Consider the following 53,835-nt stretch of genomic DNA (forward strand, 5'->3'; position numbering starts at 1 on the left):
TCGCTGGCGGCGCCGGCGTTGGCCTGCGTGACCTGGTCGAGCTGGACGATGGCCTGGTTGATCTGCTCGATGCCCACCGACTGCTCGCGGCACGCCGCCGTGATCTCCGACACCAGCTCCGCCGTGCGCCGGATATCGGGCACAAGCTGCTCGAGGCGCTCGCCCGCCAGCTCGGACGCGCGCAGCGTCTCGGCCGACAGGAGCCCGATCTCGGCCGCCGCCCCCTGGCTGCGCTCGGCCAGCTTTCGCACCTCGCTCGCCACCACCGCAAAGCCCTTGCCGTGCGAGCCCGCGCGCGCCGCCTCGATCGCCGCGTTCAAGGCCAGAAGGTCGGTCTGGCGGGCGATCTCCTGGATCACCGAGATCTTCTGGGCGATCGTGCGCATGGCCTCCACCGAGGACTGCACCGCCGTGCCGGTCGCCTCCGCGCTCACCCGCGCCTTGGCCGCCACCGCCTCGGTCTGCTGCGCGTTGTCCGCGTTCTGGCGAACGTTCGCCGTCATCTCTTCCATCGCGGCCGAAGCCTCCTCGGAGGCGGCCGCCTGCTGCGTGGCGCCGGCCGAAAGCCGCACGGCGGTTTCGGCCGAGCGCGACGATCCGGTGGCGACGCGGGCGGAGGAATGGCGGACGCCGTCCACGATCCGACGGAATTCGCTGGTCATCGCGTTCACGGCGCGCTGAAGATCGGCGATCTCGTCGCGTCCACGGACGGGACCCGTATCGCTGAGATCACCGCCCGCGATGCGGCCGACCGTCTCGCGCAGCGAGGACAGCGGGCGCAGCATCCAGCCGGAGGCCAGAAGCGCGAAGGTCGCGACAATCGCCAGCACGACGAGGTTGGTGATCGCCATCTGGACGACCAGCGCGTCCACGGCGTTGATGTAGGTGCTTTCCGGCATGCCGACGAACAGGACGCCGACCGTCCGGTTCGCCGCGTCCTTGATCGGATCATAGGCGACGAGATGACGCTCGCCCAGAATGTCCGCCGCGCCGCGATAGGGTTGGCCCTTGCTCAGAACCGTTTCCAGAACGGCGGGAGAGGTCAGCTTAGTGCCGACCGCCCGCGAGCCGTCCGGCTTGAGGACGTTGGTGGTCACCCGCGTGTCGCCGGCGAAGATCGTCGCCACCCCGCCCACGAGTTCCTTGATGCGGTCCACCGGCTCGACGAAGTCGTTGAGCTTGCGCACGCCCAGGCTCAGCGTGCCGTCCACCAGACGGAACTGGTTGCCGTACTTGCCCATTACCTCCCAGGCTGTGCGCATGTTGGCGTCCTGCTGCGCCATGCCTTTCTGGATGGCATCGGCCCGCATCGTTTGACGGACCTGCCACAGGTTGACCGCCGACAAGGCGACCAGACTGAACAGCGCCAGAAGCGTGATCTTCAAACGCAGCGACAAGCGAAACTTCGACAGCATGACGAATCCCCAACGAGAACACGGCCGCAACTCGGGAGGTGGAAGCCGGCTGGTCGTTCGACCCGCAGAGACACACTTGCGCCGATCATCTTGCGCAATCGTTGGGACCCGCCGGAACCGCGGGGCGATTCGCACGGCATCGTTAGCTGCGCCTTAATCCGGCCGATCGCTTGGCGCCCCCGTATCCGCATCGTATGAGCGAAGCCACGCGACGGCGTTTTCCGTCGATCGATGCGACCGGACCGCCCGATGACCGATTCCACCGCTGCCGAGGCGGCCCTGCGCCAGCGCCTCGTCGCGATCGAGACCTACCGGACCTATGTCGACGCAGACCCGTTCGTGTCGGACTGGCTGACCGTGGATCAGCCGATGATCGATACGTTCGCGGACGCCACGCGCGACCACCAGTTCATCCACGTCGATCCCAAGCGTGCCCGCGCCGAAACGCCCTTCGGCGGAACGATCGCGCACGGTTTCTTGACGCTTTCGCTCCTGTCGACGCTCGCCTTCGAGGCGCTGCCGGGCGTCGAGCGCACCCGCATGGGCATCAACTACGGCTTCGACGAGGTCCGCTTCCTCACCCCCGTGAAAACCGGCGCGCGTGTGCGCGGCCGCTTCACGCTGCGTGCCATCACGGAGCGCGCGGTCAGTCTCCAATCGAGCTGGGACGCGGCGGTGGAGATCGAGGGTGCGCCCAAGCCGGCGCTGACGGCCCGCTGGATCACGCTCGCCGTTCTCGACCCTCTCGCCAGCTGAGAAGGAAACGTCCATGGCCGACCAAGACGCGACTGCCTGGCCCAAGGCCGTGCTCTTCGATCTCGACGGTACGCTGATCGACTCGTTGCCCGACATTCATGCGGCGATGAACGAGACGCTCGCCAGCCTCGGCGAACCGCCTTTCACGCAGGAAGCCGTGGCGCGCATGGTGGGCGGGGGCGTCGAGGTCCTGATCCAGCGGGCGTTCGAGGCGCTCGACAAGGAGATCGATCCGGCAACAGCCGCCAAGATCGCGCAGCGCTATCTCGCGATCTACGCGGCTTGCTCGACCGAACTCACGACGTTGAACGCCGGCGCGAGCCTGACGGTGCGCGCGCTCCATGCGAAAGGTCTTCGCCTCGGCGTCGTCACCAACAAGCCGGAGGCCGAGACGCATGCCGTTCTCGCCCATTTCGGGCTGGACGAGTTGATGGCGGTCGTGGTCGGCGGCGACGCGGGACCCCGCAAGAAGCCGGCGCCGGACCTGTTGCTGCTGGCCTGCACCCGTCTCGGGATCGAGGCGGGAGAGGCGCTGTTCGTCGGCGATTCCGAGAACGACGTGGACGCCGCGCTGGCCGCCGCTATGCCGGTCGTGGCCGTGCGCGGCGGATATTCCCGCGTGTCGGTCGAGGCGATGGGGGCAGGCCACGTGATCGACCGCCTCGACCAGATCGGCGAGGCGATCAACGTCCTGTCGCCATCCCGGCGCGGTTAACGCTCAGATCTCCTCGAAGTCGCCGCCGGCGTCGTAGTCGTCGTAGGACGCGTCCTGGACGCCGCCGTCCTCGTAGGCCGCGCGGTCGTAGTCGCCGCCCGAGTCCACCGCCGGCTCCGCGCCGTCGTTGTTCACGGTCTCGTTGACGGTCTCGTTGGTGACGTTCTCGGTCACCTGTTCGCCCCCGAACGGGTGGTCTCCCGCGAACAGGTTGCCCAGCATGGACCCGAGCATCACGCCGCCGGCCACGCCGACCGCCGTCTGGGCGGCACCGGCAAGGAAGCCGCCGCCGCGCCCGCCCATCATTCCGCCGCCCATGGGCGCTCCGTATCCACCGGGGGCCGCCCCATAGGGCGCCGCCTGCTGCGCGCCGCCCCAGGGACCGCCGCGCTGACCCTGCGGGTAGCCGCCTCCCTGCGCGTAGCCAGCCGGCTGACCGTAACCGCCGCTCTGCGGCCGCGCAGGCTCGCGCGACGAGGAGCCGCCGCCGAACAGGCCGCCCAGGAAGCCGCCCGACGAGCCGGAGGGACGCTCGCGGACCTGCGCTTCCAGCTCTTCGATGCGGGCATTGGCCGCCTTCAGCGCTTCCTCCTGCACGATCATGGTCTGGGCCATGTAGTAGGGTGCGGCCGGCTGGGACTCCACGGCCCGGCGGATGAGTTGCTCCGCCTCGGGATCGCGCGGCGGCGCTGCGCGCTCGGCTTCACCCAGGCGACCGAACAGGCCGCGGATCATCTGCTGCTCGTTGGAGTCCATGACGGTTCCTTCCAGGACCTCGCGTTACGCTGCGCCGGCCGGAAGCTCAAAGCCTCGTTTCCGGCGCGCCGTCCGGAGATGTGCGACCGAGGGTCGCCCCGTTCCAGCGGCGCCTCTTCGAAATCATCGTGAGGGCTTCCGCGTTCCCGTTCACGGGCGCGTGAGAGCGGATCAGTACTGGATCTTGCGCGGAACGTAGCCGCCGCGCCGAAGGATCGAGGCGATGGCGACCTGGTCGCGCAGCGGCTTGGCGAGGATCGGCAACACGAGCCGCTCGAAGATATCGCGTTCCTGCGCGTCGAGAGCGCCTTGGCCCTTGGTGGCGACGAGGCGGGCGACGGCGAGTTCGGGAGAGTTGGGCTTCAGGAGATCGGCCGCGATCACTTCGCCGATCAGGGCGCTGATCTCGGGATCCACAGGGGCAGTCATCGTCTCGGCACTTTCGGATCTTCGCGGCGGGTGAGTTAGCGGGACATTGGGGCGCTGTCGAGGAGGAGAAGAGGGCGATCGCCGTCACTTTGCGGTCACGGGATCGCATCGGCGCGTCGTGCGTTTCCGGGACCCAACCGATGACGTCCGAGAAGGTCCCCCCGTCCATGTCCCAGACCGCGCTCAGCGATAAGGCCCTGTCGATCCTCACCTTTGCCGCCTACCACTCGCTTGTCAGCGGCGAGACCGTGACGCGCGTCGTTCTCGATGACGGCAAGGGTCACAAGGCCGATAGCCAGGGTGTGAGCGAGATGGAGGAGGCGGGCCTCCTGTCACCCGACGGCGAGCGCGGCACGCTGACCGACAAGGGCGAGGACGCCCTCGGCAAGGTGATCGAGGCGATCCGCTCCGCCGCGCGCTGACGCCGCCCGCCGGGTCACCCCGCCAGCGCGGCGGTGATCCGGTCGGCCCGCAGCGGCAGGTCCCGAATGCGGGCGCCGCTTGCGTCGGCCACGGCGTTGGCGATGGCCGCGGCCGCCGGTCCCTGTGCTGCCTCCCCGGTGCCCAGAAACGGATCGCCCGGCCGGTCGACCACATGAACCGCGATCGACGCCGGTGCCTGGCCGAAACGCAGGATGGGATAGGTGGCCCAATCGCGCGAGGCGAGTCCGTCCGCACTGAAACGCACCGATTCGAGGAGCGTCCAGCTGGCGGACTGGACGATGCCGCCTTCGATCTGGTTGCGGATGCCGTCCGGATTGACGGGCTCACCCGCATCCACCGCCGCCACGACCCGTCCGATCCGGATCTCGCCGGTGTCGCGCTCGACCTCGACCTCCAGGGCGACGGCGCAATAGGCTTCCAGAAGCTTGTAGCGGGCATAGGCGAAGCCGCGCCCCCGCATCGGCGCGTCCGCGCGCCAAGCCGTCCAGCCGAATTCGCCGGCCGCTCGTTCCACGACGGCGCGCGCGCGGGGGTCCTGGAGATGGGCCAAGCGAAAGGCGACCGGGTCGGCCTCCGCGCGCAACGCCAGCTCGTCCATGAAACTCTCGATCGAGAAGACGTTGTGAAAGGCCCCGAGCCCACGCATCGCTGAGACACGCAGCGGCATCTGCGGCACGAAGTGCTTGACGACCCGCAGGTTTGGCAGCGCATAGCCGGGGATCGCGTTACGGTCGCCCCCGCCGGTCGGCTGCGGGATATCGGCCGGTGGCTCCGGCGCGCGAGGCGGATCCAGAAGGCGGCCCGCCAGAAGATTGCCGGCCGTGCCCGGCCGCGTCGAGTGGGGTGTCGACCAGACATCGTAGCGCCATTGCGTGATCCGGCCGTCCGACGACAGGCGTGCGCCGACCTGCCCGACCATGGCCGAGCCGTAGGGCTCGAACACGTGCTCGTCCTCGCGCATCCACTGGACGCGGACCGGGCGACCCGAAAGGCGGCTCGCGATCAGCGCGGCGTCGCCGGCGGCGTCGTCCGCCCCGTTGTGCCCATAGCAGCCGGATCCGTCCTGATGGATGACACGGACCTGCGACGGGTCGAGGCCGACGAGTTCCGCGATCGCCGCACGGTCGGGCGAGACGCCCTGCGTGTGGCTCCAGACCGTGAGCGAGCCGTTCTCAAGATGGGCGACCGCGCAGGAGGGGCCGATCGATCCGTGCATCTGGTAGGGACGGCGGAACGTCGCCGCGATCCACTCGCCGGCGGGCGCTTCCAGACCCGTCTCGTCGTGGATCACAGAGACGTCGGCATCGGTCTGACGCAGCCAGTCGTGGATGCGCCCGGGGTCGGGAAGCAACGGCGCGTCGCTCCAGCGGGCATCGTGCGCCAGCTGCTCCCGGCCGCGGATCGCCTCGTACTCGCTGCGCGCCACCACCGCCAGAAAGGATCCCTCCCGGACCACGGCCTCGATCCCGGGCATTCGCTCGGTCGCGGCGACGTCGACGCCGAGGAGGCGACACCGGGGCTGGGGCGGGCGCACGAGACGCGCGTGGAGCATGCCGGGCAGGCGCAGGTCCTGCACATAGGCCGGCGCACCCGCGAGCTTGGCGGGAAGGTCGCGACGCGGAACGCTTTGGCCGATGATCCGGAACGCGGCGGGATCCGTCAGCCGGGACCGGGGCGCGGCCGGCTGCGCCGTGTTCGCGTCGCCCGCAACGTCGCCGAAGCCGAGACTGCGCCCGTCGGGCGCCAGGATGCGACCGTACTCGGCCCGGAGCAGGCCGGCGTCGAGACCGAGCCGCCGCGACGCCGCCGCCACCAGAAGTTCGCGGACCTGTGCGCCCGCGTGCCGGATCGCGGTACCGCTCTCCGCCATGGATTGGCTCCCGGCCGTGTAGCCCTCGTCGGGCGTGAGGCTCGTGTCGGCGGTCTGCAGCGTGACGAGCGCGGGATCGGCGTGCAGTTCCTCCACCGCGACCTGCCAAAGCGCGGTGCGGATCCCCTGGCCGAGCTCCGCCTTGCCGGTGAACACGGTGATCCGGCCATCGGCTTCCACACGAATCCAGCTGTCGAGCCGCGGGGTCTGGGACAGACTACCCGGACGAGCGCCGCCCGCCGCCTCGCCTTCGCCGCCCGGATCCCCTTGCGCCTTCGCGCCGACCTGCGGGGCGAGCGAAAAGGCGAGGAGGAGGGCGCCGCCCTTCAGCACATCGCGACGCCGCATCACGGCGTGTCCTGCTGGGCGAGGGTCTGCTCCGGCCGGCCCGCAGCGCGGCGGGCGGCCCGCAGGATGCGCTCGTGCGTGCCGCAGCGGCAGAGATGGGGCTCCAGCGCCCGCCGGATCGCCGCCTCGTCGGGATCGGGATCAGCTCGCAGCAGGCCCTCCACCGCGACGATCATGCCGGGAATGCAGTAGCCGCACTGGGCGGCCTGCTCGTTCAGAAAGGCGGCCTGCACCCGGCCGGGCGCATCCACCGTTCCAAGACCCTCCAGCGTGACGATCTCGCGCCCCTCGATCGCCGCGATCGGCAGCAGGCAGGAGAAGGCGCGCTTGTTCTCGTAGAGAACCGCGCAGGATCCGCACTGGCCGAGGCCGCAGCCGTATTTCGCCCCGTTCAGCCCGAGCTCGCCGCGCAGCAGGTAAAGCAGCGGCGTGGCCGGATCGGCATCGGTCTCGTGCCAGCGACCGTTGACGTTGATGCGCAGCATGGAATGGCTCCGGCTGTTCTATCGCGTGGCTTCGCGGGCGTCGCGGACCGCGGACGACACGTCACCGAAGGGTGGAAGACCCGAGTACCGGGCCCGGACATAGGCGATCAGATCCTCGATCTGCTGGTCGACCAGAAGGTCGGCGAAGCCGGGCATATAACTGCCAACCGTGCCGGGGAGCGGCTGCCGCCCCATCATGACGATGTTGGCGAGGTTGCGCGGATCGTTCGCGTGGACGGCGGTGCTGGTATCGAGCGGCATGCCGCGCGCACCCCCGCCGAGCGAGCCATCGTGGCAGGACAGGCAGGCGCCGGCAAACAGCGCGGCGGTCGAGGCGTCCACCGCCGGGTTCGGAGCCGGCGGAGGCAACGCGGGACGCGGCTCGAGCACGGTCATCAGGTAGGCCGCCATGGCGCGGGCATCCTCGCGGGGCGTGCGGGCGAGATTGACGCCGACCGGCTGCATCGGGCCCGAGCCCGCACCATGCTCGGGATCGAAGCCGTCGCGCAGGTAGGTCTCGAGCGTGTCCTGCGTCCAGGGCACGACGGCCGCCGCCTCGCCGGCGATCGCCGGCGCCGTCCATCCCGCCGACAGGCCGCCGCGCAAGGGGGCGTCCCGCCGCTCGCCCTGGATCAGGTTGCGGGGCGTATGGCAGGCGCCGCAGTGCCCCAGCCCCTCCACGAGGTAGCGTCCGTAGTCGACCTCGCGCGTGACGTCCGCATCCGGCTCGAACCGTCCTTCGCGAAAGGCCAGGAGCTTCCAGCCCGCGAGCAGCGGGCGGAAGCGCAAGGGAAGCGGCAGATCGTTCTCGCGGGTCGGCTGGCGCACTGGCTCGCGGGTCATCAGGAAGGCATAGAGCGCGCCGACGTCGCCGTCCGAGATCGTCGTGAAGTGGTCGTAGGGAAACGCGGGATAGAGATGGCGTCCCTCCCGGTCGATGCCCTGCCGCATGGATCGGTCGAAGGCTTCGAGGCTCCACGCGCCGATGCCGGTCTCCGGGTCGGGCGTGATGTTGGTGCCGTAGATCGTGCCGAACGGCGTCTCGACCCCGTATCCGCCGGCGTAGGGTCGACCGCCCTCGCTCGTGTGGCAGGTGTTGCAGTTGCCCAGGAGCGCCAGGCGCTGTCCGCGTTCCACCGCGATCGGCGAGAAGCTGGTGCGGTCGGGCGGCGCGATCGCATCGATCTCCCGTGGTGACAGCGCATAGAGAAGGAACCCGCCCAGAAGCAGGAGTGGGAGGCTGATGGCGACAGTCAGACGACGCATGGCATGCCGAACTCGAACTCTTCCATCGGCAACATGCCTCAGGCCGGCGGGAACGCCACCCCGGTGAGGAGCGACGAATTTGCGCGTGCGATGTCTGCCTTGACCAGAGCATGCTTAAAAAACGTTCAACAAGCCCGCACGCTGAGCGTCTGCGGAGTGTTGGACTGGGACAGCAAGCCGGACCGGCGGGTTTTCGAAACTGGCATGAAGCTTGCCATGACAGGAATGTGACGCCGTCAGGGGGACGGCCGAGCCTTCAGGGGAACCTCGTTCATGACAGCTGCCTCCCGGCTTCTTTCCGCACTTGCCGCCGTCGGCATCGCCGGCGCCGCCGGCTCGGCCGCTTTTGCGCAGGCCGCGCCCACCGGCGAGCCCATCAAGGTCGGCATCCTTCATTCGCTGTCGGGCACGATGGCGATCTCGGAGACGACCCTGAAGGACGCCATGCTCATGCTCATCGACGAGCAGAACAAGAAGGGCGGCCTGCTCGGCCGGCCGCTGGAGGCCGTGGTCGTCGATCCCGCCTCCGATTGGCCTCTGTTTGCCGAGCGCGCGCGCGGTCTCATCGCGCAGGACAAGGTCGCCGCCGTGTTCGGCTGCTGGACCTCGGTGTCGCGCAAGTCCGTTCTGCCGGTCTTCAAGGAGCTGAACTCGATCCTCTTCTATCCCGTGCAGTACGAGGGCGAGGAGTCCGAGCGCAACGTCTTCTATACGGGCGCCGCACCCAACCAGCAGGCCATTCCCGCCGTCGACTACCTCATGAACGAAGGCGTCGAGCGCTGGGTCCTAGAAGGCACGGACTACGTCTATCCCCGCACCACCAACAAGATCCTCGAGGCCTACCTGAAGTCCAAGGGCGTCGCGGCCGACGACATCAAGATCAACTACACGCCCTTCGGCTTCTCCGACTGGCAGACCGAGGTCGCCGCGATTAAGGAGTTCGGCTCGGGCGGCAAGAAGACGGCCGTCGTCTCCACTGTGAACGGCGACGCCAACGTGCCCTTCTACAAGGAGCTCGCCAACCAGGGCGTCTCGGCTTCCGACATCCCCGTCATGGCCTTCTCGGTCGGCGAGGAGGAACTGGCCGGTATCGACACCGGGCCACTCGTCGGACACCTCGCCGCCTGGAACTACTTCCAGAGCGTCGATACGCCCGAGAACGAGGAGTTCATCAAGACCTGGAAGGCGTTCACCAAGAACGACAACCGCGTCACCAACGATCCGATGGAAGCCCACTACATCGGCTTCAACATGTGGGTGAAGGCCGTGGAAGCCGCCGGCACGACCGATACCGATGCGGTGGTCGATGCCATGGTCGGCGTGGCCGTGCCCAACCTGTCGGGCGGCGTCTCGGCGATGGGCGCCAACCACCACATCACCAAGCCGGTGCTGATCGGTGAGATCCAGGGCGACGGCCAGTTCGAGGTGGTCGACGAGACCCCGGGCCTCGTGCTCGGCGACGAGTGGTCGGACTACCTGCCCGAGTCGAAGCCGCTGATCGCCGACTGGCGCAAGCCGATGAACTGCGGAAACTTCAACACCGACACCGGCAAGTGCGGTGGCGCAGGACAGCAGGCCGCCGCGAACTGATCCGCTCGCGCTGAACCTCCCCCAAGCCGGCCGTGCTCCCTGCGGCCTGGCTTCAAGGAGCCGGGACGGTCCTCTCCACCGCTCCTGGCTCCCCAGCTTCCTTTGGATCCGGTGCCCATGACCACGGTTTTCGGAAGGCTCGGCCTTCGCCCCGCGCTCGTTCTGGCTCTTGTCGCGCTAGTGCTGGCGGCCTGGCCGCGCGAGGCGGCCGCGCAGGATGCGCCCACCGCATCGACATTGATCCAGTCCTTGGGCGGCAAGCGCTCCTTCGACGAGACCGAGGCGACCGTGCGGGCGCTGGGCGCGCTGGGCGATCCCGCCGCCGAGCCGGCGCTGCGAGCGCTGGCCGATGGCAACCTCTACTACGGAAAGACCGACGGACGCGTCCTGATCGGCGCCGCGCAGGGATCGCAGATCCTGGGCGCCGACCCGCTCAGCGGCGAGGCGCTAGGCGCGTTCCCGAAGGCCGCCTTGGAGAAGGTGCGCGTCAAGAATTCCATCCGCACCCTCGTCGGCGAGGCGCTCGGCGCGCTGACGCTGGGGTCGAGCGACCCGGCGCAGCGCCTGCGTGCGGCGCGCGGCCTGTTCGAGCGGGCCGAGCCCGCCGACACCGCAACGCTCGATGCCGCGCTCGCGCGCGAAGACGATCCCGGCGTGCGCGCCGCGCTCGAGGAAGCGCGTGCCGTCGCGACCCTGCGCGATGCCGCGGCCGATCCCAACCTTCGCCTCGACGCGGTCGGAACCGTCGAGCGCCGCGCCGACCGTCCCGCGCTCAACGTCCTCGGCTCCGTGGAGGGCGATCGCGATCCCGCCGTGGCCGAGGCGGCCTCGCGCGCGGCCGATGCGATCCGCGCCGACATCGCTCTTTGGGCGCAGCTTCAGAACGTCTGGTACGGTCTTTCGCTCGGCTCGGTGCTGCTGCTCGCCGCGATCGGCCTGGCCATCACCTTCGGCGTCATGGGCGTCATCAACATGGCGCATGGCGAGATGGTGATGATCGGCGCCTACACGACCTTCGTCGTGCAGCAGGCCTTGCGGGCCTACGCGCCGGCCATGGGCGACTGGTCGCTGGCGATTGCCCTGCCGCTCGCCTTTCTCGCCGCCGGGCTCGTCGGCTTCCTGATGGAGCGTTGCCTGATCCGCTTCCTCTACGGGCGACCGCTGGAGACGCTGCTTGCCACGTTCGGCGTCTCGCTGATGCTCCAGCAACTCGTGCGCACGATCTTCGGGCCGACCAACCGCGAGGTCGCCAATCCCTCCTGGATGTCGGGTTCCTTCGAGGTCGGGCTGATGGCCGTGACCTGGAACCGCCTCTGGATCATCGTCTTCGCCGCCGTGGTGTTCGCCGCGCTTCTTGTCGCGCTGAACCGCACGGCGGCCGGCCTGAAGATGCGCGCCGTCACGCAGAACCGGCGCATGGCCGCCGCCATGGGCATCCGCACACCCATGGTGGACGCTCTGACCTTCGCGCTCGGCTCGGGCATCGCCGGCATGGCGGGCGTGGCGCTCTCGCAGATCGACAACGTCTCGCCGGACCTTGGCCAGGGCTACATCATCGACAGCTTCATGGTGGTCGTCTTCGGCGGGGTCGGAAACCTCTGGGGCACCCTGGTCGGGGCGGTCACGCTCGGCGTCCTCAACAAGTTCCTGGAGCCTTATGCCGGCGCCGTGCTGGGCAAGGTCGCCGTCCTCGTCCTCATCATCCTCTTCATCCAGAAGCGGCCGCGCGGCCTCTTCGCCCTCAAGGGACGCTTCGTCGACGCATGATCGCCGCTCGCCTTGGACACCGCGCGATCTGGCTGGCGGCAGCGCTCGTCCTCGCCGCCATCCTGGTTCCCGCCCTCAACCTCCTCGTGCCAGCCGGACACGCGTTGCACGTGCCCGACTACCTCGTGCCGCTCCTCGGCAAGTATCTCGCCTACGCGATGCTCGCGCTCGCGCTCGACCTCGTCTGGGGATACTGCGGCATCCTCTCGCTCGGCCACGGCGCCTTCTTCGCGATCGGCGGCTATGCGATGGGCATGTATCTCATGCGCCAGATCGGCAGCCGGGGCGTCTACGGCCATCCCGTCCTCCCGGACTTCATGGTTTTCCTTCAGTATCGCGAGTTGCCCTGGTTCTGGCTGGGCTTCGACAGCTTTCCGTTCGCGATGCTGGTGGCGCTCGTCGCGCCGGCGTTTCTCGCATTCCTGTTCGGCTTCCTCGCCTTTCGCTCGCGCGTCACCGGCGTCTACCTCTCGATCATCACGCAGGCGCTCACCTACGCGCTGATGCTCGCCTTCTTCCGCAACGACATGGGGTTCGGCGGCAACAACGGGCTGACCGACTTCAAGGACATTCTCAGCTACCCCATCCAGGCGGGTGCGACGCGGGCAAGCCTGTTCGCCGCCACCGCGCTCCTCCTAGCGCTTGCTGTGCTGCTCGTCGGTTGGATCACGCGCTCGAAGCTCGGGCTCCTCATGGTGGCTGTGCGCGATGCCGAGAGCCGTACGCGCTTTCTCGGCTGGCGGCCGGAATACGTGAAGCTTTTCGCCTTCACGCTCTCGGCCATGATCGCAGGCGTCGCCGGCGCGCTCTACGTACCGCAGGTCGGCATCATCAATCCCGGCGAGTTCGCCCCGCTCAACTCGATCGAGGTGGTGGTCTGGGCGGCGGTCGGCGGGCGCGGCACGATCCTCGGGCCGGTGGTCGGCGCCATCCTCGTCAACGGCGCGAAAAGCGTGTTCACCGCCGCCGCGCCCGAGTTCTGGCTCTTCATCCTCGGGGGTCTCTTCGTCGTGGTCACCCTGTTCCTGCCGCGCGGAATCGTCGGCACCATCGACCACGGCTGGCGCGCGCTGCGGGCGCGGCGCCGCTCGGCCGAAGCCGAGCGCGGCGTCGCGGTCCCGCTCGCGAACCCGGCGGAGTAGGCGGAATGGACATGATCGAACCCGCCGAGCGTCCGCTCGTCTCGCCCCACCCCTACGCCACGCAGCGTGCGCTGGAGGCCGCGAACCTCGGCCCGCGCGGCGGCGACACGCTTCTCTACCTCGATGCCGTCAACAAGAGCTTCGACGGCTTCCGGGCAATCAACGACCTGTCGCTGGTCGTCGCGCGCGGCGAGATGCGGGCCATCATCGGTCCGAACGGCGCCGGCAAGACCACGATGATGGACATCGTGACGGGCAAGACGCGTCCCGATTCGGGCGCCGTGTACTTTCGCGGTGACATCGACCTCACACGCCACGACGAGGCGTCCATCGCGCGGCTCGGCATCGGCCGCAAGTTCCAGAAGCCGACCGTCTTCGAGAGCCACACGGTGGAGGACAACCTGCGGCTTGCCCTGTCTGGCGAGCGCGGCGTGTTCCGCGCGCTTCTCGACCCGTTCGCGCCGGCGGAGCGCGCGCGCATCGACGAGGTGTTCGCGCTGACGCGGCTCGGCGACCACCGCGCGCGTCTCGCGGCCGACCTCAGCCACGGGCAGAAGCAGTGGCTCGAGATCGGCATGCTCCTGGCCCAGGACCCCGAACTCCTGCTCGTCGACGAACCGGTGGCCGGCATGACCGACGCCGAGACCGAGGAAACCGCGCGCCTCCTCAAGGAGATCGCGCGGACGCGCTCGGTCGTCGTCGTGGAGCACGACATGCACTTCGTGCGTATGCTCGACGTCAAGGTCACCTGCCTTCACGAGGGGCATGTCCTAGCGGAGGGACCGCTCGATCAGGTCTCGGCCGATCCGCGCGTCGTCGAAGTCTATTTGGGGCGCTGAGCCATGCTGCAGGTCAACGACGTCGATCTCTTCTACGGCGCGGCGCAGGCGCTGCGGGGCGTGTCGCTGGAGGCGAGGGCGGGCGAGATCACCTGCGTCCTCGGGCGCAACGGCGTCGGAAAGACGAGCCTGATGCGCGCCGTGGTCGGCCAGCAGCCCGTGCGGCGCGGTCGCATTGCGCTGGAAGGACGCGACCTCGGTAGCTCCGCGCCTTATCGGCGGGCGCGTTCGGGTATCGGCTTCGTGCCGCAGGGGCGCGAGGTCTTTCCGCTCCTCACCGTGCGCGAGAACCTTGAGACCGGCTACGCGCCCCTGAAGCGCTCCGAGCGCTCGATCCCAGCGCATGTCTTCGAGCTGTTTCCGATCCTCAAGTCCATGCTTGGGCGTCGCGGCGGTGACCTGTCGGGCGGCCAGCAGCAGCAGCTCGCCATCGGCCGGGCGCTCGTGACGCGGCCCAAGCTTCTCGTGCTCGACGAGCCGACCGAGGGCATCCAGCCCTCGATCATCAAGGATATCGGCCGTGCGATCCGCTTCCTGCGGGGGGAGGGGATCGCGGTGCTTCTGGTAGAGCAGTATCTTGACTTCTGCCGCGAGCTTGCGGACCGGGTCTATGTGATGGATCGCGGCCAGATCGTCTTTGCGGGCGTCGGCGCCGATCTCGACGATCCATCGGTGCGCGCGCACCTGACCGTCTGACGAGGCGCCTCAGGCACCCACCGCGTAATAGCGGCCGGCGATGCGTTCGCGCTCGATGCCGCCGATCTCCTCGCCAAGCGCCGTGATCGTGAGACCGAGTTCGGGTCCCTTCGCCCAGGCGATGCGAACGCGCGTGCGCCGGCTCTCCACCTCCTCGTAGAGAAACAGGTCCTCCGGCAGAAGCGTCTCGACGGGCGCGAAGGCGCGGATGCGTGCGCCGGTCTCGGAGCGCTCCACCACCGCGCAATCGCACAGGAACTGGCCGCCTTCAGTCAGAAGCTTGCCTGGACGCAGGCGCATGGGGCGTCTCGGCTCCCGCCGTCGCTCGAAGATCACGCCCGGTCCTTTCGCACTGAAACACGGCGATACCGGCCATAGCGCGGAACGGTGCCGAGCGGCAAACTGCGCCCTTCACCAACCGGAAACCATGTTGCGAATGCGCGTCGGGGCGTCTCCGCAAAAGCACGGTTTCCTTAACGCGGCGAGCCGACCATCGCTGGCGATCGAACCATCGGGCGCTCTCGCGCTCCAGGAGCTGACCACGTCCATGACCCTCGCCGTTTCCGACGACGACCTTCCACCCGCCCCCGCCCTTTGGCGTCTTCGCACCGAGAACTGGTCCGGCGCCGATTGGGTGGTCGGCCTGCTATCCGTGATCCTCGCCATGGGATCGCTCGGCTTCTTCACGGTCTCCTACGTGATCTCGGTGCGGTCGCCCGGCTACTTCCAGGAGGCGGCCCTATCCGCCATGCCGCCCAAGCTCGACCAGACGCTGACGGGCTCGGTCGAGGCAGGCGACGCCATGCCGGCTCAAACCGTCGTGCGCGTGCGCCAGCCGGTGCCGAGCGACTACCAGATCGTCATGGTGTTCCAGGGCGAGGCGCTGCTGGCCACGCGTGACGAACTCGTGCGCGTGCGCGTCGGAACCGTGGTGCCGGGCCTCGGCGAGATCCTGTCCATCGAAGGGACGTCGACCGGGGGCACGGTGAAGGCGGCGGACGCGACGCTGACCAGCGCCGCGACGGCCGCGAAGTAACGTCCTCAGGCCTTCTTGTTTTCCAGGAGGACCTGACCCTCGCGCTGGATCTTGCCGGTCAGCTTGCCGGCAAGCGAGGCGAGGAAGCCGGGCAGGTCGAGCTCGACATGGACGTGATCGTCCCGGATGTCGAGCCGACCGACGATGGACTGGCCCATCATGCGGGCCCGGAAGTCGAGATGATCGCCGGTCCAGTGATCCTCGAACTTCAGCATGCCGCCGGTGGCCTCGGAGCGGATGCGGCCGAACCCCTCGTCGATGCGCTGGCGTGCGGTTTCGCGCGTCAGCTTGTGGGGGATGTCGATCCTGACGGTCTCGGCCATCGTGTGCGTGTCTCCTGGTCTCGGTTCCCGCCGAGATGGGAAGCGCGACCGGAATGCGCAACTACATAGAAAAAGGGCGCCCCGCAGGGCGCCCTTTCTCGGTTCAGCTGGGCGCCCCTTCTCGGTTCAGCTGTTGGCCTGCCGCGAGCGACCGCCGCCGCCATGACCACCGCGCCGCGCGCCGCCCGGGCGCCCGCTGCGCTGCTCCTCGCGCGCCGGCGCGCCGGACCCGCCGCCGGCCGGCTTGCCGCGACGCTCGCCGGGCTTGCCGCCGCGCGGCGCGTGACGTCCGCCGTCCGACCGGCCCGCGCCGCCGCCACCCGGGCGTCCGCCGCGACCCTGACGCGGGCCGCGCGGCTCGCGAGCCGGCTCGTCGGCAAAACCGGACGCGTCGGTGAACTCGGTGGTCTGCACGTCGAAGCGCAGGCCCGTCAGCTTTTCGACCTGACGAAGCTTCGGCTTCTCGGACGGGTCGCAAAGGGTCATGGCGACGCCCGACTTGCCGGCGCGCGCCGTGCGGCCGATGCGGTGCACGTAGCTTTCCGGCTCTTCCGGCAGGTCGAAGTTCACGACATGCGTGATGTCGTCGACATGGATGCCGCGCGCCACGATGTCGGTGGCGACCAGGACGCGCAGCTTGCCGGAGTGGAACTCGCCGAGCGCCTTCTGGCGCGCGCCCTGGCTCTTGTTGCCATGGATCGCGAGCGCCTCGATGCCGGCCTTGCCGAGATCCTCGGCGAGACGGTTGGCGCCATGCTTGGTGCGCGTGAAGACGACGGTCTTGTCGAAGCCCGGCAGGTGCTTGATCAGCCAGTGCTTCTTGGCCTTCTGCGGCACCAGGAAGACGCTCTGGTCGATCTTCTCGACCGTCACGACCTCGGGCGTCACCTCGACGCGCACGGGATCCTTCAGGATCTTGGCGGCGAGCGAGGCGATGTTCTGCGGCATGGTGGCCGAGAACAGAAGCGACTGGCGCTTCTCCGGCACCATCTTCACGATGCGGTTGATGTCGCGGATGAAGCCCATGTCGAGCATCCGGTCGGCCTCGTCGAGGACCAGGTGCTGGATGTCGGCCAGCGTCAGCGCGCGCTGCTCGATGAGGTCGAGCAGCCGGCCGGGCGTTGCGATCACGATATCGACGCCGCGCTTGGCGGTTTCGATCTGCGGGCGGATCGACACACCACCGAAGACGGTCATGTGACGGATCGGCGTGCCGGCGGTGAAGCCCTTCACGTTCTCCGCGATCTGCAGCGCGAGCTCGCGCGTGGGTGCCAGAACCAGGACGCGCGCCGAGCCGGACTTCGGTCGGGCGGGGGTCTCGAGAAGCTGGTGGATGATGGGAAGCGAGAAGGCCGCGGTCTTGCCGGTGCCGGTCTGCGCGATGCCGAGAACGTCGCGACCCGTCATGACGGGCTTGATGGCCTGGGCCTGGATCGGGGTCGGAATGCTGATGTCCATCGCGGACAAAGCGGACAGAAGCACGTCGGCAAGGCCGAGCGCCTGGAAGGTGTTTTGGGTCAAGGAGAACCTTGTAGCAGGGACGGGCGTGGGAGCACCCGAGGCGGCCGCGACGTCCTTGCGCGGGACGTCACCGGCACGGGCCGCGGCCGGACGAAACAGGTCCGGCGGGCGCTCGTCAGATCTCCGGCAAAGGTGCGGGACAAAAAGCGGGCGCAGCGCAGTCGCGGCGTGACCCACCCTGTATGGGGGTTTGTGTGCGGTGCGTCAAGGCGGGCGGGGAACGGCGCCGCGACGCCGCTCCCCCTGTCGCCTTAGGGCTGAAGCTGCGGCGCCGGCGGCGGGGCGGGCTGCGGTGCGGGTGCCTGCGCCACGCGCTCGTCGGTGCCGATCGGCTGCGGCGAGACCGTGCCGTCGCTCGGTGCCACGCGCCACACGACGCCGCCCGCATCGTCCGCCACCAGAAGCGCGCCGGTTCCGTCGATGCCGACGCCGACCGGCCGGCCGCGCGCCTGGTCGCCCTCGATGAAGCCGGTCACGAAGTCTTCGGCCTTGCCGGACGGCTTGCCGTTCTGGAACGGCACGAAGGCGACCTTGTAGCCGTTGAAGGCCGTGCGGTTCCACGAGCCGTGCTCGCCGATGAAGGCGCCGTTGCGATAGCGTTCCGGAAGCGCCGAGTTGTTGCCGAACGTGAGCCCGAGCGCCGCCACGTGGCTCGACAGCGCATAGTCCGGCGCGACCGCTCGTTCGGCCATGTCGGGGCGAGGCGGGTGGACGCGCTCGTCGACATGGTTGCCGTAGTAGCTCCAGGGCCAGCCGTAGAAGCCCCCGTCCTGCACCGACGTCATGTAGTCGGGCACGAGGTTGGGGCCGAGCTCGTCGCGTTCGTTGACGACCGCGAACAGCATGCCGGTCTCGGGATGGAAGGTCAGGCCGTTCGGATTGCGCAGGCCCGTCGCATAAAGGCGCGAGGCACCGGTCTGCCGGTCGATCTCGAGGATCGCGGCGCGGTTCTTTTCCGCCTCCAGCCCATGCTCGACAATATTGGAGTTGGAGCCGACCGAGGCGAACAGGAAGCGCTTGTCGGGGCTCAGCGCGAGGTCCTTGGTCCAGTGATGGTTGATCGGGCCGCCCGGCAGCTCCGCCAGGACGCGCGGCTCGGCGGTGATCGCGGCGGTGGAGCCGAGCGCGTAGGGGTAGGCTAGGATCCGATCGGTGGCGGCGACATACAGCGTGTCGTCCGCCCACGCGACGCCGAACGGCGAGTGAAGATCGGTCAGGATGTCGTGGCGCTCGTCCACGGTGCCGTCGCGGTTCGTGTCGCGCAGAAGCGTGATGAGATTGCTCGGCTTGCCGGAGCCGCCGCCGCTGCCGTGCGCGATCGACATGATCCAGCCGCGGATCGCATCCTTGGGCCGCACGGTGCGCTCGGATGCGGGACCGGTGGACTGGATCACCAGGACGTCGCCGTTGGGAAGCGTATGGACGGTTCGCGGATTGGCGAGGTCGCGCGCATAGGCGGTGACCGTGAAGCCGTCCGGCGCCTTCGGGGTCTGGTTCTCGCCCCAGCCCACGACCTCGGCAACCTTGAGGTCCGGGACGAGCTTGGGATTGGGGTCGGGTAGAACCGGGTTCGGGCCGATCTGGGACGAGATGTCGAAGTCGCCGCCATTGTCGGAGCAGCCGGCCAGGAGAAGGGTCGCAAGACCGGTGGCGGCGAGAAGGGTCTTACGCATGGGAGGCGACTCCGTGACGGACGGTTCGCGTCCGCTCCACAAGGGCGAGGATGACGATCAGCACGACCGTGATGGCCGACAGCGTCAGGCCCCAGGGGACGACCGAGGTCCAGCCGTCGCCTGCATGAACGAAGCTGTTGACGGTGGCGAGAACGAGAACCGCAAGACCGCCGACGGCGCGGAACCAGACCGGCCCACGACCGGCGCGGCGCCGCCGGAACAGAAGGCCGAGCAGGCCGATCACCAAGGCGAGGCCGCCGAACACCAGACCCGCGAACAGGAGCCAGGCCGAGAAATTCGTCCACTGAATCTCGCCGTTCGACTGCCAGTAGGCGAGGTCGGTGAAGAGGGCGAAGGTGAAGGCGACAGCGGGAAACGGAACGAGAAGCGCGTGAAACGGCGTGCGCTCCACGATTTCGGTCCGGTCGGGCGAGACGGCGATACTCATGGAACAGCTCCTGACAACCGCGGTGCGAGGCGGGTCGATCAAGGAGACGTGTAGCGCGCGTGAGATTTTCCAAGGCGCCCCGGTCGCGGCCAACCAACGCGCGACGGGAATGCCGCTACGAAGAAGGGCGCGGAACCCACCGGTTCCGCGCCCTTCGATCTGTCAGCTCGTCGCGAGGTCTCAGGCGACCTTGCGGCTCTTTTCGAAGCGCTTGCGCTCGTTGGAGTCGAGATAGAGCTTGCGCAGCCGAATGGTCTTGGGCGTCACCTCGACCAGCTCGTCGTCCTGGATCCAGGACAGCGCGCGATCCAGCGTCATGCGGATCGGCGGCGTCAGCTTCACCGCCTCGTCCTTGCCGGACGCGCGCATGTTGGTGAGCTTCTTGCCCTTGAGGACGTTCACCTCGAGGTCGTTGTCGCGCGAGTGGATGCCGATGATCATGCCCGCATAGACCTTCACGCCCGGATCGATGATCATGGGTCCGCGGTCTTCCAGGTTGAACATGGCGTAGGCGACCGACTCGCCGTCCTCCATGGAGATCAGGACGCCGTTGGTACGGCCCGCCAGCTGTCCCTTGAACGGCTGGTAGGAGTGGAACAGGCGGTTCATGATCGCCGTGCCGCGCGTGTCGGTGAGAAGTTCCGACTGGTAGCCGATCAGGCCGCGCGTCGGCGCGTGGAACACGAGGCGCTGGCGACCGCCGCCCGAGGGGCGCAGCTCGACCATCTCGCCCTTGCGCTCGCTCATCTTCTGAACGACGACGCCCGAGTGCTCCTCGTCGACGTCGATCACGACCTCCTCGATCGGCTCCAGCGTCTCGCCCGTCGTCTCGTCCTTCTGCATCACGACGCGCGGACGCGAAACACCGATCTCGAAGCCCTCGCGACGCATGGTCTCGATAAGGACGGCCAGCTGCAGCTCGCCGCGACCCGAGACGTAGTAGGAGTCCTTGTCCTCGGACTCCTCGATCTTCAGCGCGACGTTGCCCTCGGCCTCCTTGAGGAGACGGTCGCGGATCACGCGGCTCGTCACCTTGTCGCCCTCGGTGCCCGCCAGCGGGCTATCGTTGACGATGAAGCTCATGGTCACGGTGGGCGGATCGATCGGCTGCGCCTGCAACGGCTCCGTCACGGCCGGATCGCAGAACGTGTCGGCGACCGTGCCCTTCTGCAGACCCGCGATCGCGACGATGTCGCCGGCTTCCGCATACTCGATCGGCGTGCGCTCCAAGCCCCGGAAGGCGAGGATCTTGGAGATGCGCCCGGTCTCGAGCTGCTGGCCTTGCGCGTTCAGCACCTTGACGGTCTGGTTCGGCTTGACGGAGCCCGACTGGATGCGGCCCGTGATGAGGCGGCCGAGGAACGGGTTGGCCTCGAGGATCGTGCCGATCATCTTGAAGGGCTCGTCCTTGCCGGCCGTGTCGGGCTCGGGGACGTGCTTCAGGATCAGGTCGAACAGGGGCTCGAGGCCCTTGTCCTGCGGACCGTCCGGGGCTTCCGCCATCCAGCCGCCGCGGCCCGAGCCGTAGAGCACCGGGAAGTCGAGCTGCTCCTCGGTGGCGTCGAGGTTCACGAAGAGGTCGAAGATCTCGTTGAGCACCTCCTGGTGGCGCTCGTCGGGACGGTCGATTTTGTTGATCGCCACGATCGGCTTCAGGCCGACCTTGAGCGCCTTGCCGAGAACGAACTTGGTCTGCGGCATCGGCCCTTCCGAGGCGTCGACGAGGATCACCGCGCCGTCCACCATGTTGAGGATGCGCTCCACCTCGCCGCCGAAGTCGGCGTGGCCCGGGGTGTCGACGATGTTGATGCGCGTGTCCTTCCATTCCACCGAGGTGGCCTTGGCAAGGATCGTGATGCCGCGCTCCTTTTCCAGGTCGTTGGAGTCCATCGCACGCTCCTCGGTGCGCTGGTTCTCGCGGAACGAGCCGGACTGCGCGAGCAGCTTGTCGACGAGGGTCGTCTTGCCATGGTCGACGTGCGCGATGATCGCGATGTTGCGGAGCTTCATGTCGTGTCACCGGAAGAGGAGGGAACGCAAAGGAAGGCACGCCCCGATTCAACGGGACGGCCTTCGATGGCATGCGGTCGTTCGCGCGCTATAGCGCAAGTTTCCCGTTCGCGAAAGGCTTGCGGCCCGTCAGGCCGCCAAGCCTCGCTTGCGCATCAGGGCGTCGGGGTCGGGCGCGCGGCCTCGGAAGCGCTCGTAGAGCACGGCCGGATCCTCGGAATTGCCGGCCGCATACACGTTCCGGCGTAGACGCTGCGCGGTCTCGGCGTCGAAGACGTCGCCCGTCTCCTCGAAGGCCTCGAAGGCGTCGGCGTCCAGCACCTCCGACCACATGTAGCTGTAGTAGCCCGAGGAGTAGCCGTCGCCCGAGAAGATATGCGCAAAATGCGGCGAGCGGTGCCGCATGACCATCTCCGCCGGCATGCCGATTTCGGTCAGGATCGCCTGTTCCCGTGCCATCGGGTCGGCCGGCGCCTCGCCGTCCGTATGGAGAAGGAGATCCACCAGCGCCGAGGATGTGAACTCCACCGTGTCGAAGCCTGCATCGAAGGTCCGGGCGGCATGGAGCTTGTCGGCGAGCGCCTGCGGCAACGGCTCGCCCGTCTCGGCATGGCGGGCGTGTCGACCCAGGACCTCGGGCGTCATCAGCCAGTGCTCGTAGAGCTGCGAGGGCAGCTCCACGAAGTCGCGGCTGACCGCGGTGCCGGCGAGCGAGGGGTAGGTGACGTCCGACAGAAGGCCGTGCAGCGCATGGCCGAACTCGTGGAAGAGCGTGCGCGCGTCGTCCACCGAGAGAAGCGCGGGCTGGCCCTTCGCGGGCTTGGCGAAGTTGCAGACGTTGTAGATCACGGGGCGCTCGCCGCCGTCGATGCCGCTCTGCGAGCGCAGAGCGCTCATCCAGGCGCCCGAGCGCTTGGACGAGCGCGCGAAGTAGTCGCCCAGAAACACGCCACGCTCGGTGCCGTCGGGATCAAGAACGCGCCAGGCGCGCACGTCCGGGTGCCAGGCCTGCGGATCGGGGATGGGCTCGAAGCGCAGGCCGAACAACCGGTTCGCCACGTCGAACGACGCCTCGATCATCGGATCCAGCTGGAAGTAGCTCTTGAGCGCGGTTTCATCGATCGCGAATTCCGCGCGGCGCCGCTGCTCGGCACGAAAGCGCCAGTCCGCCGGAGCGAACGGGGCGTTGTCGCCGTCCTCGCGCGCGAGGCGCGACAGAACGGCCGCGTCCGAGACGGCGCGTTCGCGCGCACGTTCCCAGACCCGCGTGAGGAGGTCGCGCACGGCCTCCGGCGTCTTGGCCATCGTGTCGTCGAGCTTGTAGCTCGCAAAGTTCGGATAGCCGAGAAGGCGTGCCTTCTCGGCGCGCAGCTGGAGGATCTCGGCGATCACGGGCCGGTTGTCGTGGGCGCCCTTGTTCTCGCCGCGCCGGGTCCAGGCGGCGAAGACTTCCGCCCGCAGTTCGCGCTTCGGGTAGTAGGTGAGGAAGGGCACGACGATGGATCGCGACAGCGTGACGACATGGCCCGCAAGTCCGCGCTCGCTGGCGGCGTCCTCCATGGCCGACACGAGGAAGGCCGGCAGCCCCGCGAGTTCCTCCGCAGAGACCGGACGCGCATAGGCGCGCTCGTCCGCCAGGACGTTCTGCGAGAAGCGCGTGCCGAGTTCGGCAAGGCGGGCGTTGAGGTCGGCGAAGCGCTCGCGCGCCGCCCCTTCGAGCCGCGCGCCCGAGCGAAGGAATCCGCGATGCAGCTTTTCGAGCAGCCGCAGCGCCTGCGGTTCAAGGCCAAGGTCCGTCCGGCGCGCGTGCAGGTCGTCGATGCGCGCGAAGAGCCGGGGATCCAGCGAGATCGCCGAGCCATGACGGGACAGGAGCGGGGAGACCTCGCGCTCGACCTGCTGCAACTCGTCGTTGGTATGGGCGCCCGCCAGGGTGAAAAACGCCGAGGCGACGTCGCTTAGGAGATGTCCGGCGCGCTCCAGCGCGAGAACCGTGTTCTCGAAGGTCGGCTGCGCGGTCTCGGCCGTGATCGTGTCGATCTCCGCCCGGTGCCGGGCCATCGCCTCCGCGAAGGCCGGCGTGAAGTCGAACGGCGCAATGTCGGCAAAGCGCGGCAGCCGGGCGGGTCCGCCCGGCGCGAAGAGTTCGCTCCAGTCCTGTATTTTCTTTTGATTCACGACAAACCTCGTTCCTCGGCCCTCGCTTCCGCGAGCGGTCTTGCATAAAGATGGCGTGCGATCGAATGGGAGCCGACCCGCGCCAAAGCCGGTGCCTTCAAAGGCCCGAGGCACCGGGCATGGAACCCGATATCATTCCGGCCCCTTGAAGGGCCACGGTGTTTGGGCGTGGAGCGTACGTGGCAGAACATTCAACCGGGAACATGTTCGGGTTCCTGCTGACCGACACGTCCCGCCTTTTTCGGCAGTTCTTCGAGCGCACCGTCCAGGAGAACGGGCTGGGCCTGACGCCCGGCGAGATCCGGACGCTCGGCTTCACGATCCGCTTCCGCGGCTCGCGTCAGGCCGTGCTCGCCGAGCGCATGGGCGTCGAGCCGATGACGCTGTCGGCCTATCTCGACCGTCTGGAAGCGCGCGGGCTGATCGTTCGCACCGTGGATGCCGCCGATCGCCGGGCGAAGCTCATCGAGCCGACCGAGGAAGCGGGCCGCGTCATGCTCGAACTCGACCCGCTGTTCATCGACATCTACCAGCGAGCCACACGCGGGATGAGCGACGAGGAGGTGACGCTCATGTCGGACGCGCTCCAGAAGCTGCGCTCGAACCTGACCACCGAGCCGCCGATCAGCACGGCCAACGATTTCTCGATGGTCGCGACGAGCCAATCGGCCTCGTCGAGCGCCCTAGAGAAGGGCGCCGACTGACGGCCGGCTATTCGGCCGCCTCGCGTCGCGTTTCACCGAGCGAAGCCATCGCCTCGGCCGCGATGGTGAACGACCGCAGGCGCGCCGCATGGTCGTGGATCTGGCCGGTCAGGATGATCTCGTCGGGTCGGTAGCGCGAGACGAGCGAAGCCAGTCCCTCCCGAACCTCGGCCGGATCGCCCGTCACCGACACGCGCAGCGCCTCGTCCAACATCGCGCGGGCCCCTGCGGGCAACACGGCGTCGACATCGTCCACCGGGCGGGGTAGGGGCCCGGGATGGCCCGTGCGCAGGTTCGCGAAGGCCTGCTCCATGGACGAGCGCAGACGCAGCGCTTCCCTGCGCGTCTCGGCCGCGAAAACGTTGGCCGCCAGCATGAAGTAGGGCTCGGGCCAGCGCTCCGACGGGCGATAGGTCTGGCGGTAGACCTCCACGGCATCGTCGAGCGCGCCGGGTGCGAAGTGGGAGGCGAAGGCGTAGGGCAGACCCAGATGGGCCGCGAGCTGCGCGCCGTAGAGCGAGGAGCCAAGGATCCAGACCGGAACCCGCGTGCCCTCGCCGGGCACCGCGCGCAGGCGCTGGTTGGGGCCGGCCGGCTCGAAGTAGCTCATGAGCTCGACGACGTCGGACGGAAAGTTGTCGGAGTTCTCGAGGCTGCGCCGGAGTGCGCGCGCCGTCATCATGTCGGTTCCCGGTGCACGGCCGAGGCCGAGGTCGATCCGGTCGGGATGCAGCGTCGCCAACGTTCCGAAGGCTTCCGCGATCACCAGCGGAGCGTGGTTCGGGAGCATGATGCCGCCCGACCCGACGCGGATGCGGCTGGTTCCGGCTGCGACGTGAGCGATCACCACCGGCGTCGCCGCCGAGGCGATACCGGTCATGTTGTGGTGCTCGGCCAACCAATAGCGGTTGTAACCCAAGGTTTCGGCATGGCGCGCGAGATCCAGCGTGTTGCGCAACGCGTCGGCGGCCGTGGACCCTTCCGGGATCGGCGAGAGGTCGAGGACGGAATAGGGAATCATAAGGCAGCCCTTTCAATCGTCTCCTCAACATGGGCGTCCCGCGCGCCGGTTTGAAGAGCGGATTGTCGTTCAACCCTCGAACGGTGCGATCGCCCCGAAGGCTTGCGCGATCTCGCCCGGCCGCGTCAGCCAGATCTCGTCGCGGTGCGCGGCGATCTCGCGCAGCGCCTCGCGCAGGGGCCGCAGGCGGTGCGGCTGGCCGACGAGATAGGGATGCAGAGCGATGCTCATGACGAGCGGCGCCTGTCGGGACGCCGCCAGCATCTCGTGGAACTGGTCGCTCACCATGCGCGCGAAGTCCGGTCCCGAGACGAGGCGCGTCGTCACCGCCGGAATGTCGTTGATCTCGTGGCTGTAGGGCACCGACAGGATGGGTTGGCCGCCGCGCGTGCGCATCCAGACAGGCTGGTCGTCGTGCATCCAGTCGAGAAGGTAGCCGTAGCCTTCCTCGACCAGAAGGTCGGGCGTCACAGCGCTTTCCGAGATCCAGGGACCCAGCCAGCCATCGGGCAGCCGTCCCTCGTGGTGCCGGTAGAGATCGCTCGCCTCGCGGATCAGCGCCCGCTCGGCCGCCTCGCCGAGCGTGCCCTGCCGCTCGGCATTGGTGCGGCCGTGCCCGACGATCTCGTCGCCGCGCGCCCGAAAGGCATCCGCCAGACCCGGACAGTCGTGGTAGGCGGCGGAGTTCAGGAGAACGGCGAGCGGGAGGTCGAGTTCGTCGGCGAGATCCCGCAAGCGCCAGACGCCGACGCGGTTGCCCCATTCGCGCCAGCTGGCATTGAGGACGTCCGGCTCGCCGCCCTTGGGCGCCAGCTGCGCCCCGTCGCCCTCGCCGAACGAGAAGCACTCGACGTTGAGCGCGACGTAGACCGCGAGACGCTTGCCGCCCGGCCAATCGAAGACCGGCCGGTCGGGCAGGGCGCTGTACGGGAAACGACCGTGCGAGCGGGTCGGGTGGGTGGCATCGGTCATCGCAGCAGGTTCCGAAGGCTCCAGGGTGAGCCGCAAGATGACGCGGCTCCCCCTGGCGTCAATCGACGCCGGCCGCGGTTCAGCGCCCGCGCTTGGCGAGCGTGCGCAGGCGCAGAGCGTTCAGCTTGATGAAGCCGGCCGCGTCCTTCTGGTCGTAGGCGCCCTGGTCGTCCTCGAAGGTGACGAGCTTGTCGGAATAAAGCGACTTCGGCGACGAGCGGCCCGTCACCATCACGTTGCCCTTGTAGAGCTTGAGCGTGACCTCGCCCTCGACATGCTCCTGGCTGCGATCGATCAGAGCCTGGAGCATCTCGCGCTCCGGCGAGAACCAGAAGCCGAAATAGATGAGCTCGGCATAGCGCGGCATGAGCTCGTCCTTGAGGTGCGCCGCGCCGCGATCCAGCGTGATGCTCTCGATCGCGCGATGCGCGGCGAGCAGGATCGTGCCGCCCGGCGTCTCGTAGACGCCGCGCGACTTCATGCCGACGAAGCGGTTCTCGACGAGATCGAGGCGGCCGATGCCGTTGTCGCGGCCGTAGTCGTTGAGCTTGGCCAGCAAGGTGGCGGACGACAGGCGCTCGCCGTTGATCGACACCGCATCGCCGCGCTCGAAGCCGATCGTGATCGTGGTCGCCTTGTCGGGCGCGTCCTCGGGCGAGATCGTGCGCATGTGGACGTATTCGGGCGCCGGAACGCTCGGGTCCTCCAGCACCTTTCCTTCGGACGACGAGTGCAGCAAGTTCGCGTCCACGGAGAACGGCGCTTCGCCCTGCTTGTCCTTGGCGACCGGGATCTGGTTCTTCTCGGCGAAGTCGAGCAGGTCGGTGCGCGACTTGAAGCTCCAGTCGCGCCAGGGCGCGATGATCTTGATGTCGGGGTTCAAGGCGTAGGCCGACAGCTCGAAGCGGACCTGGTCGTTGCCCTTGCCGGTCGCACCGTGCGCGATGGCGTCGGCGCCGGTCTTCTTCGCGATCTCGATGAGGTGCTTCGAGATCAGCGGGCGGGCGATCGAGGTGCCCAGGAGGTAGACGCCCTCATAGACCGCGTTGGCGCGGAACATCGGGAATACGAAGTCGCGCACGAACTCCTCGCGCACGTCCTCGATAAAGATTTCCTTGATGCCGAGCATCTCGGCCTTGCGGCGTGCGGGCTCGAGTTCCTCGCCCTGACCGAGATCGGCCGTGAAGGTCACGACCTCCGCACCGAGTTCGGTCTGGAGCCACTTGAGGATGATCGAGGTGTCGAGGCCGCCGGAATAGGCGAGGACGACCTTCTTGACGTCGCGCGGCAGGGCCATGGGTGCTTGCGATCCGCTCTGATGGGTTGATGACGCATTGCGTCATAGACCCAATCCGCTCCTGCGCAAGCCGACGCGGCGGGAAAGTCGCCGCGCGCGTGTCGCGCGCGGCGCAGGCTGCTACTTGTTGGTACGGGCGTTGACGTTCGGCATGACGCCGCCGTTGGCGTTGGTGCCGTTGTCGACGTCGCCCTCGAAGGTCGACTCGCCCTCGATATCCTCGGGATCGGCGCCGGCCGCGGTCATGCCGCGCGACATGCCGATGCCAGGATTGCGCTCGAGGTCGTCGGTGGGCTTGATGGCGCCGGGCGAGCCGGCCGCAAGATGCTTGCTCATGACTGAAGTCCCTGTTCGAAGTTCAGGGGGCCAATGCGCGGCGGCGGCGATCGGTTGCGCGGCCCAGCCATCCTGTCGCAACTCTTGCCGCCGTCCGGTCTGTCGCGTTACGCAAGGGACGGTCCCCGCTTGAGGCTCGCCTTCCCATGGATTTCCTGCCCGACGCCCCTGCGATCCTTGCCTTCACGCTGGCTGCGGTGATCCTGACGATCACGCCGGGGCCGGACATGACGCTGTTTCTCGGACGCACGCTTTCCCACGGCCGGGCGGCCGGCTTTGCGGCCTATGCCGGTGCCTGCACGGGATCGCTGATCCACACGACGCTGGCCGCGCTCGGCCTGTCGGCGCTGCTGCACGCCTCGCCGGAAGCCTTTCTTGCGTTGAAGCTCGCGGGCGCGATCTATCTCGTCTGGCTGGCGATCGGTGCGATCCGACACGGCTCGAGCTTCTCGGTGGAGCGTACGCGCGCCGCGCCCCTGCCGCTCCGGCGCCACTGGATGACGGGGATCGGCATCAACCTTCTGAACCCGAAGATCATCCTGTTCTTCGTGACCTTCCTGCCGCAGTTCGTGGCGGCCGGCGATCCGCACGCGGCCTCGAAGCTGTTCTTCTTCGGCATCTACTTCCTGGTCGTGGCGACGCCCATCACGATCGCCTTGATCCTGGCGGCGGACCGGATCGCGGCGGTTCTCAAGCGCCAGCCGCGCGTGATGCGGATGATCGACTACGTCTTCGCCAGCGTCTTCTCGGGGTTCGCGGCCCATATCCTGCTCTCGCGCGCCTGATCCGCGATGGGTTGGCTGGGCTGGGCGCTTCTTTCGGCAAGCTTTGCCGCGTTGACGGCGATCTTCGGGAAGCTCGGCGTCGCAGGTGTCCCCTCGGACTACGCGACGTTCCTGAGAACGGCGGTGATCCTCGTCTTCGCGGGCTCCATCGTGGCCGCTACGGGCCAGTGGCGCTCGCCAGGCTCGCTTCCGGGGCGCACGCTTCTGTTTCTGCTTCTGTCGGGGCTGGCGACCGGGGCCTCGTGGCTTTGCTACTACCGCGCACTCCAGATCGGGCAGGCGGCCCAGGTCGCTCCGGTCGACAAACTATCGGTCGTTCTGGTCGCCGTGTTCGGCGTCCTGTTCCTTTCGGAACGCCTGAGCGCGGCGAACTGGGCCGGAATCCTGCTGATCGCGGCGGGTGCCGTCCTGGTGGCCTGGCGGTGACGGGTCAGGCGTAGGCGTAGGGGCCGCCGCGCTCGATGGCCCGGCGATAGGCGGGGCGCGCGTGAATGCGTGCGAGGAAGTCCGGGATGTGCGAGCGCAGGCCGATGCCGATGCGCGATGCGGCGGCCTCCATCGGAAAGCTCATCATGATGTCGGCCGCCGTGAACTCCGGGCCCGCGAACCAGCCGCTTTCCCGCAGCGTCGAATCCCAGTAATCGAAGTGCCTCTCCAGACGCGGCTTCGTCAGGCGCTGGTCGACCGCCGCCATCGCCGCCGAGAGGATCGGGCGCACGAAGATCGGCGCGTTCTCCGGGATGCGCGAGAGAACGAGCTTCAGGAAGAGCGGCGGCATGGCCGAGCCCTCCGCGTAGTGCAGGAAGTGCTGGTAGCGCAGGCCGTCCGGCGAGCCCTCGGGCGGTTGAAGCCGGCCTCGCCCGTGCGTGTGAAGGATATAGGTGACGATCGCCCCGGTCTCGGCGAGAACGAGACCCGCTTCCTCCAGAACCGGCGACGTTCCCAGCGGATGAACGGCGCGTAGCTCCGGCGGCGCCGTCAGATCGGCCTGGCGCTTGTAGCGTTTCACCTCGTACGGGAGGCCGAGCTCCTCGAGAAGCCACAGGACGCGCTGCGAGCGCGAGTTCTCTAGGTGGTGAATCGTCAGCATGGCGTCCAAGTATGGCGCCGACCGGTCGCGGCGAGGGCCGGTCAGGCCTTTCCGGCGGCCCGCGCGAGCGCATCCGCCATGCGGTCCTGCCAGCCCGGGCCCTCTTCCTGAAACCATTCGACCACGGCGGCATCGACGCGCAACGTCACCTGCTCGCGGCGCCCGGGTATCGCCGGCGTTTCCTTGACGCGTTCCGGCTTGGCGGTCGCCGCCTTGAAGGCGGCTTCAGCGGCGTCGCGCGGGTTCGTGGGGCGTCGGGTCATGGCATGTCCTTCTGGGAACGAATGGCGGGACGGTCGTAGCGAGCCGTGCGGCACCGCGGCAAGGCCGCGTTGTTTTATTGGCGAAGCCGCCGGGAACCGGACACGCGTCCGGATGTTCTGGGCGGCACAGGGACATTTCGACACACGGACGTCAAACCATGCGCAAGATGCTTCTTTCCGCAGCTGCCTTCGCCCTTATCGCCGGCGCTGCGCAGGCGCAGACCACGGTCGTCACGACGCAGCAAAAGCCGAGCGAGGGCGAGCAGGCTGCCGGCACGCTGGCCGGCACGGGCACAGGCGCGGTTGCCGGCGCGCTGGTCGGCGGACCGGTGGGTGCGGTGGTCGGCGGCGTCGCCGGCACGGTGATCGGCGGCGCAGCCGCCAGCGCGCCCGAGGAGGTCCGCACCTACGTGACGCAGAACCCGACGACTCCGGTCGTCGTCCAGGGCGACATCGCGGACGGCTACACGGTTCCCGAGACCGTGACGCTGACGCCGGTGCCGAGCGATCCGGAGTACGCCTACTTCTACGCGGGCGACAACCGCCCGGTGATCGTCAGCAAGGCCGACCGCAAGGTCGTCTACATCGTTCGCGACTGATCCCAGCCGCATCGATCGATCGATCGTCGTCGCCCCGGCCTATCCGTCAGGTCGGGGCGACGTCGTTTCGCAGAACCGCGCGCCGACGCCAGCGTCCCGCACCGTTGCCCGCCACGAGCCAGTAGACGAGGCCGAAGGCGAGGCCCGCGACGGCAAGGGCCGTCTCGACGCTGTTGGGGGCGCCGGCGGTCATCCGACCCACGATGACACCGCCCAGGGCGCCCAGGGCGGCGTGAAGCAGGAGCGAGCGCCAGCCGACGATCTCGCTCGCCACCATGAACAAGCCCCAGGGCACCAGCGCGACACTGCCGACCTGCGCGCATTGCGTCATGTAGCCCACCGCCAGCTCGGCGATCACGAACGGATCCTCCAGCGAGCCGGGCGGCAGATCGAGGAACGGCCAGAGCAAGGCGAAGCCCGCGGCGAAGCAGGCCGCCACGAAGCCAAGCGGGATCAGGAACAGGAAACGGAAGACGGTGCGCATCGGCGGGCAGAGTAGGGCTGCGACCCCCGCTCGACCAGCCGGTGCTTCACTCCGCGACGGCGGCCGCGAGGGCCAGCCGGTCGCCCTTCTTCATGCGCTCGGACTCGGACTTCAGCTGCCCGCACGCCGCAAAGATGTCGCGCCCCCGCGGCGTGCGGATCGGGGAAGCGTAGCCCGCCTGGTTCACGAGGTCCGCGAAGCGCTCGATCTGGTCCCAGTCCGAGCACTCGTAGGGCGAGCCCGGCCAGGGGTTGAACGGGATCAGATTGATCTTGGCGGGAATGCCGCGAAGAAGCTTCACGAGCTGGCGCGCATCGTCGAGCGAATCGTTGACGCCCTTCAGCATCACGTACTCGAACGTGATGCGCCGCGCGTTGGACAGGCCGGGATAGCTGCGGCAGGCCTCCATCAGCTCGGCGATGGGGTACTTCTTATTGATCGGCACCAGCACGTTGCGCAGCTCGTCGGTCACCGCGTGAAGCGAGATCGCGAGCATCACGCCCATCTCCTCGCCGGTGCGTCCGATCATCGGCACGACGCCCGAGGTGGACAGCGTGATGCGGCGCTTCGACAGCGCCAGGCCATCGCCGTCCGACATCACCGCGATCGCCTGGGCGACGTTGTCGTAGTTGTAGAGGGGCTCACCCATGCCCATCATCACGACGTTCGACACGAGGCGTCCCTCGGACGGAACGATCGCGCCCTGGGGCGTGGCGGCGTCCGGGAAGTCGCCGAGGCGTTCGCGGGCCGTCAGCAGCTGGCCGACGATCTCGCCCGGCTCGAGGTTGCGCACGAGGCGCTGCGTGCCGGTGTGGCAGAAGGTGCAGGTCAGCGTGCAGCCGACCTGGCTGGAGACGCAGAGCGTGCCGCGCCCTTCTTCCGGGATATAGACGGTCTCGATCTCGACCGGGCGGCCGGCGCCGCGCGCGGGAAAGCGGAACAGCCACTTGCGCGTGCCGTCCACCGAGATCTGCTCCTCGACGATCTCCGGCCGCTCGATTTCGAAATGTTCGGCGAGGAGTTGGCGCAGGTCCTTCGAGACGTTGCGCATATCGGCGAAGTCCTTGACGCCGCGCACGTAGAGCCAGTGCCACAGCTGCTGGACGCGCATCTTGGCCTGACGCTCGGGGATGCCGGCTTCCACCAGCGCCGTGGCCATCGCCTCGCGCGACAGGCCCAGCAGCGACCGACGTGATGGGGCGGCGGCGGCGGCGGGCGGGCGAGGGGCAAGAACGGCGTGGTCGATCGCGGCGCTCATCGGGATGACCTTCGGGCGGGCGGCGCGAGGCTTCGCGCGGCATGAAAACGTCGAGAATGGCTCAAGGATCGCCGACACATGAGCGCAAACGATCGGAATCGCAAGCGTCGGGCACGAAAAAGGGGCGCCGGCGGACAGCCGCCGACGCCCCTCGAACCGCTCGACGGTGGTCTTACTTGCAGGTCGCGATGGAGTTCAGCGCCGCCGTCACGCCAGCCAGAGAATAGGTGTAGTTGGTGGCCGTACCACGCTGCGAGGTGGCATCCACCTTCATCGCCTTGCCGGCCTTGAGCGCTGCGACGAGTTGCGGCTCTTCGGCGGCGTTCTCCATCCATGCGCTTTCGCCGCGCGTGAACATGTTGAACTTCTTGCCGTCGACATCGACCACGACCTTCGAACCCTCGCGCAAGGGGTAGCCCATGACGACCTGCGGCTCGTAGGACGAGCGGGCACCCGGCTTCTGCGACACGAGGAAGAAGATGTCGCCATGATCGACCGACGCGGGCTGCATGGTCTTGGGCGTGGTCAGGACGTAGCAGACCTTGGCACCGTTCTGGTCGTAGGAGTAGCTGCCCCAGTCGTTGTACTGGCTCATGCGGGTGGGCGTCTGCGCCGCTCCCGCCGCAGCGCCGGACAGGGCGAGCATCGCAACCGCCATCATGAGAACCTGTTTCATGGGAGCTCGTCTCCTCCAGCTCGTGCGTCAGTCGAAATCGGGCCCGCTCGCGCCAGGGGCGCGGGCGCAGCGGGAATTGCGCCCGAAGCTTGACCGAAGAGCCCTTAAACCAGGGTAAACGGATCGGAAATTCGACGTCTCGAATACGACCGGACGCGGGAGCGCACGGGTTTCGAGGCGCATCGGCACCGGTCTCGTCGCCTGGGGCGGGGCTTGTGCAGAACCCATCAGCCTTGCCCGGACGGACCAACGCGAGGAACCGGACGAATGGGGCGCGAGTGGGGCGGGCGGGAAGTGGAATCCCCGTCAGCCCGTCCCGACCCTCAGGCCGAATGCGGCTCCTCGCCGACGTTTTCCTCCAGCGTTCGCCGCGCCTTCTCGTAATGCTCCGGTCGGATGTTGGAGCGAACTGCCGTGAAGGCGGCCATCAGCACTGCCGCATCGTCGGCGAAGCCGATGCCGGCCAGGATGTCGGGGATCGCATCGAAGGGCAGGACGAAGTAGGCGAGCGCCGCCAGGAGGATGCCGCGCGAAGCGGTGGGCGTGCGCGGGTCCAGCGCGCAATGGTAGGAGGCGACCACATCCTCCATGAAGGGGATGTGGCGCAACGCCCGCTTCAGCGTTCCCATGAACCCCCGGCGCACGCGCGTTTCCTGCCGACGCTGCTCCTCGGCATCGCCTGGAAGCAGGATCTCGCCCGTCAGCCCTTCGCGCAGCGCAGGCCGGGTGTCGGACGGTGCCGATGCGCTGAACTCCTCGTCCGTCGCCATGCCGGTGGCTCCTTATCTCGTCGATCGACCCGCACCCATATGGGCTGCGGTCCCCCGGCGGTCAAAGGCGGATGCGTCAGGCCGGCAGGTCGGCCAGAGCGCCGGCTCCCTGCACCGCCACTGGACGATCCTGCAGCGAGAAGGCCTCCTCCATGACATAGGGGCCGCCGCCCACCGAGTCGCGCGACGAGAACAGGACGAAGCGACCGACCGCAAAGGGCGGCGTGCGGAAGTCGCCGCGGCCCGCCAGATATCGCGCCACCTCCTCGCTCTTGGGGTTGCGCAGGCGAGCCAGCGTCACGTGCGGCGTGAAGCGGCGTGCATCGGCGGGCAGGCCGAGCCGCTTGGCGATACGGTCGATCTCCGCCGCCAGAAGCTCGAGCGGCTGGAGCGGCTCGGCGCGTGCGTAGATCGCGTGCGGCTTGCGCGAGCCGAAGGCATCGAGACCCCGCAGCGTCAACTGGAAGGCGGGACGGCGCACGCGGTCCAGGGCGGCCACGAGTTCGTCCGCGGTACGTGGGTCGATGTCGCCGAAGAAGCGCAGCGTCAGGTGGTAGTTTTCGGGCTCGATCCAGCGGGCCGACGGAAGGCCTCCGCGCAGGAGCGACAGGGACAGGGCGGCGTCGCGTGGAATCTCGAGGGCGGCGAAGAGGCGAGGCATGAAGACGGGTCCTTTCCCATGGAAGGGGGACGTCTCGCCCGTGCCGTGCGCTCTGGCCCGGCGCCGGGGTGAGCGGCCGTGTGCCTGTGTTGCGGAAAGAGTTTCATCACCACCCCGCGACTTCAAGGGGATGCATGGGTGCCATGCACAGAAACCGATGGACTGTTGTGCGCTGCACAACCATCTGAAGAGCAGGCCTAGACGACGTCTTGCGCTGCTCGAAGTCTTGCTGCCGAAGTCATGTCTATCGATCTTCTGACCGGAACCGATCTCGATCTCGACGCCTCGCGGGCTCATCAGCGCCAGCTGACGGCGAAGGATGCGGTGCGCTTTCGCGATCATCTCCTGCGCCTCGATGCGAACGCGCGTCGCCTGCGCTTCGGCGGTGCCGTGAACGAGCACTTCATTGCCGCCTATGCGGTGCGGGTTCTCGAAACGGCGACGGTGCTGGGACTGTTCGTCGATGGCGAGCTGCGCGGCGCCGCCGAGCTGCATGGGCTGGATCGCGGTGGCGAGCGGGCTGAGGTCGCGTTCAGTCTGGAAGCGTCCTGCCGTGGCGCGGGTTTCGGGCGCCTCCTGTTTGCAAACCTGCAGCGCGTCGCTCAACGCAAGGGCCTGCGCGAGCTCGTTTTCCAGTGCCTTGCCGAGAACCGCGCCATGCTGGCGATCGGGCGCCGGGCCGGTGCGCAGCTCCGCTTCGAGGGCGGCGAGGCTCATGCGAGCGTGACGCTGCGCCCCCTGGCTGTCGCCCCGCCGCGCAAGGTCGAGGCCACCGCGGCCGCAGCAAGGCGCGGCGTCGAAAGCCTTCTCGGCCATCTGAGCGCAGGCGAGGCCGCGCTCAGCTGATCAGCGCCTCAAGGCTCAGCCCTCGGCACCCACCCGCTGGATCGCGGCCTGCACCTTGGGAAGAATGCGTTCGACGATCACCGCGACACCGGCCTTGTTGGGGTGCATCTTGTCGGCCTGGTTGAGATTGGCGACGGCGGCCACTCCGTCCAGAAAGAACGGGTAGAGCGGCACGTCGTACTTGTCGGCGAGCTCGCGATAGATCGGGTCGAAGACCCGGCCGTATTCCAAGCCCATGTTGGGCGGTGCGATCATGCCGGCCAGGATCACCTGGGTGCGGGGACGGCTGGTGAGGCGCTGGAGGATCTGGTCGAGGTTGGCCCGCGTCACCGCCGGCGAGACCCCGCGCAAGGCATCGTTGGCACCGAGCTCCACGATCACGACATCCGCCGTCTGAGGAACCGACCAGTCGAGACGCGCCAGCCCGCCCGATGTCGTATCGCCCGACACGCCGGCATTCACCACGGTCGCGGGCGTGCCGGCCTTTTCCAGCGCGGCTTGCAGCTGTTCGGGAAAGGACTCGCCCGGCCCAACTCCGTAGCCCGCCGACAACGAGTCGCCGAAGGCCACCACCTCCGGCCGATCCTGCGCCACGGCGGGACCAAGGCCGAGACACAGCGTCACGATCAGGAGAAGCGATTGGAAGCGCGGCATCGTCCACCCATATCCTGCGGTGCGAAAAGACGGGACGCCGCAGCGCCCCCAACGCCGATATAGGAGCGCGATCCCTTGGCTGAACCGGCGATCCGATTACGAAACGTTCATCTGACGTTGGGTCGCGGTCGCGGCGCGGTGCACGTCCTCAAGGGCGTCGATCTGGATGTAGCGCGCGGCGAGTCGGTAGGCATCGTCGGGCCATCGGGCTCCGGCAAGTCGACGGTGCTCATGATTCTGGCGGGGCTGGAACGGGCCGACGAGGGGCTCGTCGAGATCGCCGGGCAGGATCTCGGCCCGTTGAGCGAGGACCAGCTCGCGGCCTTCCGGGGGCGGCATGTCGGCATCGTCTTTCAGAGCTTCCACCTCATCCCCAACATGACGGCGCTCGAGAACGTCGCCGTGCCGCTGGAGCTGGCAGGGCATCCGGACGCCTTCGGCCGGGCGGAAAGCGAATTGCGGGCCGTCGGGCTCGGCGAGCGCGTCACGCACTACCCCGGCGAGTTGTCGGGCGGCGAGCAGCAGCGCGTGGCACTCGCGCGTGCGCTGGCGCCGGAACCGGCTATCCTGATCGCCGACGAGCCCACCGGGAACCTCGACGGCGAAACCGGCCGTCAGGTCGCCGACCTCCTGTTTCGAGAGCAGGCACGCCGTGCGATGACGCTGGTGCTGGTCACGCACGACCCCGCTCTCGCCAAGCGCTGCGGCCGCGAGATTGCCGTGCGCTCGGGCGAGATACGCAAGACGCCGCCGGTGGTCGCCGAGCGCGAGCTCGCGTCGTGACGACCGCGCCGATGTCCGGCGCCGGCGACCTCCGGCTTGCCTGGCGCTTTGCCCTGCGCGAGATGCGCGGCGGCTTGCGCGGCTTCGTGATCTTTCTTCTGTGCCTGACGCTTGGCGTCGCCTCGATCGCGGCCGTGAACTCGGTCTCGACCATGATGACCGAGGGCATCACGCGCGAGGGGCGGACGATTCTGGGCGGCGACATGCGCTTCGGCCTGAACGGGCGGGAGGCGAGCGCCGAGGAACAAGCCTTTCTCGCCCGCTACGGCGAGGTGTCGCCGATCGGTTCGCTGCGCTCCATGGCGCGCCTGCCCGACGGGCTCAACCAGACGCTGGCCGAGGTCAAGGCGGTCGGGCCACTCTATCCGCTCTTCGGCGCGGCGGAGACCGACGGCGGGGCGCCGCTCGCCGACCTTCTGGCGGAGCGGAATGGACGTTTCGGCGCGGTGGCCGCGCCCGAGTTCTTCGATCGGCTCGGCATCCAGCCGGGCGCCACGGTTCGGGTCGGGTCGATCGAGGTCGAGCTGCGCGCGCGGCTCGTGCGCGAGCCCGACGTCCTGTCGGACGGCTTCATCTTCGCGCCGCGCCTGATGGTTTCGCTGCCGGCGCTCGCCGCCAGCCAGCTCGTTCAGCCGGGATCGCTTGTCGAATACGACTACAAGCTGCGCTTCTCCGATCCCGCGACCGATCCGGCTGCGGTCGAGGCGGAGGCGAACCGGCAGTTCCCCCAGGCCGGCTGGAGCATCCGTGACGCCAGCCGGGCGGCGCCCTCGCTCCAGCGCAATATCGAGCGCTTCTCGCAGTTCCTGACGCTGGTCGGGTTGACCGCGCTGATCGTAGGCGGCGTCGGCATCGCCAACGCCGTTGGCGCCTATCTCGACGCCAAGCGCACGGTGATCGCGACGTTCAAGAGCTTGGGCGCCGGCGGCCGCTTCGTGGTGGCGATCTACCTCTTCCAGATCCTCGTCCTGTCGACCATCGGCGTCGCGCTCGGGCTCGTCCTCGGCGCGATCGCGCCGTTCGGCGCCGCGCGCTTTTTGGAGGCGCAGATCCCGGTGGCGGCGGAAGCCGGCATCTATCCGGGAGCGCTCGCGCTTGCCGCCGCGTTCGGCTACCTCACCGCGCTGTGCTTCGCGATCCTGCCGCTAGGCCGCACGCGCGACGTCGCCGCGACGGCGCTGTTCCGCTCGTCCGAGGAGCCGAGCCTTCGCCGCATCCGCTGGTCCTACGCGCTCACAGCCTTGGTGCTAGCGGCGCTGATCGCGGGTCTCGCCTTCCTGATGGCGAGCGACAAGACGGTGGCGGGCGTCTTCCTGGTCGCGACGGCGGTCGCCTTCGCGATCCTGCGGGTCGTCGCCGAGGCGATCCGGCGCATCGCCCGACGCCTGCCGCGCGTGCGCTCGACGCCGTTGCGCCTCGCCATCGGCAACATCCATCGTCCCGGCGCGCTCACCGCCTCGGTGGTTCTGTCGCTCGGGCTCGGGTTGACCCTGCTGGTGGCGCTGGCCACGATCGACAACGGCCTGCGCCGCGAGATCGGGACGGGCCTTGCAGCCCGGGCCCCCGCCTTCTTCTTCGTCGATATCCAGAACAACGAGATCGATCCGTTCCGCCAGGAGATCTCGCAACTGGCGCCGGGCTCGACGCTGGAGGCGGTGCCCATGCTGCGCGGGCGCATCACGCAGCTCAACGGCGTGCCGGTCGGGCAGGTGAACGTGCCGCCCGAGGGCGCCTGGGTGCTGCGCGGCGACCGGGGCGTGACCTATGCCGCGACCGCACCGGAGAACACCTCGCTCACGGACGGCGAGTGGTGGCCGGCCGACTATGCCGGCGAGCCGCTCGTCTCGTTCGCTGCACAGGAGGGGCAGGAGCTCGGCCTCGAGGTCGGGCAGACCATCACCGTCAACGTACTCGGCCGCGAGATCACCGCGCGCATCGCCAACTTCCGCGTCGTGGAATGGGAGTCGCTGTCGATCAACTTCGTGATGGTCTTCTCGCCCAACGCCTTTGCCGGCGCGCCTCATGCTTGGCTCGCCACGCTCGACATCCCGAACACGACGGCCGAGACCGAGCGCACGGTCCTGCGCGAGATCAGCAACAGCTTCCCGGCGGTCACCACCGTCCGGGTCAAGGACGCGCTCGACGCGGTCAACGCGCTCGTGGCGCAGCTTGCACTCGCAATCCGGGCGGCGGCCGCCGTCGCGCTCGTCGCCTCGGTTCTCGTGCTCTCGGGCGCGCTTGCAGCCGGCAACCGGGCACGCGTCCACGATGCGGTCGTGTTGAAGACGCTCGGCGCGACGCGCGCCACGCTGATCCGCGCCTATGTCACGGAGTACATGGCGCTCGGGACGGCGACGGCGGCCTTCGCGATCGCGGCCGGCGCGCTGGCGGCCTGGTACGTCGTGGCCCGCATCATGCGTCTGCCCTTTGCGTTCGACGCGCCTCTCGCGCTCTCGACGCTCGTCGTGGCGCTGGTGCTGACGGTGGGATTCGGCCTGGCCGGCACGTGGCGGGTGCTGGGCCAGCGGGCGGCACCGGTGCTCCGCGAGTTGTGAGCAAGGCCCGGGAAACATGGTAAACACCCGGCGGATAACGCAAATTTAATCGGGAAAGACGGGCGCGGATCCTGTTTGCCGCCCGTTATGGGCTTGTGGCGGTGCGAGTGCCTCCGCATATTTCAGCACAAGGCTTGCTGTGCGTCCCGCCAGCGGCGCCTCGACCGGAGAACGCCCGAACGGGCACCGGATGCGACACCCGACGGGACACGAGAAAGGGTACTTTCATGGCTGACAAATGGAACGCCGGTCTTCGGAGCGTTCCCGTTGCGGGAAGCCGGACCGACGCATCGATCGACCAAGGCCTGCGGTCCTACATGCTCAAGGTCTACAACCTGATGGCCATCGGGTTGCTGATCACGGGCGTGGCGGCCTATGGCGTCTTCAACCTCGCCACGACCACCGATCCGTCGCTGGCCGCGGGCCAGTTCCGCGACGTGATGCTGACCCAGCTGGGCGTCGCGGTCTTCGTGTCGCCCCTGAAGTGGGTGCTGATGCTGGCACCGCTCGCGCTGGTGATGTTCATGAGCTTCCGCATCGACCGCATGAGCGTGTCGGCGGCCCAGGCGACCTTCTGGACATATGCCGCGCTGGTCGGCGTGTCGCTGTCGACGATCTTCCTCGTCTACACGCAGGAGTCGATCGTCCAGGTCTTCTTCATCACGGCCGCCTCGTTCGGCGCGCTCTCGCTCTTCGGCTACACGACGCGTCGTGACCTGTCGGGCATGGGTTCGTTCCTGGTGATGGGCCTATTCGGCATCATCATCGCGATGTTGGTCAACATCTTCCTGCAGAGCTCGGCGCTCGGCTTCGCGATCTCGGTGATCGGCGTTCTCGTGTTCGCGGGCCTCACCGCCTACGACACGCAGCGCATCAAGGAGATGTACTGGGAAGGCGACGACACGCTGGTGGCGGGCCGCAAGGCGATCATGGGTGCGCTGTCGCTCTACCTGAACTTCATCAACATGTTCACCTTCCTTCTCTCGATCTTCGGCAACCGCAACTAAGGCCAGATCGAAGACAGCGGCAGGAATGCGAGGGGCGGTCCGCGAGGATCGCCCCTTTTTCGTGCGCGCGGGGTCGGATAGAGCGGGGACCGCGCGACGGAAAACCGACGCGTCACCTGCCGCTCCCCAAGGTTTGCGATCCATGACTGCCTTCACGCTGCGCGATGCCCGCGAGGACGACGCTCCCGCGCTCCAGCGCATCTACGCCGACGCCGTTCTCTACGGGACCGCGACCTACGAGATCGTGCCGCCCGACGCATCGGAGATGCTGAACCGCTGGCGCACGCTGACGGGGCAGGGCTATCCCTACATCGTGGCCTGCGACGCCTTGGGAGAGGTCGTCGCCTATGCCTATGCCGGCCCGTTCCGGGCACGCCCTGCCTATCGCTGGTCGGTCGAGGACTCGATCTACATCGACCCGGCCGCGAAGGGGCAGGGGCTCGGGCGCATCCTGCTCGAACGCCTCGTCGAACTCTCGCAGGAACTCGGCTTCCGTCAGATGATCGCGGTGATCGGTGGTGCCGATCACCAGCCCTCGATCCGGCTGCACGAGCGCGCTGGCTTCCGCCATATCGGTATCTTCGAGGGGTCCGGCTTCAAGTTCGGGCGCTGGATCGACACGGTGCTGATGCAGCTCGAACTCAACGGCGGCAAGGCCACGCTGCCGGACGAGACACGCTATCCCGGCACGCTCCTGTAGCCGTCGCGGTCAAACTGGAGGGAGGAGGCCGTCTCCTCGCCTCGTCAGTCCTCGACGAGTTTCAGTTTGCCGTCGAACACCCTCAGGACCTGCGCAAGGTCCTGACCGCGCTTCATCACGAGCCCACCCGCGGCCACCACGCTGTAGGCGCCCTGGCGGCGCGCGAGCTTCGGGTTCTTCTCGACGCGAAACAGCGGCATCTCCGACGATCGTCGAAAGATCGAGAACACCGCTCGGTCCTTCAGCATGTCGATCGCATAGTCGCGCCATTCGCCGGCCGCCACCATGCGCCCGTAGACGCGCAGGATCTCGCTGAGTTCAACCCGGTTGAAGCTGACCACGGGCAGCCCCGTTCCCCGCACGGCGCCGAGGTCGATCAGCGCGGCGGAGGTTTCGGTCGCATCGGTCACAGGCACACGTCCCTCTTCGCTCCGTGCGGAGGCCGCGCCTGGCGGGAGGCGCGCGACCACGCGTCACGGCTCTGTCATCCTGTCACGGAAATGGTCGGCCGCGAAGCGGGTTGCAACCTCGAGCGCTCAGAAGTCGAGCGCGGCGGCCGAAAGGATCGTGGAGGGCTGGTCGTTCTCGTCGACGCTTTGAACCAGAACCGCGCAGCCGGCGCCCTGCGTCGCCTCCACCAGCATCGTGAGCGGAACCGAGACCTCGAGCGGCTCGTCCTTGAGCGTCCCGACGACGCGCCAGTCCCGCACCGCCTGGCTGTCCACCATCTCGCGCCCCCGGTTCTCGCCGTCCTCAACGCGGGTGACCGTGCGGGCGGCGTAGGTGACGAGCATCACGACCGGCGCCCGGCCGTTCGGCGATGCCGCGGCCGGCTCGGCCCGCAGCGTCAGGGTCTCGCCGTCGCTCGTGAGGTCGACGCGGGGGCGGGAGGCCGCGGCCTGCCGCAGGTCGTGGCGGGCGAGGGTCGCGCGCAGAACCGCGCCGTCCCCGCCCGGCAGCGCGATCCGGCCGTTGACCACGGCCTGGGGTGTCGCGAGCGGCCCGCTCTTGATCTGACGCGCATAATCGCGCTGCCGCTCGCCGTTGCGGTTCGAGCCCAGCGTGTCGCGCCACCCGATATAGTCCCAGTAGTCGACGTGATAGGAGACGACCACAAGCCCCGCGTCTCGCCGCAGATCGCGGATCACGGTCTCGGCCGCCACACAATCGGCGCAGCCCTGGCTCGTGAAGAACTCCACCACGCCCCGCACCGTGTCGCTGCTGGCGCGACGCTCGCCCGCGACACCCACGCTCGGCAGGCAGGCGGCCGCCGCGAGGACGAAGGCGAGGAAGCGGACAGCTGACGGGATCATGGGCGGGGCGCTTCGACGGGACCGGTGACCTCGTCAACATATGGCAACCTGGGCACTCGCTCACCGTGCGCTCCGGTCAATCGTGGGTGACCGGACGGTGATGACGCCCCCCGAAACGACGAACGCCGCCCCGAGGGACGGCGTTCGCGCAGCAAGCGGAGAGAGCTCGCCTCAGGCGGCGAGCTGGCGCAGGACGTAGGGCAGGATGCCGCCGGCGCGGAAGTATTCCAGCTCGTCCAGCGTATCGATGCGGCAGAGCAGCGGAACGTCGAGAACCTCGCCGTTGGCCCGCGTGATGCGCACGTTCACCGTCTGGCGCGGCTTGACGTCGGCCAAGCCCTCGATCGTGACGGTCTCGTCGCCCTTCAGGCCGAGCGACTGCCAGCTCGTGCCTTCCTGGAAGACGAAGGGCACGACGCCCATGCCGACGAGGTTCGAGCGGTGGATGCGCTCGAAGCTCTGCGCGATCACGGCGCGCACGCCGAGAAGCACGGTGCCCTTGGCCGCCCAGTCTCGGCTGGAGCCGGTGCCGTACTCCTTGCCCGCGAAGACGACCGTCGGAACGTCCTCGTTCTGGTAGCGCATCGCCGCGTCGTAGATCGGCAGCTGCTCTCCGGACGGGAAGTGCTTGGTGATGCCGCCCTCGATGCCCGGCACCATCTGGTTCTTGATGCGGATGTTGGCGAACGTGCCCCGCATCATGACCTCGTGGTTGCCGCGGCGCGCGCCGTAGCTGTTGAAGTCCACCGGGCGGACCTGGTGCGACACAAGGTAGTCGCCCGCCGGGCCGTTCTTCTTGATCGAACCGGCCGGCGAGATGTGGTCGGTGGTGATCGAGTCGAGGAAGAGCGACAGGATGCGGGCGTTGTGGATGTCGGTGACGGGCTTGGGCGTCATCGTCATGCCCTCGAAGTAGGGCGGGTTCTGCACGTAGGTCGAACGGTCGTCCCAGTCGTAGGTCTGCCCCTCCGTGACCGTGATCTGCTGCCAGTGCCGGTCGCCCTTGAAGACGTCGGAGTAGCGGGTCTCGAAGAGATCACGCGTCACCGTCTTGCGCACGATGTCGCTGATCTCCTGCGTGGAAGGCCAGATGTCGCGCAAGAAGACGTCGTTTCCGTTCTGATCCTGGCCGAGCGCGTCGCGCGTGATGTCGACGAACATCGAGCCGGCGATGGCGTAGGCGACAACCAGCGGCGGCGAGGCGAGGTAGTTCGCCCGCACGTCCGGGTTCACGCGGCCCTCGAAGTTGCGGTTGCCCGACAGCACCGACACGGCCACGAGGTCGTTCTCGTTGATCGCCTCGGAGATCGCCTCCGGCAGCGGGCCGGAGTTGCCGATGCAGGTCGTGCAGCCGTAGCCGACGAGGTTGAAGCCCATCGCATCCAGATCGCCCTGGAGGCCGGCCTTCTCGAGATACTCGGTCACCACCTGCGATCCGGGTGCGAGCGAGGTCTTCACCCAGGGCTTCACCTTGAGGCCGAGCGCATGCGCCTTGCGGGCGACGAGGCCGGCGGCGACCAGCACGTTCGGGTTCGAGGTGTTGGTGCACGAGGTGATCGCCGCGATCACGACGTCGCCGTCGGCGATGCCGTGGGTGGCGCCCTGCACGTTGTGGCGCACGGTCTCGGGCGTCTTGTGCGGGGGCACGGCGCCCTCGTCCATGAAGCGCGAGTCACCGACCGAGTCGGGAAGCTCGCTCTTCTTGCGGCCGCCCTGCAGCTCGATGAGCGCCTCGCGGAACTTCGCCGAGGCGTCGGTCAGAGCGACGCGGTCCTGCGGACGCTTCGGGCCGGCGAGCGAGGGCACGACGGTGGACAGGTCGAGCTCCAGCGTGTCGGTGAAGACCGGCTCGGCCGCGCCCGCCTCGTAGAACATGCCCTGCGCCTTGGCGTAGGCTTCCACCAGCGCGATGCGGTGCTTGTCGCGGCCCGTCGCGTCGAGGTAGCCGAGCGTGTCCTTGTCGATCGGGAAGAAGCCGCAGGTCGCGCCGTATTCCGGCGCCATGTTGGCGATCGTCGCCTGATCTTCCAGCGTGAGGTTGGCCAGGCCCGGGCCGTAGAACTCCACGAACTTGCCGACCACACCCTTCTTGCGCAGCATCTGCGTGACGGTGAGCACGAGGTCGGTCGCGGTGGTGCCTTCGGGCAGACGGCCGTCGACGCGGAAGCCGATCACTTCCGGGATCAGCATGGAGACGGGCTGGCCGAGCATGGCCGCCTCGGCCTCGATGCCGCCGACGCCCCAGCCGAGCACCGCCAGGCCGTTCACCATGGTGGTGTGCGAGTCGGTGCCGACCAGCGTGTCGGGATAGGCGACGGTCTCGCCGTTCTCCTCCTTCGTCCAGACGGTCTGGGCGAGGTATTCCAGATTCACCTGGTGGCAGATGCCGGTGCCCGGAGGCACGACGCGGAAGTTGCGGAACGCGCCCGAGCCCCAGCGCAGGAACGTGTAGCGCTCGCCGTTGCGGTCGTACTCGACGTCGACGTTCTTCTGCGCGGCGTCGGGCTGGGCGAAGTAGTCGACCATGACCGAGTGGTCGATCACGAGGTCGACCGGCACGAGCGGGTTGATCTTGTCGGGATCGGCACCGAGGTTCTGCGTGGCGTCGCGCATGGCGGCGAGATCCACCACGGCCGGAACACCGGTGAAGTCCTGCATCAGCACGCGCGCCGGACGATAGGCGATCTCGTGGCCAGCCGTGCCGCGGTCGTCCAGCCAGCGCGCCATGGCGCGGATGTCGTCGGCCTTGACGGTGCGGTCGTCCTCGTTGCGCAGAAGGTTCTCGAGAATGACCTTCAGCGAGTAGGGCAGGCGCGAGGCGCCCGTCAGACCGTTGGCTTCCGCCGCCTTGAGATCGAAGTAGACGTATTCGCGACCCTCGACGTTGAGGGTTCGGCGGCTCTTGAAGCTATCGGGATGGGCCATGAGGTCTCGTTCCTTGTCGAACCGTTGGATGTCCGAAAGGCGAACGACCGCCGCGCCCGCGAGGCGCGGGTGCGTTGGAAGATGCGGGTGCGACCATTTCCGCCCGTCCGCCTCGGGCCCCGCCGGGAATGCGGGCCGCGTGAGATCGGCGCTATGTGGCCCGCGCCGGTCGCTGGCACGGTTGGGTGCCTTATAGGCAAGTTTGTAACGGCTATAAAGGGCGAGACACGCGCCTTTGACGAAAATTGCGGCGGAGCGTTTCCGCGAGGTTTGCGCCGCGTGCCCTTGCCATCGGGCGGCGCGCTCCGCACAAGGGCACCAGCCTGCCATGCCGAGAGTTCGAGGCCGCTTCCGACCTTGCCGACGCTTCGACTTCTGGAACTGACCTGGGGCCGCGAGGGCAGGGCGCTCGCACCGGCGCTCGACCTGCAACTCGCGGACGGCGAGGCGCTCGCGGTCACCGGCCCGAACGGGGCTGGCAAGTCGACGCTCCTGCGCACGCTCGCCGGGCTGCTTCCGCCGGTCTCGGGCGCGGCCCGGATCGACGGCTGGCGAAACGCCGCGGGCGAGGAAGAGGCGCGCATCAGCCGCGCCGCGCATTATCTCGGCCACCGCAACGCCCTGAAGCCGACGCGCCGCGTTTGCGCCGAGCTCGCCTTCTGGCATCGGACCGGCGGCCTCGATCCGGCGGAAGCGCTGGACGCGGTCGCGGTTCCGCGCGTTCGCGACCTGCCGTGCGCGGCGCTCTCGGCAGGCCAGGCGCGGCGCGTCGCCATCGCGCGTCTTCTCGTCGCGCCCCGACCGGTCTGGCTACTGGATGAACCGAGCGCGGCGCTCGACGCCGATGCCACGACGCGCTTGTCGGCGCTGTGTCGCGACTTTCTGGCCCGGGGCGGGATCATCGCGGCGGCGACCCATCTGCCGCTCGGGCTCGACGCACGCGAACTGCGCCTGCGCGAGCCCATCACCTCGTCCGTCCCGTCGGACGGCTGGAGCGACTGGTGATGGGCGCCCTGTTCCGCCGCGACCTTCGGCTGCTTCTCACCGGCTCTGGCGGCGGGGCAACCGGCATCCTCTTCTTTCTGGCCGTCGTCGCCACGATTCCCTTCGGCGTCGGGCCGGACCTGGCGCTTCTGTCACGAATCGGCCCCGCGATCCTCTGGATCGGCGCGCTTTTGTCCGCGCTCCTGTCGCTCGACCGCCTGTTCCAGCCGGACCGCGAGGACGGCACGCTCGACCTCTACCTGATGGGAGAGCTGCCGCTGCCGCTCGTGGTGCTCGCCAAATGCGCGGCGCTGTGGTGCGCGAGCTGCCTTCCGCTCGTGGCGGCGAGCCCGCTTCTCGGCCTGCTGCTTGCCGTCGAGCCGCCGGCGCTCCTTGCTTCCGCGCTGACGCTCCTGGTCGGGACGCCCGCGATCGTCCTGATCGGGGCCGTCGGCGCGGCGGTCGCGAGCGCGCTGCCGCGCGGCGGCGTCCTCGTCTCGGTCCTCACCCTGCCGCTCTGCGTGCCGGTGCTGATCTTTGGCGTTTCGGCGACCTTCGGCGCGGTGGACGCGGTCGCGCCCTTCCGCGCACCGTTCCTGATCCTGTGCGCGCTGACGCTTCTCTACGGAGCGATCGGCCCGATCGCCGCCAGCGCCGCGCTGCGTGCCGCCAACGACTAGAGGCTTGATGACCTACACGTTCCATGCCGAAACGCCCTCGGTCGACGACTACCGACGCCTGCGGGCCATCTCGGGCCTCAGCATCAAGAGCGAGGAGGCCGCGCTGCGGGGGCTTCCCAACACGTGCCACGCCGTGGTCGCGCGGGCGGACGGTCGCACGGTCGCGATGGGCCGCGTCATCGGCGACGGCGGCTGCCACTTCCAGATCGTGGACATGGCGGTCGAGCCGGAGCACCAGGGGCGGGGCATCGGCAAGCGCATCTTCGCCGACCTCGTCGCCTGGCTGCGCGAGACGGCGCCGGACACCGCCTATGTCAGCCTGATCGCCGACGGCGACGCGCGACACCTCTACTCCAAACAGGGCTTCGAGCCGGTGATGCCGGCCTCGATCGGCATGGCGATGTGGGTCCACGGCTTTCCCGGACGGGCCGACGGTTTGCGCGAGGCGTAGGACCGTTCTAAACCAACGGCATGCCCCGGAGCCCGGACCTCGCCCTTCCATGAGCCGCATCGACACCGTGCGCCCCTCGCGCTTTGCGCTTCTGGCCAATCCGACGCGCTTCCTGGAGATCTCGGGGCGCGTCCTGCCTTATGCCTACGGCGCGGCGGCGGTTCTGCTGGTCGCGGGGCTCGCCATGGCGCTGCGCGCGCCCGAGGACTACCAGCAGGGCATCACGGTGCGCATCCTCTTCGTGCATGTACCCTTTGCCTGGCTCTCCATGATGACCTGGACGGTGATGAGCCTGTCGGCGCTCGGCCTTCTCGTCTGGCGCCACCCCATCGCCGAGGTCGCGATCCGCACCGCCGCGCCGATCGGTGCGGTCTTCACGTTCCTGTGCCTCTTCACCGGCTCGGTCTGGGGCCGGCCCATGTGGGGGACGTGGTGGGTTTGGGACGCGCGCCTCACCTCGGTCTTCGTCCTGTTCCTGATGTATCTCGGCCTGATCGCTCTGACGCGCGCCTTCGACGAGCCGCAGCGGGCGGGCCGCATGAGCGCCGTCTTCGTGCTGGTCGGCTTCCTCGTCATCCCGATCATCAAGTTCTCGGTGGACTGGTGGAACACGCTGCACCAGCCCGCCAGCGTCCTGCGCATGGATGGTCCCTCGATGGACGCGAGTTATCTCTGGCCGCTCTTCCTGTGCGCGGCCGGCTTCACGCTTCTGTTCTTCGCCCTGCATCTCACCGCGATGCGAACCGAGCTTCGCCGCCGACGTATCGCGAGCCTCGAGCGCCGCCGGGCGGGAGCTGTCGCTTGAGCGCGTCCTACGTCTGGTTCGTCGGCGCGGCCTACGGCATGTCGGCGCTCGCCATCGGCGCGCTCGCGCTGTGGATCGCGGTGGATGCCGTGCGCACCCGACGTCGCCTCGCCAGTCTCGACGCCGAGCGGGGCAGGCCATGACCGCACCCGGCGAAACGGCGCCCTCGCGCCGTCGGCGCGTTTCCGTGGCGCTACTGCCGCTCGTCGTCTTCACGGCGCTGGCGGGCCTCTTTCTCTACCAGCTGCGCTCGGGCCACGACCCGCAGTCGCTGCCCTCCGTCCTGATCGGCCGCGCCGCGCCGGAAACCGTGCTGCCGCCGCTGGAGGGTCTGCGGGCGGCGGACGGAAGCGCCGTGCCGGGCCTTGCAATCCGGGGCGGCGACGGGCGGCCGCGCCTCGTCAACGTCTTCGCGTCGTGGTGCGGCCCCTGCCGCGAGGAGCATCCGCTGCTTCTGGCCCTGGCGCGCGACCCGCAGCTGCGAGCGCTCGGCCTGCGCATCGAGGGCCTCAACTACAAGGACGCGCCGGATAACGCGCTTGGCTTCCTCGGCGACCTCGGCAATCCGTACGATGCGGTGGGCACCGACCAGGCGGGTCGCTCGACGATCGACTGGGGGGTCTACGGCGTGCCGGAAACGTTTCTCGTCGGAGCCGACGGCACGATCCTGTGGAAGCAGACCGGACCCTTGACGCCGGATGCCGTGCGGCGCGGCCTTCTGCCGGCGTTGGGTGCGCCCGCCCGCTGACCTCGGCCTACAGGCAGAAGCCGAAGGCCATGCCGGTCCAGATGCGCGGGCCCGCCAAGCTCCATAGGGCCAGCCCCGAGGCGCCCGCCAGCGCCAGCACCGCGATCGTCGTGAGATCCGCGCGCGTCATGCCGCGGCCGCCTCTCGCTCGATGCGCCGGTCCCGGATCGGCAGGTTGACGAGACCGGCGAGGACGCCGAGCGCGATCGAGATCGTCCACACGATGTCGTAGGAGCCGGTCGCGCGGTAGGCGAGGCCCGCCCCGAACGCGCCGCAGAAGGCCCCGATCTGATGGCTCATGAACACGATGCCAAACAAGGTCGACAGGTGGCGCACGCCGAAGATCTGACCGACGAGGCCGCTCGTCAGCGGCACCGTGCCGAGCCACAGGAAGCCCATGGCGCAGGCGAACAGCGTCGCCGAAAGGGGCGTGAAGGGCAGGGCTAGGAACACCGCGAAGACCACCGCCCGGCCGAGATAGATCGCGGCCAGAACGTTGCGCTTGCGCAGCCGGTCGGCCGAAAGCCCGAAGACATAGGACCCGATGATGTTGAAGAGGCCCACCAGCGCCAGCGCGCGGGCACCGACCGCCGGATCGAGCCCCTGGTCGGCGAGGAAGGCGGGCAGGTGCGTGGACACAAAGGCGATGTGGAAGCCGCAGACGAAGAAGCCGGCGTTCAGAAGCCAGTAGCCCGGATGGCGCGCCGCCTCGGCCAATCCGTCGCGGAGCGTACCGGCTCCCGCCGGCAGGGCGCGCGATGCGCCGGGCGAGCTCGGCACGCTGCGAATGCCCCGGGCCAGCGGCACCATCAACGCGGCCAGCCCAGCACCCGCCAGAAGCATGCCGCGCCAACCCAGCGCCTCGATCCCGAGCTGCGTCGCGGGCACGAGCAGGAACTGGCCGAACGAGCCGCCCGCCGTCACGATGCCGAAGGCCACGCCGCGCCGCTCCGGCGGCACCAGCCGACCGACGGCCCCCAGCACCACCACGAACGTCACGCCGGTCATGGCCAGGCCCAGGAGGAAGCCGAGCGTCAGGTGGAGGCCGAGCGCGTTCGAAACAGCTGCCGAGAGCGCGAGCGCGGCCGCGTAGACGAGGCCGCCGACGGCCGCGACGCGCCCCGCGCCCCAGCGGTCGGCGACCGCGCCGACGAAGGGCTGCGCGAGGCCCAGCATCAGGTTCTGGATCGCGATGGCCAGCCCGAAGGCCTCGCGACCGACGCCGAGGTCCACCTCGATCGGGCGCAGAAGCAGGCCGAAGCCCTGGCGCAGTCCCATCGCGATCGTGACGATTGTCGCGCCGCACAGGAGCGCGACGACGGCTTGGCGCGACAGGGCGGGCGGCGAGGGCATGGGCGGGCGACCGGGCTGCGGAACGGGACGCGGAGCTTAACGCCTTGCCGTCCGCTTGCCGAGTCAGGCCGGTTCCAGAAATTCGATGCGGTTGCCGAACGGGTCGTCGGCGTAGAAGCGCCGGAAGCCCGGCAGCGGCTCGTCGTCGCGCACGACATACCCGGCCGCCGCAACGCGAGCGCGCAAGACCGCAAGGTCCGAAACCCGTAACGCCGGGTGGGCCTTGCGAGCCGGCCGGAAGTCGCGCTCGACGCCCAGATGGACATGCGCCCCGCCGGACGCGAACCAGACGCCACCACGCCCATGCAGCGATTCGGGCTTCGGTTGTTCCGTCATGCCCAGTGTCTCGCCGTAGAAGTGGCGCGCGGCCGCCTCCTCGCCGGCGGGCATGGCGAGCTGGACGTGGTGGAGTGCTTCGATCGGCATGGGGACTCCGCTGGGAAGACGGCATCATCGCATGTTGGACGGCTTGCCGCACGAGGCCTCGCCGCCGGGAGGCCGCCGCCCATTTCATCGCCTCATGAGCGATCCCCTTTTGCCCTCCTTCACCCTCCGCATACCCGAAGGCGATGGCCTGCCGCGCAAGGTCTGCGACCACTGCGGCTTCGTCGCCTACGAGAACCCGAAGATCGTCGTCGGCTCCGTGGTGCGGGCCGACGACACGGTGCTCCTGTGCCGGCGCGCGATCGAGCCGCGCCGGGGCTTCTGGACCATCCCGGCGGGCTACATGGAACTGAACGAGACGCCGGAGGAGGGCGCGATCCGCGAGGCCCACGAGGAGGCCGGCGCCCGTATCGCCATCGAGCGTCTGCTGGCGGTCTACTCGGTGCCGCGCATCAGCCAGGTGCAACTCATCTTCCGCGCGACGCTGGAGGACCGTGGTCTGGAGGCCGGGCCCGAAAGCCTGGAGTTGCGCCTGTTTCGGTGGGACGACATTCCATGGGACGAACTCGCCTTCCCGTCGGTCCATTGGGCGCTCAACCACGAACGCGAGGCGACGGCCGGCGCGAGCCCCGTGCCGTTCGGCAACCCGGCGGGCGCGGCCGGCACGCATATGCCGGACGGCCGCCCGCTACCGGTCGGCGATTTCTAGGGTCGGCTCAGCCGGGCTTCGGCACTCCGACTGAGCGGCTTCCGAACCGAACCCGTCAGCGCTCCCGCGCCTCGTCGGTCGTACGGCGGATCTCCGCGACCAGCGCGGGATCGAGGTCCAGCCGTGCGGCCAGCATGTCGAGATAGGCGCGCTCGGCGGGATGATCGGGATCGATCGCGATCACCGAGGCCGTGTAGACCTCGACCGCGACCTCGTGGCTCGGCGTGCGGCGCACCAGCTCGTCGATCGAAAGCGGTCGGCGCAGCTCGTCCATGAGCGCGCCCTTCTCGTCGGGCTCGAGGTCGAGATCGTCGATGCGCCCGAAGATGGCGGCCTCCTCGTCGCGATCGATGTAGCCGTCGGCCTTGGCCGCCGCGATCATCGCCGACAGGAGAAGGCGGGCTCGCTCCTCGGCCTCTTCGGCACGGGGCTGGAAGGGCGTCGCGGCGGCGGACGGAATGCTGGAGGGACCGACCGGGCGGGGGAAGGGCGCGGCGCCCTGGCCAGCGCGTGACGCGTCCTGCTGCGCCTGGTAGTTGGTCCAGGCCTTGTAGCCGAGGCCCGCCACGAGCGCGAGACCGCCGAGCTTGAGGGCGGAGCCGCCCAAGCCCTTCGTGGCCCTGCCCTTCAGGAGCTGCGAGGCGAGGCCGCCGGCCAGCGCGCCGCCGATCGCCTTGCCGGCCAGGCCGCCGCCGCCCGAACGCGAACCCGCGCCGCCGCCGAGAACCTGTCCGACCAGTCCGCCCAGCCCGCTCGTGCCGCCGCCGCTGCGCCCCGAAAGCGCCGCCTGCGCGATGCGGCCGAGATCGCCTCCAAGACCGCCTCCACTACCATGCGGCGGCATCGCGCGGCGGCTGCCGCCATGCGTTCCGAGGAACTGGTCGAGAAGCTTCTGGGCGTCGATCATGAGCGGATCCTCATCAGGCCGGGGTATCCGTCCATCTGGGGTCCGCCGCGCCGCGCGCAACGCTCGCGAGGGCGCGAGCCGGACGATGCGCGGTCAACTCTTCTTGTCGAACAGCGGCTCCAGCGAATGACGCTTCAGGAGCGGGATCTGAGTCAGCATGAAGATCATGGTGATGGGCATGGTCGCCCACACCTTGAAGGCGACCCAGAAGTCGGTCGAGAAGTTGCGCCACACGACCTCGTTGACCACGGCCAGCACCACGAAGAACAGGCCCCAGCGCAGCGTCAGCTTGCGCCATCCCTCGTCGTCGAGCTTGAACGCCTGGTCGAACACGTAGCCGAGCAGTGGCTTGCCGAAGGCGAGGCCGCCCAAAAGCACCGCCGCGAACAGGCCGTTCACGATGGTCGGCTTCATCTTGATGAAGACCTCGTCCTGCAGCCACAGCGTCAGTGTGCCGAAGACCACGACCACGAGCCCCGAGACGATCGGCATGATCGGCAGGGTGCGCGTCAGCGCGTAGGAGACGGCGAGCGCGATCACGGTCGCCGCCATGAACAAAGCGGTCGCCACGAAGAGCGGGCCGCCGAGCTCGGCCAAAGCCGGAAAGCGCGCGACGATCGCCTCGCCGCGGGAGTTGGCGAAGAAGAAGACGACGAGCGGCCCGAGCTCCAGCGCCAGCTTCAGGAGCGGGTTGATCTCGGGCTTGGCGGGCGCGTTGGGCGCCGGCTCGATGATGCGTTCGGTCATGACGGTCTGTTCCAGAAAGGTCCGCCCCATCATAGGGATGAGGCGGGCGGAAGTCAGGCGGTGCCAGCGCGGCCCGCAATGGCCTCGGCGAAGTCGCGCGCCTTGAAGGGCTCGAGGTCGTCGATACCCTCGCCGACGCCCACGAAGAAGACCGGCAGCTTGTGCTTGGCGGCGATGGCGACCAGGATGCCGCCGCGCGCCGTGCCGTCGAGCTTGGTCATCACGAGACCGTTGACGCCCGCGACGTTGCGGAAGATATCCACCTGGCTGAGCGCGTTCTGGCCCGTGGTCGCGTCGAGCGTCTGGAGCACGGTGTGCGGCGCGTCGGGCACGCGCTTCTGGAGGACGCGCACGATCTTGGCGAGCTCGTCCATCAGCTCCGCGCGGTTCTGCAGCCGCCCGGCCGTGTCGATGATCAGGACGTCGGAGCCGTTGCGCACCGCCTCGTCGTAGGCCTCGAAGGCGAGGCCCGCCGCATCGGCCCCGATCGCCTTGGCGACAACCGTCGAGCCGGTGCGCTCGCCCCAGATCTTGAGCTGTTCGACGGCCGCCGCGCGGAACGTGTCGCCGGCCGCCAGCGTGACGGAAAGGCCGCCGCGCCGGAGCTTGGCGGCGAGTTTGCCGATCGTGGTCGTCTTGCCCGTACCGTTGACGCCCACCA

General features: G+C 68.7%; 60 protein-coding genes (1 of these 60 only partly in view). 26 read left to right on the forward strand and 34 right to left on the reverse strand.

Translation table 11 applies throughout. The features are described from left to right. Positions 1-1,415, reverse strand: a 1,415-nt coding sequence (locus BLQ76_RS00005; RefSeq protein WP_244519418.1) for a methyl-accepting chemotaxis protein, incomplete at its 3' end; no start/stop codon positions are given. 249 nt (positions 1,416-1,664) lie between these two features. Between BLQ76_RS00005 and BLQ76_RS00010 the strand changes: the two genes are divergently transcribed. Continuing rightward, positions 1,665-2,171, forward strand: a complete 507-nt coding sequence (locus BLQ76_RS00010) for a MaoC family dehydratase (protein ID WP_090667086.1) — start codon at positions 1,665-1,667, stop codon at positions 2,169-2,171. 13 nt (positions 2,172-2,184) lie between these two features. After that, complete coding sequence (gene gph / locus BLQ76_RS00015) at positions 2,185-2,886, forward strand: phosphoglycolate phosphatase (RefSeq protein WP_090667088.1); 702 nt, start codon at positions 2,185-2,187, stop codon at positions 2,884-2,886. Between the two features lie 3 nt (positions 2,887-2,889). Here the strand turns inward: gph and BLQ76_RS00020 are convergent, their stop codons facing one another. Both BLQ76_RS00020 and BLQ76_RS00025 read right to left on the reverse strand, forming a co-directional pair. Then, positions 2,890-3,642, reverse strand: a complete 753-nt coding sequence (locus BLQ76_RS00020) for a DUF2076 domain-containing protein (protein ID WP_090667091.1) — start codon at positions 3,640-3,642, stop codon at positions 2,890-2,892. A 171-nt stretch (positions 3,643-3,813) separates the two neighbouring features. Next, the gene (locus BLQ76_RS00025) at positions 3,814-4,071 is read right to left on the reverse strand and encodes a hypothetical protein (protein WP_139183886.1); all 258 of its coding nucleotides are present in this window, start codon (positions 4,069-4,071) and stop codon (positions 3,814-3,816) included. A 167-nt stretch (positions 4,072-4,238) separates the two neighbouring features. Between BLQ76_RS00025 and BLQ76_RS00030 the strand changes: the two genes are divergently transcribed. Beyond that, positions 4,239-4,493, forward strand: coding sequence for a hypothetical protein (locus BLQ76_RS00030; RefSeq protein ID WP_139183887.1), 255 nt, complete (start codon positions 4,239-4,241; stop codon positions 4,491-4,493). A gap of 14 nt (positions 4,494-4,507) precedes the next feature. Here the strand turns inward: BLQ76_RS00030 and BLQ76_RS00035 are convergent, their stop codons facing one another. The 3 genes from BLQ76_RS00035 to BLQ76_RS00045 are packed head-to-tail and all read right to left on the reverse strand — an operon-like array spanning position 4,508 to position 8,484. Next, entirely contained in the window at positions 4,508-6,733 is a 2,226-nt protein-coding gene (locus tag BLQ76_RS00035; protein ID WP_090667099.1) for a xanthine dehydrogenase family protein molybdopterin-binding subunit, read from the reverse strand. Then, positions 6,733-7,218: a (2Fe-2S)-binding protein gene (locus BLQ76_RS00040; protein WP_090667102.1), complete on the reverse strand. Its 486-nt coding sequence runs from the start codon at positions 7,216-7,218 to the stop codon at positions 6,733-6,735. The genes BLQ76_RS00035 and BLQ76_RS00040 overlap by 1 nt, the downstream gene beginning before the upstream one ends. A gap of 18 nt (positions 7,219-7,236) precedes the next feature. Next, positions 7,237-8,484 carry a cytochrome c gene (locus tag BLQ76_RS00045; RefSeq protein ID WP_090667105.1) on the reverse strand — a complete coding sequence of 416 codons (1,248 nt, stop codon included), beginning with the start codon at positions 8,482-8,484 and terminating at the stop codon, positions 7,237-7,239. Between the two features lie 3 nt (positions 8,485-8,487). On the opposite strand from BLQ76_RS00045, the gene BLQ76_RS21580 reads away from it, so the two are divergent. The 6 genes from BLQ76_RS21580 (at position 8,488) to urtE (ending at position 14,518) form a co-directional block, all read left to right on the forward strand. Further along, positions 8,488-8,715: a hypothetical protein gene (locus BLQ76_RS21580; protein WP_139183888.1), complete on the forward strand. Its 228-nt coding sequence runs from the start codon at positions 8,488-8,490 to the stop codon at positions 8,713-8,715. A 42-nt stretch (positions 8,716-8,757) separates the two neighbouring features. Beyond that, the gene (urtA, locus tag BLQ76_RS00050; protein WP_090667108.1) at positions 8,758-10,074 is read left to right on the forward strand and encodes an urea ABC transporter substrate-binding protein; all 1,317 of its coding nucleotides are present in this window, start codon (positions 8,758-8,760) and stop codon (positions 10,072-10,074) included. 117 nt (positions 10,075-10,191) lie between these two features. After that, positions 10,192-11,841 carry an urea ABC transporter permease subunit UrtB gene (gene urtB, locus BLQ76_RS00055; RefSeq protein ID WP_090667111.1) on the forward strand — a complete coding sequence of 550 codons (1,650 nt, stop codon included), beginning with the start codon at positions 10,192-10,194 and terminating at the stop codon, positions 11,839-11,841. Then, a complete protein-coding gene (urtC, locus tag BLQ76_RS00060; protein WP_090667115.1) occupies positions 11,838-12,983 on the forward strand; it encodes an urea ABC transporter permease subunit UrtC in 1,146 nt (381 codons plus the stop codon). Before urtB ends, urtC begins: the two co-directional genes overlap by 4 nt. 5 nt (positions 12,984-12,988) lie before the next feature. Then, positions 12,989-13,822, forward strand: coding sequence for an urea ABC transporter ATP-binding protein UrtD (urtD, locus tag BLQ76_RS00065; RefSeq protein WP_244519419.1), 834 nt, complete (start codon positions 12,989-12,991; stop codon positions 13,820-13,822). A gap of 3 nt (positions 13,823-13,825) precedes the next feature. Then, positions 13,826-14,518, forward strand: coding sequence for an urea ABC transporter ATP-binding subunit UrtE (urtE, locus tag BLQ76_RS00070; RefSeq protein WP_090667118.1), 693 nt, complete (start codon positions 13,826-13,828; stop codon positions 14,516-14,518). Between the two features lie 9 nt (positions 14,519-14,527). Here the strand turns inward: urtE and BLQ76_RS00075 are convergent, their stop codons facing one another. Continuing rightward, on the reverse strand, positions 14,528-14,818 hold the full coding sequence (locus BLQ76_RS00075) for a hypothetical protein (RefSeq protein WP_090667121.1): 291 nt from the start codon (positions 14,816-14,818) through the stop codon (positions 14,528-14,530). Between the two features lie 247 nt (positions 14,819-15,065). Here BLQ76_RS00075 and BLQ76_RS00080 point away from each other — a divergent pair, with 247 nt between their 5' ends. Next, the gene (locus tag BLQ76_RS00080; protein ID WP_139183889.1) at positions 15,066-15,554 is read left to right on the forward strand and encodes a hypothetical protein; all 489 of its coding nucleotides are present in this window, start codon (positions 15,066-15,068) and stop codon (positions 15,552-15,554) included. 5 nt (positions 15,555-15,559) lie between these two features. Here BLQ76_RS00080 and BLQ76_RS00085 read toward each other — a convergent pair whose 3' ends face one another. From BLQ76_RS00085 to BLQ76_RS00110, 6 genes are all read right to left on the reverse strand, one after another. Beyond that, on the reverse strand, positions 15,560-15,877 hold the full coding sequence (locus tag BLQ76_RS00085; protein ID WP_090667126.1) for a polyhydroxyalkanoic acid system family protein: 318 nt from the start codon (positions 15,875-15,877) through the stop codon (positions 15,560-15,562). Between the two features lie 126 nt (positions 15,878-16,003). Then, complete coding sequence (locus BLQ76_RS00090) at positions 16,004-17,398, reverse strand: DEAD/DEAH box helicase (protein WP_090667129.1); 1,395 nt, start codon at positions 17,396-17,398, stop codon at positions 16,004-16,006. 251 nt (positions 17,399-17,649) lie between these two features. Beyond that, positions 17,650-19,071 (reverse strand): PQQ-dependent sugar dehydrogenase, encoded by a 1,422-nt coding sequence (locus BLQ76_RS00095; protein ID WP_090667132.1) that lies wholly within the window; start codon positions 19,069-19,071, stop codon positions 17,650-17,652. Further along, the gene (locus BLQ76_RS00100) at positions 19,064-19,519 is read right to left on the reverse strand and encodes a DUF2231 domain-containing protein (RefSeq protein WP_090667135.1); all 456 of its coding nucleotides are present in this window, start codon (positions 19,517-19,519) and stop codon (positions 19,064-19,066) included. Before BLQ76_RS00100 ends, BLQ76_RS00095 begins: the two co-directional genes overlap by 8 nt. Positions 19,520-19,699: 180 nt before the next feature. After that, positions 19,700-21,529 (reverse strand): translational GTPase TypA, encoded by a 1,830-nt coding sequence (typA, locus tag BLQ76_RS00105; RefSeq protein ID WP_090667138.1) that lies wholly within the window; start codon positions 21,527-21,529, stop codon positions 19,700-19,702. A 129-nt stretch (positions 21,530-21,658) separates the two neighbouring features. Further along, entirely contained in the window at positions 21,659-23,707 is a 2,049-nt protein-coding gene (locus BLQ76_RS00110) for a M3 family metallopeptidase (protein ID WP_244519420.1), read from the reverse strand. Positions 23,708-23,910: 203 nt separating this feature from the next. Between BLQ76_RS00110 and BLQ76_RS00115 the strand changes: the two genes are divergently transcribed. Next, on the forward strand, positions 23,911-24,411 hold the full coding sequence (locus BLQ76_RS00115) for a MarR family winged helix-turn-helix transcriptional regulator (protein ID WP_090667141.1): 501 nt from the start codon (positions 23,911-23,913) through the stop codon (positions 24,409-24,411). Between the two features lie 7 nt (positions 24,412-24,418). Here BLQ76_RS00115 and BLQ76_RS00120 read toward each other — a convergent pair whose 3' ends face one another. The 4 genes from BLQ76_RS00120 to BLQ76_RS00135 form a co-directional block, all read right to left on the reverse strand. Further along, positions 24,419-25,432 carry an LLM class flavin-dependent oxidoreductase gene (locus BLQ76_RS00120; RefSeq protein WP_090667143.1) on the reverse strand — a complete coding sequence of 338 codons (1,014 nt, stop codon included), beginning with the start codon at positions 25,430-25,432 and terminating at the stop codon, positions 24,419-24,421. 69 nt (positions 25,433-25,501) lie between these two features. Continuing rightward, positions 25,502-26,404 carry a polysaccharide deacetylase family protein gene (locus tag BLQ76_RS00125; RefSeq protein ID WP_090667146.1) on the reverse strand — a complete coding sequence of 301 codons (903 nt, stop codon included), beginning with the start codon at positions 26,402-26,404 and terminating at the stop codon, positions 25,502-25,504. A gap of 79 nt (positions 26,405-26,483) precedes the next feature. After that, positions 26,484-27,701 carry an argininosuccinate synthase gene (locus tag BLQ76_RS00130; protein WP_090667149.1) on the reverse strand — a complete coding sequence of 406 codons (1,218 nt, stop codon included), beginning with the start codon at positions 27,699-27,701 and terminating at the stop codon, positions 26,484-26,486. A gap of 120 nt (positions 27,702-27,821) precedes the next feature. After that, positions 27,822-28,037 carry a hypothetical protein gene (locus BLQ76_RS00135; protein WP_090667152.1) on the reverse strand — a complete coding sequence of 72 codons (216 nt, stop codon included), beginning with the start codon at positions 28,035-28,037 and terminating at the stop codon, positions 27,822-27,824. Positions 28,038-28,183: 146 nt separating this feature from the next. Here BLQ76_RS00135 and BLQ76_RS00140 point away from each other — a divergent pair, with 146 nt between their 5' ends. After that, complete coding sequence (locus tag BLQ76_RS00140) at positions 28,184-28,822, forward strand: LysE family translocator (protein ID WP_090667155.1); 639 nt, start codon at positions 28,184-28,186, stop codon at positions 28,820-28,822. A 6-nt stretch (positions 28,823-28,828) separates the two neighbouring features. Beyond that, positions 28,829-29,248 (forward strand): EamA family transporter, encoded by a 420-nt coding sequence (locus BLQ76_RS00145; RefSeq protein WP_090667158.1) that lies wholly within the window; start codon positions 28,829-28,831, stop codon positions 29,246-29,248. Between the two features lie 4 nt (positions 29,249-29,252). Here BLQ76_RS00145 and BLQ76_RS00150 read toward each other — a convergent pair whose 3' ends face one another. After that, a complete protein-coding gene (locus tag BLQ76_RS00150) occupies positions 29,253-29,912 on the reverse strand; it encodes a glutathione S-transferase family protein (RefSeq protein ID WP_090667161.1) in 660 nt (219 codons plus the stop codon). 41 nt (positions 29,913-29,953) lie between these two features. After that, on the reverse strand, positions 29,954-30,175 hold the full coding sequence (locus BLQ76_RS00155) for a BrnA antitoxin family protein (protein WP_090667164.1): 222 nt from the start codon (positions 30,173-30,175) through the stop codon (positions 29,954-29,956). 158 nt (positions 30,176-30,333) lie between these two features. Between BLQ76_RS00155 and BLQ76_RS22630 the strand changes: the two genes are divergently transcribed. Next, positions 30,334-30,774, forward strand: a complete 441-nt coding sequence (locus BLQ76_RS22630; protein ID WP_090667167.1) for a DUF1236 domain-containing protein — start codon at positions 30,334-30,336, stop codon at positions 30,772-30,774. Positions 30,775-30,820: 46 nt separating this feature from the next. Here the strand turns inward: BLQ76_RS22630 and BLQ76_RS00165 are convergent, their stop codons facing one another. The 5 genes from BLQ76_RS00165 to thpR all read right to left on the reverse strand — a co-directional run bounded on the left by BLQ76_RS00165 (position 30,821) and on the right by thpR (position 34,623). After that, a complete protein-coding gene (locus tag BLQ76_RS00165; RefSeq protein ID WP_090667170.1) occupies positions 30,821-31,258 on the reverse strand; it encodes a hypothetical protein in 438 nt (145 codons plus the stop codon). Positions 31,259-31,304: 46 nt separating this feature from the next. Continuing rightward, positions 31,305-32,516, reverse strand: coding sequence for a dual-specificity RNA methyltransferase RlmN (gene rlmN, locus BLQ76_RS00170; protein WP_090667173.1), 1,212 nt, complete (start codon positions 32,514-32,516; stop codon positions 31,305-31,307). 172 nt (positions 32,517-32,688) lie between these two features. After that, positions 32,689-33,192: an invasion associated locus B family protein gene (locus tag BLQ76_RS00175; protein ID WP_170842407.1), complete on the reverse strand. Its 504-nt coding sequence runs from the start codon at positions 33,190-33,192 to the stop codon at positions 32,689-32,691. A 323-nt stretch (positions 33,193-33,515) separates the two neighbouring features. Continuing rightward, positions 33,516-33,962: a YkvA family protein gene (locus tag BLQ76_RS00180; RefSeq protein WP_090667175.1), complete on the reverse strand. Its 447-nt coding sequence runs from the start codon at positions 33,960-33,962 to the stop codon at positions 33,516-33,518. Between the two features lie 76 nt (positions 33,963-34,038). Further along, on the reverse strand, positions 34,039-34,623 hold the full coding sequence (gene thpR / locus BLQ76_RS00185) for an RNA 2',3'-cyclic phosphodiesterase (protein ID WP_090667177.1): 585 nt from the start codon (positions 34,621-34,623) through the stop codon (positions 34,039-34,041). 240 nt (positions 34,624-34,863) lie between these two features. Here thpR and BLQ76_RS00190 point away from each other — a divergent pair, with 240 nt between their 5' ends. Then, positions 34,864-35,469 carry a GNAT family N-acetyltransferase gene (locus BLQ76_RS00190; protein WP_090667180.1) on the forward strand — a complete coding sequence of 202 codons (606 nt, stop codon included), beginning with the start codon at positions 34,864-34,866 and terminating at the stop codon, positions 35,467-35,469. Positions 35,470-35,484: 15 nt separating this feature from the next. Here BLQ76_RS00190 and BLQ76_RS00195 read toward each other — a convergent pair whose 3' ends face one another. Beyond that, positions 35,485-36,123 carry an arylesterase gene (locus BLQ76_RS00195; RefSeq protein ID WP_090667183.1) on the reverse strand — a complete coding sequence of 213 codons (639 nt, stop codon included), beginning with the start codon at positions 36,121-36,123 and terminating at the stop codon, positions 35,485-35,487. 75 nt (positions 36,124-36,198) lie between these two features. On the opposite strand from BLQ76_RS00195, the gene BLQ76_RS00200 reads away from it, so the two are divergent. The 4 genes from BLQ76_RS00200 to BLQ76_RS00215 all read left to right on the forward strand — a co-directional run bounded on the left by BLQ76_RS00200 (position 36,199) and on the right by BLQ76_RS00215 (position 41,168). Then, on the forward strand, positions 36,199-36,906 hold the full coding sequence (locus BLQ76_RS00200; RefSeq protein WP_090667186.1) for an ABC transporter ATP-binding protein: 708 nt from the start codon (positions 36,199-36,201) through the stop codon (positions 36,904-36,906). An 11-nt stretch (positions 36,907-36,917) separates the two neighbouring features. Next, positions 36,918-39,461 carry an ABC transporter permease gene (locus BLQ76_RS00205; RefSeq protein ID WP_090669358.1) on the forward strand — a complete coding sequence of 848 codons (2,544 nt, stop codon included), beginning with the start codon at positions 36,918-36,920 and terminating at the stop codon, positions 39,459-39,461. Between the two features lie 227 nt (positions 39,462-39,688). Further along, entirely contained in the window at positions 39,689-40,468 is a 780-nt protein-coding gene (locus BLQ76_RS00210) for a Bax inhibitor-1/YccA family protein (protein ID WP_090667190.1), read from the forward strand. A gap of 142 nt (positions 40,469-40,610) precedes the next feature. Next, positions 40,611-41,168, forward strand: a complete 558-nt coding sequence (locus BLQ76_RS00215) for a GNAT family N-acetyltransferase (protein WP_090669361.1) — start codon at positions 40,611-40,613, stop codon at positions 41,166-41,168. A gap of 44 nt (positions 41,169-41,212) precedes the next feature. Here BLQ76_RS00215 and BLQ76_RS00220 read toward each other — a convergent pair whose 3' ends face one another. The 3 genes from BLQ76_RS00220 to acnA form a co-directional block, all read right to left on the reverse strand. Continuing rightward, entirely contained in the window at positions 41,213-41,548 is a 336-nt protein-coding gene (locus tag BLQ76_RS00220; RefSeq protein WP_210285774.1) for a DUF2794 domain-containing protein, read from the reverse strand. A 156-nt stretch (positions 41,549-41,704) separates the two neighbouring features. Continuing rightward, a complete protein-coding gene (locus BLQ76_RS00225) occupies positions 41,705-42,481 on the reverse strand; it encodes a DUF1223 domain-containing protein (RefSeq protein WP_090667196.1) in 777 nt (258 codons plus the stop codon). Between the two features lie 171 nt (positions 42,482-42,652). Then, positions 42,653-45,406, reverse strand: coding sequence for an aconitate hydratase AcnA (gene acnA / locus BLQ76_RS00230; RefSeq protein WP_090667199.1), 2,754 nt, complete (start codon positions 45,404-45,406; stop codon positions 42,653-42,655). 153 nt (positions 45,407-45,559) lie between these two features. Between acnA and ccmA the strand changes: the two genes are divergently transcribed. Genes ccmA through BLQ76_RS00260 form a run of 6 tightly spaced genes read left to right on the forward strand, consistent with a single transcriptional unit; the run spans position 45,560 to position 49,074 of the window. Next, positions 45,560-46,411: a heme ABC exporter ATP-binding protein CcmA gene (gene ccmA / locus BLQ76_RS00235; RefSeq protein ID WP_090669364.1), complete on the forward strand. Its 852-nt coding sequence runs from the start codon at positions 45,560-45,562 to the stop codon at positions 46,409-46,411. Next, positions 46,411-47,070 (forward strand): heme exporter protein CcmB, encoded by a 660-nt coding sequence (gene ccmB / locus BLQ76_RS00240; RefSeq protein ID WP_090667203.1) that lies wholly within the window; start codon positions 46,411-46,413, stop codon positions 47,068-47,070. The genes ccmA and ccmB overlap by 1 nt, the downstream gene beginning before the upstream one ends. Positions 47,071-47,077: 7 nt before the next feature. Then, a complete protein-coding gene (locus tag BLQ76_RS00245; protein WP_090667206.1) occupies positions 47,078-47,521 on the forward strand; it encodes a GNAT family N-acetyltransferase in 444 nt (147 codons plus the stop codon). A 49-nt stretch (positions 47,522-47,570) separates the two neighbouring features. Beyond that, entirely contained in the window at positions 47,571-48,326 is a 756-nt protein-coding gene (locus tag BLQ76_RS00250; RefSeq protein WP_090667209.1) for a heme ABC transporter permease, read from the forward strand. Then, positions 48,323-48,469, forward strand: a complete 147-nt coding sequence (gene ccmD / locus BLQ76_RS00255; RefSeq protein ID WP_090667212.1) for a heme exporter protein CcmD — start codon at positions 48,323-48,325, stop codon at positions 48,467-48,469. Before BLQ76_RS00250 ends, ccmD begins: the two co-directional genes overlap by 4 nt. Next, positions 48,466-49,074 carry a DsbE family thiol:disulfide interchange protein gene (locus tag BLQ76_RS00260; RefSeq protein ID WP_090667215.1) on the forward strand — a complete coding sequence of 203 codons (609 nt, stop codon included), beginning with the start codon at positions 48,466-48,468 and terminating at the stop codon, positions 49,072-49,074. Before ccmD ends, BLQ76_RS00260 begins: the two co-directional genes overlap by 4 nt. A 7-nt stretch (positions 49,075-49,081) precedes the next feature. Here the strand turns inward: BLQ76_RS00260 and BLQ76_RS22635 are convergent, their stop codons facing one another. From BLQ76_RS22635 to BLQ76_RS00270, 3 genes are all read right to left on the reverse strand, one after another. After that, positions 49,082-49,204: a hypothetical protein gene (locus BLQ76_RS22635; protein ID WP_280140040.1), complete on the reverse strand. Its 123-nt coding sequence runs from the start codon at positions 49,202-49,204 to the stop codon at positions 49,082-49,084. Continuing rightward, positions 49,201-50,427 (reverse strand): MFS transporter, encoded by a 1,227-nt coding sequence (locus BLQ76_RS00265; RefSeq protein ID WP_090667221.1) that lies wholly within the window; start codon positions 50,425-50,427, stop codon positions 49,201-49,203. The genes BLQ76_RS22635 and BLQ76_RS00265 overlap by 4 nt, the downstream gene beginning before the upstream one ends. A gap of 63 nt (positions 50,428-50,490) precedes the next feature. Beyond that, positions 50,491-50,853 carry a VOC family protein gene (locus tag BLQ76_RS00270; RefSeq protein ID WP_090667225.1) on the reverse strand — a complete coding sequence of 121 codons (363 nt, stop codon included), beginning with the start codon at positions 50,851-50,853 and terminating at the stop codon, positions 50,491-50,493. A gap of 94 nt (positions 50,854-50,947) precedes the next feature. On the opposite strand from BLQ76_RS00270, the gene BLQ76_RS00275 reads away from it, so the two are divergent. Further along, a complete protein-coding gene (locus tag BLQ76_RS00275) occupies positions 50,948-51,520 on the forward strand; it encodes an NUDIX hydrolase (RefSeq protein WP_090669366.1) in 573 nt (190 codons plus the stop codon). A 55-nt stretch (positions 51,521-51,575) separates the two neighbouring features. On the opposite strand, the gene BLQ76_RS00280 is transcribed toward BLQ76_RS00275, so the two are convergent. The 3 genes from BLQ76_RS00280 to ftsY form a co-directional block, all read right to left on the reverse strand. Then, complete coding sequence (locus tag BLQ76_RS00280; RefSeq protein WP_090667228.1) at positions 51,576-52,427, reverse strand: tellurite resistance TerB family protein; 852 nt, start codon at positions 52,425-52,427, stop codon at positions 51,576-51,578. A 93-nt stretch (positions 52,428-52,520) separates the two neighbouring features. Beyond that, entirely contained in the window at positions 52,521-53,174 is a 654-nt protein-coding gene (locus BLQ76_RS00285) for a septation protein A (protein ID WP_090667231.1), read from the reverse strand. A gap of 53 nt (positions 53,175-53,227) precedes the next feature. Then, positions 53,228-53,835, reverse strand: partial view of a signal recognition particle-docking protein FtsY gene (gene ftsY / locus BLQ76_RS00290; protein WP_244519421.1) — the end only. The gene runs 730 nt beyond the window's last position; the window shows 608 of its 1,338 coding nt (coding positions 731-1,338); its start codon lies off the right edge, out of view; it ends in the stop codon at positions 53,228-53,230.

Origin of the sequence: Aureimonas jatrophae, from assembly GCF_900104035.1 — a bacterium.
Classification (GTDB): domain Bacteria; phylum Pseudomonadota; class Alphaproteobacteria; order Rhizobiales; family Rhizobiaceae; genus Aureimonas; species Aureimonas jatrophae.

Coding starts and splice junctions, on each gene's coding strand:
- BLQ76_RS00010 (WP_090667086.1), top strand. CDS start 1,665: ATGACCGATTCCACCGCTGCCGAGGCGGCCCTGCGCCAGCGCCTCGTC.
- gph (WP_090667088.1), top strand. CDS start 2,185: ATGGCCGACCAAGACGCGACTGCCTGGCCCAAGGCCGTGCTCTTCGAT.
- BLQ76_RS00020 (WP_090667091.1), bottom strand. CDS start 3,642: ATGGACTCCAACGAGCAGCAGATGATCCGCGGCCTGTTCGGTCGCCTG.
- BLQ76_RS00025 (WP_139183886.1), bottom strand. CDS start 4,071: ATGACTGCCCCTGTGGATCCCGAGATCAGCGCCCTGATCGGCGAAGTG.
- BLQ76_RS00030 (WP_139183887.1), top strand. CDS start 4,239: ATGTCCCAGACCGCGCTCAGCGATAAGGCCCTGTCGATCCTCACCTTT.
- BLQ76_RS00035 (WP_090667099.1), bottom strand. CDS start 6,733: ATGCGGCGTCGCGATGTGCTGAAGGGCGGCGCCCTCCTCCTCGCCTTT.
- BLQ76_RS00040 (WP_090667102.1), bottom strand. CDS start 7,218: ATGCTGCGCATCAACGTCAACGGTCGCTGGCACGAGACCGATGCCGAT.
- BLQ76_RS00045 (WP_090667105.1), bottom strand. CDS start 8,484: ATGCGTCGTCTGACTGTCGCCATCAGCCTCCCACTCCTGCTTCTGGGC.
- BLQ76_RS21580 (WP_139183888.1), top strand. CDS start 8,488: ATGCCGAACTCGAACTCTTCCATCGGCAACATGCCTCAGGCCGGCGGG.
- urtA (WP_090667108.1), top strand. CDS start 8,758: ATGACAGCTGCCTCCCGGCTTCTTTCCGCACTTGCCGCCGTCGGCATC.
- urtB (WP_090667111.1), top strand. CDS start 10,192: ATGACCACGGTTTTCGGAAGGCTCGGCCTTCGCCCCGCGCTCGTTCTG.
- urtC (WP_090667115.1), top strand. CDS start 11,838: ATGATCGCCGCTCGCCTTGGACACCGCGCGATCTGGCTGGCGGCAGCG.
- urtD (WP_244519419.1), top strand. CDS start 12,989: ATGGACATGATCGAACCCGCCGAGCGTCCGCTCGTCTCGCCCCACCCC.
- urtE (WP_090667118.1), top strand. CDS start 13,826: ATGCTGCAGGTCAACGACGTCGATCTCTTCTACGGCGCGGCGCAGGCG.
- BLQ76_RS00075 (WP_090667121.1), bottom strand. CDS start 14,818: ATGCGCCTGCGTCCAGGCAAGCTTCTGACTGAAGGCGGCCAGTTCCTG.
- BLQ76_RS00080 (WP_139183889.1), top strand. CDS start 15,066: ATGACCCTCGCCGTTTCCGACGACGACCTTCCACCCGCCCCCGCCCTT.
- BLQ76_RS00085 (WP_090667126.1), bottom strand. CDS start 15,877: ATGGCCGAGACCGTCAGGATCGACATCCCCCACAAGCTGACGCGCGAA.
- BLQ76_RS00095 (WP_090667132.1), bottom strand. CDS start 19,071: ATGCGTAAGACCCTTCTCGCCGCCACCGGTCTTGCGACCCTTCTCCTG.
- BLQ76_RS00100 (WP_090667135.1), bottom strand. CDS start 19,519: ATGAGTATCGCCGTCTCGCCCGACCGGACCGAAATCGTGGAGCGCACG.
- typA (WP_090667138.1), bottom strand. CDS start 21,529: ATGAAGCTCCGCAACATCGCGATCATCGCGCACGTCGACCATGGCAAG.
- BLQ76_RS00115 (WP_090667141.1), top strand. CDS start 23,911: ATGTTCGGGTTCCTGCTGACCGACACGTCCCGCCTTTTTCGGCAGTTC.
- BLQ76_RS00120 (WP_090667143.1), bottom strand. CDS start 25,432: ATGATTCCCTATTCCGTCCTCGACCTCTCGCCGATCCCGGAAGGGTCC.
- BLQ76_RS00125 (WP_090667146.1), bottom strand. CDS start 26,404: ATGACCGATGCCACCCACCCGACCCGCTCGCACGGTCGTTTCCCGTAC.
- BLQ76_RS00130 (WP_090667149.1), bottom strand. CDS start 27,701: ATGGCCCTGCCGCGCGACGTCAAGAAGGTCGTCCTCGCCTATTCCGGC.
- BLQ76_RS00135 (WP_090667152.1), bottom strand. CDS start 28,037: ATGAGCAAGCATCTTGCGGCCGGCTCGCCCGGCGCCATCAAGCCCACC.
- BLQ76_RS00140 (WP_090667155.1), top strand. CDS start 28,184: ATGGATTTCCTGCCCGACGCCCCTGCGATCCTTGCCTTCACGCTGGCT.
- BLQ76_RS00145 (WP_090667158.1), top strand. CDS start 28,829: ATGGGTTGGCTGGGCTGGGCGCTTCTTTCGGCAAGCTTTGCCGCGTTG.
- BLQ76_RS00150 (WP_090667161.1), bottom strand. CDS start 29,912: ATGCTGACGATTCACCACCTAGAGAACTCGCGCTCGCAGCGCGTCCTG.
- BLQ76_RS00155 (WP_090667164.1), bottom strand. CDS start 30,175: ATGACCCGACGCCCCACGAACCCGCGCGACGCCGCTGAAGCCGCCTTC.
- BLQ76_RS22630 (WP_090667167.1), top strand. CDS start 30,334: ATGCGCAAGATGCTTCTTTCCGCAGCTGCCTTCGCCCTTATCGCCGGC.
- BLQ76_RS00165 (WP_090667170.1), bottom strand. CDS start 31,258: ATGCGCACCGTCTTCCGTTTCCTGTTCCTGATCCCGCTTGGCTTCGTG.
- rlmN (WP_090667173.1), bottom strand. CDS start 32,516: ATGAGCGCCGCGATCGACCACGCCGTTCTTGCCCCTCGCCCGCCCGCC.
- BLQ76_RS00175 (WP_170842407.1), bottom strand. CDS start 33,192: ATGAAACAGGTTCTCATGATGGCGGTTGCGATGCTCGCCCTGTCCGGC.
- BLQ76_RS00180 (WP_090667175.1), bottom strand. CDS start 33,962: ATGGCGACGGACGAGGAGTTCAGCGCATCGGCACCGTCCGACACCCGG.
- thpR (WP_090667177.1), bottom strand. CDS start 34,623: ATGCCTCGCCTCTTCGCCGCCCTCGAGATTCCACGCGACGCCGCCCTG.
- BLQ76_RS00190 (WP_090667180.1), top strand. CDS start 34,864: ATGTCTATCGATCTTCTGACCGGAACCGATCTCGATCTCGACGCCTCG.
- BLQ76_RS00195 (WP_090667183.1), bottom strand. CDS start 36,123: ATGCCGCGCTTCCAATCGCTTCTCCTGATCGTGACGCTGTGTCTCGGC.
- BLQ76_RS00205 (WP_090669358.1), top strand. CDS start 36,918: ATGTCCGGCGCCGGCGACCTCCGGCTTGCCTGGCGCTTTGCCCTGCGC.
- BLQ76_RS00210 (WP_090667190.1), top strand. CDS start 39,689: ATGGCTGACAAATGGAACGCCGGTCTTCGGAGCGTTCCCGTTGCGGGA.
- BLQ76_RS00215 (WP_090669361.1), top strand. CDS start 40,611: ATGACTGCCTTCACGCTGCGCGATGCCCGCGAGGACGACGCTCCCGCG.
- BLQ76_RS00225 (WP_090667196.1), bottom strand. CDS start 42,481: ATGATCCCGTCAGCTGTCCGCTTCCTCGCCTTCGTCCTCGCGGCGGCC.
- acnA (WP_090667199.1), bottom strand. CDS start 45,406: ATGGCCCATCCCGATAGCTTCAAGAGCCGCCGAACCCTCAACGTCGAG.
- ccmA (WP_090669364.1), top strand. CDS start 45,560: ATGTGGCCCGCGCCGGTCGCTGGCACGGTTGGGTGCCTTATAGGCAAG.
- ccmB (WP_090667203.1), top strand. CDS start 46,411: ATGGGCGCCCTGTTCCGCCGCGACCTTCGGCTGCTTCTCACCGGCTCT.
- BLQ76_RS00245 (WP_090667206.1), top strand. CDS start 47,078: ATGACCTACACGTTCCATGCCGAAACGCCCTCGGTCGACGACTACCGA.
- BLQ76_RS00250 (WP_090667209.1), top strand. CDS start 47,571: ATGAGCCGCATCGACACCGTGCGCCCCTCGCGCTTTGCGCTTCTGGCC.
- BLQ76_RS00260 (WP_090667215.1), top strand. CDS start 48,466: ATGACCGCACCCGGCGAAACGGCGCCCTCGCGCCGTCGGCGCGTTTCC.
- BLQ76_RS22635 (WP_280140040.1), bottom strand. CDS start 49,204: ATGACGCGCGCGGATCTCACGACGATCGCGGTGCTGGCGCTGGCGGGC.
- BLQ76_RS00265 (WP_090667221.1), bottom strand. CDS start 50,427: ATGCCCTCGCCGCCCGCCCTGTCGCGCCAAGCCGTCGTCGCGCTCCTG.
- BLQ76_RS00270 (WP_090667225.1), bottom strand. CDS start 50,853: ATGCCGATCGAAGCACTCCACCACGTCCAGCTCGCCATGCCCGCCGGC.
- BLQ76_RS00275 (WP_090669366.1), top strand. CDS start 50,948: ATGAGCGATCCCCTTTTGCCCTCCTTCACCCTCCGCATACCCGAAGGC.
- BLQ76_RS00280 (WP_090667228.1), bottom strand. CDS start 52,427: ATGATCGACGCCCAGAAGCTTCTCGACCAGTTCCTCGGAACGCATGGC.
- BLQ76_RS00285 (WP_090667231.1), bottom strand. CDS start 53,174: ATGACCGAACGCATCATCGAGCCGGCGCCCAACGCGCCCGCCAAGCCC.